Source organism: Helicobacter pylori, from assembly GCF_011175115.1.
Classification (GTDB): Bacteria; Campylobacterota; Campylobacteria; order Campylobacterales; family Helicobacteraceae; genus Helicobacter; species Helicobacter pylori_DF.
On record NZ_SHOW01000008.1, the window covers coordinates 1 to 54,100 of the forward strand.

Genomic DNA, 54,100 nt, shown 5'->3' on the forward strand with positions numbered 1-54,100 from the left:
AACACGAGATCGTTAAGATTTTGGACGCCTTCACAGAATTAAACACAGAATTAAACACAGAATTAAAAGCGCGAAAAAAGCAATACCAATATTATCAAAACATGCTTTTAGACTTTAAGGACATCAAACAAAGCCACAAAGACGCAAACATTAGCGCAAAAACCTACCCTAAACGCTTAAAAACCTTACTCCAAACCTTAGCGCCTAAGGGGGTGGAGTTTAGAAAGTTGGGGGAGGTGCTAGAATACGATCAACCCAATCAATATTGTGTAACGAGTAAAGAATTTGATAAAAGTTATCCTACCCCCGTTTTAACCGCAGGAAAAACCTTTATTTTAGGTTATACAAACGAAAAAGACAATATTTATCAAGCGAGTAAAAACGCTCCGGTTATCATCTTTGACGATTTCACAACAGCGACCCAATGGGTTGATTTCCCTTTTAAAGTAAAATCAAGCGCTATGAAAATCTTATTCCCAAAAAATCCTATAATCAACATCAGATTTATCTTTTTTTACATGCAAACTATTCCTTATAATATCGGTGGGGAACATGCAAGGCATTGGATTTCTCGCTATTCACAATTAGAAGTCCCCATCCCGCCCCTAGAGATCCAACAAGGGATCGTTAAGATTTTGGATCAATTTTCACTTTTAACCACCGATTTATTAGCCGGTATCCCCGCTGAAATAAAAGCCCGAAAAAAGCAATACGAATATTACCGAGAAAAATTACTGACTTTCAAACCCCTAACCCCACTAAATAGCAAAGAGCTTGCGTAAGCAAGCGATAGCCTCTTGAAAAAAGCGGTCTTGGGGGGTTAGGGGGATCTTAAGGGGGTTAAGGGGGAGAATTATTTCAAAATACCCCCCTATCCCCTTATAAAAAGAATTTGAAATATTTTTTAAAAGGAATGACATGAATTATGAGATTATCGCAGAAAGCAATGAAAGCACCGTGATGGCCGAGTATCATAGCGATAATGAAAAGAAAAGCGCTTATGAGAGCGAAGCAGAGCTAGAAAGGGCGTTTATTAAGCTTTTAGAAAAACAAGGCTATGAATTCAAAAAAATCCACAACGAAAAAGAATTAAAAGACAATTTAAAAGAGCAGTTAGAAAAGCTTAACGATCATTATTTCACGCCCAAAGAATGGGACGCTCTTTATTTTCAATTCATCGCTAATAAAAACGAAGATTATAAGGCTAAAACAAAAAAAATCCAAGAAGATCCGATTTTTAATTTAACCCTTGAGAATGGGAAAACCAAAAACGTTAAAATCATTGATAAGAAAAATATCCATAGAAACGCCTTGCAAGTGATCCACCAATACAGCAATAAAGGGGGGAAATATCAAAACCGCTATGACGTGAGCGTCCTTGTGAATGGCTTGCCTTTAGTGCATGTGGAATTGAAAAGAAGAGGCGTGGCGATTAGAGAGGCGTTCAATCAAATCAAGCGCTACAAAAGGGATAGTTTTAGCGCTGAAGACGGGCTTTTTGATTTCGTGCAGATTTTTGTTATCAGTAACGGCACGAGTAGTAAATACTATTCAAACACCACCAGAATAGCCCAACTGGAAAAAAACCATAAAGCCGATACTTTTGAATTCACGAATTACTGGGCGGACAGCAAGAATCACAATATTGAGGATTTAATGGATTTTGCCCAGTCGTTTTTTGCAAAGCGCAGCCTTTTGAACGTTTTAACGCGCTATTGCGTTTTCACAAGCGATGAGGTTTTATTGGTGATGCGGCCTTATCAAATCGTGGCGGCCGAAAGGATTTTGGAAAAAATCAAAACCGCGCAAAATAGTAAAACTTATGGGAAAAGTCAAAATGGAGGCTATATCTGGCACACCACAGGGAGCGGTAAAACCTTAACGAGCTTTAAAAGCGCCACTTTAGCTAAAGAATTAGAGAGCGTTTCAAAGGTTTTGTTTGTGGTGGACAGGAAGGATTTAGACTATCAAACCATGAAAGAATACGATAAATTCCAAAAAGATTGCGCTAATTCCAACACAAGCACTAAGATTTTAAAACAACAGCTTGAAAACCCTAATGCTAAAATCATTATCACCACGATCCAAAAATTAGACAAATTCGTTAAATCCCACCTTAAAGGGCATGCGATTTTTAATGAAGAGGTTGTGATGATTTTTGATGAATGCCACAGGAGTCAGTTAGGCTCCATGCATCAAGCCATCACTAAAGCGTTTAAAAAATACCACCTTTTTGGCTTTACTGGCACGCCCATTTTTGCAGCTAATTGCGATAAAAACAACCCGTTAGGCACGACAGAGCAAAAGTTTGGGAAATGCCTCCACCAATACACCATTATTGATGCGATCAGGGATAAAAACGTTTTGCCCTTTAGAGTGGAATACCACAACACCATTAAAGCTAAAGAGGGCATTATAGATAATAAAGTTAGAGCGGTTGATGAAAAAAACGCCCTTTTGGATACCAGAAGGATCAAAGAAATTACTAAATGCATTTTAGAGCGTTTTAATCAAGCCACTAAAAATAAAAAATTCAATTCCATTCTGGCATGCTCTAGCATAGAAGCGCTGAAAAAATACTACCAAGCTTTTAAAGAAGAAAAACACGACCTTAAAATCGCTGCCATTTTTAGCTATAGCGCTAATGAAGAAATTGAAGCGCTAGAAGATGAAAACAATGAAAGCGCTAGCGGGCTAGACAAAAGCTCAAGGGATTTTTTAGAGGGCGCGATTGCGGATTATAACGGGATGTTTAAAACTTCTTTTGACACTTCGGATCAAAAATTCCAAAGCTATTATAAGGATCTTTCTCAAAAAATGAAAAATCGTGAAATCGATCTTTTACTGGTGGTGAATATGTTTTTGACCGGGTTTGACGCTACAAGGCTTAATACCCTTTGGGTGGATAAAAATCTCAAATACCATGGGCTAATTCAAGCTTTTTCACGCGCAAACCGCATTCTAGATAGCGTTAAAACGCATGGGAATATCGTGTGTTTTAGGGATTTAGAGCAGGATCTAAATGACGCGCTCATGCTTTTTGGCAACAAGGACGCTCAAACTATTGCGCTATTAAGAAAATATGAAGATTATTTGAAAGGCTACACGGATAATCATAAAGAATACGAGGGCTATGAGGGTTTGATTGGAAGGCTTTTAACCGAATTCCCGTTAAAAGAGCCCATCATTTCAGAAAGCCAGAAAAAGGATTTCATCAAGCTTTTTGGCAAGATTTTGAAATTGGAAAATATTTTAAACAGCTTTGAAAATTTCAACAAAGACGATTACATCAACCCGAGGGATTTTCAAGATTATCAAAGCAAATACCTTGATTTTTACGATGAAATGAGGCCAGAAAAAGGGAGGGATAAAGAAGAGATTAATGATGATTTGATTTTTGAAATTGAACTCATTAAGCAAGTGGAAGTCAATATTGACTATATTTTGAATTTGATTGAAGAGTTCGCTAAAGAGGATGATTTAGAAATTCAAGGCGTTAAAACCAAAATAGAGCCAATCATCAACTCCAGCATAGAGTTAAGGAATAAAAAAGATTTGATCATGGGTTTCATTGACAAATACAACAAAGACCAAGAAGTCCATGCGTATTTTCAAGACTATATCCACCAAAAAAGAGAAGAGGAATTCCAAAAGATCATAGAAGAAAACCGCTTGAATGAAGAAAAAGCCTATTCGTTCATGCAGCATGCCTTTAAAGGAGGTGAAATCAATTTCAGCGGGACAAAATTCCCTGAAATCATTGAAGAAAAACCCTCCAGGTTTGACAAAAATTCGCGCTATCAAGAGGTGAAAGAAAAAGTCGCTGCAAGCCTTTCTAATTTTTTCCACCGCTTTTATGATCTCACTAGCGCTATATTTAAGAAAAATGGGGTTAAAAAAGATGAGGTTAATGAAAAATAGTTCATGAACGCTTTTGTATTAAAACTCAAAAAAAGCACCGTTTAATGGATTTTTGTAAAATAAAAGAAATTTTAGGAGGCTTGTGGTGTTGAAAGAATTACGACAAAAACGCCCTTTAGTGCATAATATCACCAATTATGTGGTGGCGCAATTTGTGGCTAATGGTTTGTTAGCCTTAGGGGCATCGCCTTTAATGAGTGATGCGATTGATGAGATGCAAGATTTAGCGAAAATTTCTGACGCACTCGCTATTAATATTGGCACCCTTAATGATCGCACCATTTTATGCGCTAAAGAGGCGATCAAATGTTACAAGGCTTTGAATAAACCCATTGTGTTAGATCCTGTGGGGTGTTCAGCGAGCGCTTTGCGCTATAACACAAGTTTAGAGTTTTTAGAAAGCAAAGGGGTTAGCGCGCTTAGGGGCAATGCTGCCGAATTAGGCTCTTTAGTGGGTATTTCTTGTGAAAGTAAGGGGCTAGACTCTCACCATTCCAATACGCCTGTAGAAATAATCAAACGAGCGGCTCAAAAATATTCCGTGATAGCGGTGATGACGGGTAAAATAGATTACGTGAGCGATGGGGAAAAAGTTTTGAGTATTACTGGGGGGAGCGAGTATTTGACTGCAATTACAGGGGCTGGGTGTTTGCATGCGGCGGCGTGTGCGAGCTTTTTAAGTTTGAAAAAAGACCCCCTAGATTCTATGGCGCAACTTTGCGCTTTCTATAAACAAGCCGCTTTTAATGCGCAAAAAAAAGCGTTGGAAAATAACGGCTCTAATGGTTCGTTCTTGTTTTATTTTTTAGACGCTCTAAGTTTGCCCATAGAGTTAGAAAATAGCCTTATTAAGGAAGAGTTGTGAAAGTTTATCCGCAAGTTTTAAGCATTGCTGGCAGCGATAGCGGTGGGGGCGCTGGGATACAAGCTGATTTGAAAGCGTTCCAAACTTTGGGCGTGTTTGGGACAAGCGTGATCACTTGCATCACCGCGCAAAACACACAGGGCGTGCATGGGGTTTATCCGTTGAGCGTTGAGAGCGTAAAAGCGCAAATCTTAGCCATTAGAGATGATTTTTCTATCAAAGCGTTCAAAATGGGAGCGTTATGCAATAATCAAATCATTGAATGCGTGGCGGACACTTTAGAAACTTGTGATTTTGGGTTGTGCGTTTTAGATCCGGTGATGGTGGCAAAGAATGGGGCTTTGCTTTTAGAAGAAGAGGCGATTTTAAGCTTAAAAAAACGCCTTTTACCTAAAGCCAATTTACTAACCCCTAACCTCCCTGAAGTCTATGCGCTCACAGGCGTTCAAGTGCGAGATGATAAAAGCGCTTCAAAAGCGATGGGTATTTTAAGGGATTTAGGCGTTAAAAACGCTGTGATTAAGGGGGGGCATACAGAGCGTTTTCAAGGAGAATTTAGCAACGACTGGGTGTTTTTAGAAGATATTGAATTTATCCTAAACGCCAAGCGATTCAACACGAAAAACACGCATGGCACAGGTTGTGTTCTGTCTAGCTTGATAGTGGGCTTACTCGCTCAAGGGTTGGATTTGAAAAACGCTATTTCAAAGGCTAAAGAGCTTTTAACTATCATCATTCAAAACCCTTTAAACATTGGGCATGGGCATGGGCCTTTGAATTTATGGAGCGTTAAAGAGCTTGTTTGATGCGAATTGTTTGAAGCTCATGTTTGTGGCTGGATCACAAGACTTCTACCACATAAAGGGCGGCAAAAACGATAGGATAAACGCGCTTTTAGACGCTTTAGAACTAGTTTTACAATCTAAAATCACAGCGTTTCAATTCCGCCAAAAAGGCGATTTAGCCCTACAAGATCCTATTGAAATCAAACAATTAGCCCTAAAGTGTCAAAAATTATGCCAAAAATACGGCGTGCCTTTTATTGTCAATGATGAGGCAAAACTCGCGCTAGAATTAAAGGCTGATGGCGTGCATGTGGGGCAAGAAGACATGGCTATAGAAGAGGTAATGACTTTATGCAAAAAGCGCCTTTTTATAGGTTTGAGCGTCAATACTTTAGAGCAAGCTATAAAAGCGCGCCATTTAGACGGCGTAGCCTATTTTGGGGTAGGCCCTATTTTTCCCACACAATCTAAAAAAGACAAACAAGTTGTAGGCGTGGAGCTTTTAAAAAAAATAAAAGATAGCGGGATAAAAAAACCCCTCATAGCGATTGGGGGTATCACGACGCATAACGCTTCAAAATTGCGCGAATATGGGGGTATTGCAGTCATTAGCGCGATTGCGCAAGCCAAAGATAAAGCCTTAGCGGTTGGAAAACTTTTAAACAATGCGTGAGGAATCTAAAATCCCACAACGAAAATTTTTCTACCCTATCGTGTCCAATAAGCGCTCTTCAAAGGCGAAAAGCATGGGGGTTTTTTCGCACACAATTTCCACAAAAGAAAAGCCTAAAAGGGTGTTTTGAGCCTCTTTTAAAACCTCTTTAGTCCTTTGGAGGGTGGTTTTTAAAAAAAGTTGTTTTTCTTTTTCTTTCAAATAAATAACGCCGCCAATTTCGCCCAAGTTAGGATACAGAGCGTAAAAATCAACGCTTTGTTTTTTGGCTTTCATCTGTAAAAAAGCTTTTTTGCGTTCGTTTTCAACCACAAAGCTTAAAACTTGCGATTGCAAGCTTAAAAGCATGTTGGCTGTATTCAAAAACTCTTGCGAGCTTTTAGCATGGACTAATTTTTCGCTCAAAAGTTCTTTGTATTCTTTTAGGGGGGTGTTGTCTTTGGCACTCAATATTTCTTTGATTTTATTCATTTCAATAGCGGGCAAATCGTCCAATGCGTCTAAGATTTTTGGGGCAGGCACTAAATTTTTAAGCACAATATCGCCCAACCGATCTCTTTGCATGATCGCAAAATAAGGCTGATTGATTTTTAATTCCTGTTCGCTTTTGGTGGGGATAATCCTATTACCCACTTGCAAAAGAAAAAGATTTTTATCTTGTTTTTCTAGCACTTTTAAAAGAATGGGTAAAGTAGCGTTAAAATGGTGCGTGGCGTTTTTGGAATGAAGAGCGTTAAGCTGGTTTAGGGCGTTTAGGGCTTCTAGCATTAAAGGGCGTTGTCTTTGATAAAATCAAGGATTTTAAAACTCGCTTCTAATTTGTTCATAGAAGGGATTTTTTGGGTTTTTTTATGGCTAAAGAGCCACAATTCATTCTCTAATGAGCCAAAAGGGCGTGAATCTTTAATGAGATTCAAAGCAACCATGGAGCAATCCTTGCCGTTATCTTGAGAAGGTTTTAAAAGATTTTGTGCGTTTTTGATAGCGTTTTGTTGATCGTCTTCGGCTTTAAAACCGATTTTAACGAATTGATTAGGATTGACAGAAGCCAGTAAATCCTTATTTTGAACGCATTCAATGTTTAGGGTTTCGCCCAGTTCGCTTTTTTTAAGCTTATGGTTAAAAGAAGTTTTAGGCAAATAATCGCTAATGGCGGCTAAATTGAAGAGTAAGGGTTTTAAGGCATGCTTTTGCAAGTTTTTAGCGGCGTTATTTAAGGCGTTTTCATAAGAAGCGGTGTCGCTAACTAAAACGCTTGCGATTTCTTTAGGCAAAGGGATAGGGAAGTTTGATGCGATCAAAGTTACTTTGGCTCCCTTAAAATATAACGCTAGGGCTAATGCGCTCGCTTGAATCCCGCTAGAAAGATTGCTAATGACTCTAACGCTGTCAATCTTTTCCATGCTCGCGCCGCCCATGACTATGACTTCTCTGTTTTCAAAATAAGCGTCTTTTAAGAGCGTTTGAGCGGCTTTAAAAAGGATTTCTAAAGGCTCAGCCATCGCCCCATCGCCTTTAGTATCGCATGCTAAAAGGCCGTTTTGGGTGTCTAAAATAATATGATTGAAATCTTTCAAGCGTTTTAAATGGCTTTGAATGATAGGGGAATTGAGCATGTTGGTGTTCATGCTGGGGGCTAGGATTTTAGGGGAAGCGCAAGCTAAAAAAGTCGCGCTTACGATATTATCCGCTAAAGCGTGAGCGATTTTAGACAGGCTGTTAGCGCTTAAAGGGGCAAAGATGAGTAAATCAGCATTAGCAGCGCATGCGATGTGGTTATGGTGCAATTTGTTTTGGTGGTTGTAATACCATTTTTCATTATGATCATGCAAGACTTTATGGTGGCTCAAAGCTTCAAAGCTTAAGGGCGTAACAAATTTTTTTGCGCCCTTACTCATCACCACTTGGATACTAGCCCCGCTTTTAAACAACAAACGCACTAATTCTAGGGATTTATACGCTGCAATAGATCCGCTCACAAGCAATAAAACACGCTTGTTTTCTAACAATCTTAAGGGGTAAAACAAATCTTCTAAAAAATTCATAGTAATTTTAACAAATCATCAGGCTCTAGCCATTGGTTGTTAGTATGGCTGCTGTATTCAAAATCAGGGGCGACTTTTTGGCCTTTTTCGTGGAGTTTGGTGAGCGTGTAATCTTTAGGCGTTTGGAAGCTTATAGTGGGCTGAATGATAAAAAAGTCTTCAAATTCTAGGGCCAAATGGCTTTCATCTTTAGGGATCATCACTTCATGGAGTTTTTCGCCCGGGCGAATCCCTATGATTTTAGTAGGGGTATTAGGGGCTAGGGCTTTAGCGAGATCGGTCATTTTCATGCTGGGGATTTTAGGTACAAAAATTTCCCCCCCATGCATTCTTTTCAAGCTTTTAAGCACAAAAGAAACCCCCTCATCTAAGGTGATCCAAAATCGTGTCATGCGAATATCGGTGATAGGGATTTCACTCGCTTTGTTTTGGACTAATTTCTTAAAAAACGGCACCACGCTCCCACGGCTCCCCACCACATTACCATAACGCACCACGCTAAATTGCGTTTGAGAAGAGCCTTTAAAATTGTTTGCGCTCACAAAGAGCTTGTCGCTACACAATTTGGTTGCGCCGTAGAGGTTAATGGGGTTAGCGGCTTTATCGGTGCTTAGGGCGATGACCTGGCTGATAGCGTTTTTTAAGCATGCGTTAATCACGTTGCTCGCTCCCATGATATTGGTTTTAATGCATTCTAAGGGGTTGTATTCAGCGATAGGGACATGCTTGAGCGCGGCTGCATGGATACAAATATCCACGCCCTCTAAAGCGTAATTCAAGCGTTCTAAATCCCTGACATCGCCGATAAAAAAACGCATCCTAGGATCGTTAAATTCCATGGCCATTTCGCTTTGTTTTAATTCGTCTCGGCTATAAACGATGATTTTTTTAGCGTTGGTGGTGTCTAAAACTTTACGCACAAAGCGTTTGCCAAAACTCCCAGTGCCTCCGGTGATTAAAATCGTTTGGTTATCTAGCATGTTTTGATGATTTGGCATGTTTTACCAGCGATAGCCTAAGGAAGCGCTAAAGATTCTCAATTGCCCAATGGTTGGGGATTGATACAAACTGGAGCGGTTGCTTTTAAAAGTGAAACTCCCCGCTACGCCCAAATCAAAGCCCCTAAAATTGTATTTAGTCCCAAAAGCTACGGTATAGCCATTAGAATCCGGAATGCCTATCGCATCTTGGGGGCTTGGAGCTTGATCATAATCAATAGCACCCATTAAACGCAAGCTTTTGCCCATGTAAGTTACCCCTAATCTAAAGGTGTTGGTGTCCCTCCAGCCAGCCCCCATGTTCATCACGCTTTTAAAATTCGCTAGGCCTACCATTTTTTTAAGCGTTTCAGAGTCTAGTGAAGCCACCGTCCCGCTTAAGCCCTTGTAAGTGGCGTTCGCAAAATCAGGGGTTACTAAAAATTTATTCCCTTGACTCCAAAAGGTGCGCTCAAACACCCCCTCTATTCTTAAATGGTCTTTAAAAAATTGGTGGGCGTAGGCTAGGCTTAGGGTTTGGGGGAGTGAAACATTGATATTCAAGCTGCCTTTAGTCAAAACGCTCCCTAAAGAAGGGCCAAGCTCTGTGATAGCCACTAAACCGCCTTTCATGTTGAATGTAACTGAAGAATTATACACCACAGAAAACATGCCATGATCAAACACACGCAAACTCGAACCCACTCTATAGCCCCCCGATACGCCTTGCCCGTTAGATTTTTGCACGACTTGAGTCGTGCCATAAAGATTCGCACTCGCTTTGATTAAACCGCTATAACCCATGATTTTTTTCAAGCCGTTATAAAACTCTTGACAGCTCTGATCGCTCATATCCCCACCGGCTTTTTGGCAATTAAGCGCTGGCTGATAGCCAATATTGCCTAATAAAGTCATCATATTACTTGGCACTTGATCGGCAAAAACATTGTTGGGTAAATTTAAAATCTGTTCCGCGCTCAAAACCGAAGCGCCCTCTAAAGGCACATAAACGGTGTTATTAAAGCTCCCGGTTGCATAAAGCCCTCTTAAGCCCACCCCCACAGAAAAGCGCTTATTAATAGTGTAACTCATGCTAGGGGCAAGCTCTACCATCATGATAAACACGTCATGCAAAAATTCCCCCCCCTTACCATTCCATTTCATGCCTAGTCCGCTAGGAGCGGTGAAACTCCCCCCAAAAGTGAAGCCGTTATGCGTGCGCGTTTTATAAAAGAATTTGGGTAAAACAAAATTAGTCGTGCCCGTCCAGCCATTCACGATTTGAGTGTCAGGTTTTGAAGCGAGGGTTACGACTTTTTGATTGGTTAGATTCATAAGCCCTTGAACACGATTGATAGCTTGTGATAAGCCGTTGGTAGCGGCCGCATTGCCAAGCGCTTTAAGGATATTGCCTAACCCTATAGTGTTGATGATGCCTAAAATATTTTGTTGGCTTTTATCAATTTCTAAACTCGTAACCGAATACAAGCCTTGATTGGTCGTAGGGACTTTAAAGCTAAAGGCCGGGATATTGATCACGGTGGTGGTCATTTCAAATTCGCTTCTGTTTTCACCCCAATCGTTAGTAAAGCCCATATTCGCCGGGTTATAAAAGGAAGCATCAGCCCCCCTAGCCCCAGCGACATACGCCGAGCCTAAAGCCGTGCCATTTAGGCTTTGCTCTTGGATTTTAAAGCCATTGGCATAAGAAAGCAAAGGCAAGCTCAAAGCGATTAAATGGCGTTTTTTGAGCTTTTTAAAACAACAAAGTGGGGAAAAGTTTTTCATTGAAGCTCGCTATCAGCGTTTTCATTGTCTTCTAAATCTTGCAAAGAAGGCTCATAGGGTTCAATCCTAATAGCAATTTTTTGCGTCAAGTTTTGGAAAGAAATCAAACCATTTTTTCTTTCATAAAGGATAATTTCCCCGCTTTTTTGAAACCTTTGGATCACGTATTCAGGGGTTAGGTGGCGTTTCCCTAAACCTTTAAAAATATCCCTCCCTAAAACAATGTCATCAAACAAATCCCCATAGCTAACCTTGCCAAACAAATCCCTTGCAGCAATCCATTTGGCCGAACATTTTTGGCTAAAACAAATGCTCCGTTTAGTCATGTAAATATCGCCCACTTTTTGGCTGAGCTTATAAAGGGTTACTTCAGTATTGTGGTCTTTATCGGTTTTGATCGTGCCGTAATCATAAAAGCGAAAAACCGGCGTGTTGATGTAAATGAGTCTGAATTGGCGCAAGGCATTTAAAGTCTCTTCTCTTTTTTTATTGGCTTCTTCTTGTCTGATTTGCTCCCTAGTTTTGGGGGTTTGCTTAGAAAAAGGGTGCTTAGAGCAAGAGACAAAAAAAAGCGTCATGAAAAATAATAAAAAAGCGCTTCTAAAATACCGCATGATTATAGAGTGAGAGGGTTTATCCTCTCGCTCCGCTCAAAATACGATACCAAATCCTGCCGTCTAATTTAAGCTCCATGCTCACTTGACACAAACCGTCTTTATAGATGGTCTCAGTGATTTCAGCGTTACGAATGAGAGCATTGACTCTCGTTTTAATCACGGAATTTTGTAAAACCATGTCTTTGACGGTGTCTTGAGCGTTCACCCTGATGCCATACATTTTTTCACCCAATTGGCGGTAGCCATCAACAATAGCCGCTCGCTTGGCCAAAGCCAAGGCTTGAGAGGGCGAAATGGTGGATTCTGGAGCCACACCCATGCCCACTGCGTTCAATTCAATGACATTATTAGGCGTGAGAATGGGGGTGTTAGGGATAGCGTTAGTGGGGTTAGAGCTAATGATGGGCTGATTGTTATTCTCAAGGCGAGGGCTTGGGAGAGGCTGAATGCTCTTTCTGGGGGTGAAATTGGTTGGAGGATAAATGGGGGCTTGCAAGCCATTAGCTGAAGGGGGGATTAGCTGGGCGTTAGTGTTACGCTTTTTAAAGAGACTGCAACCGCTTATCAAAAGAGTGGCGACAAGTAACGAATTAATACCAAAAAAGGCAGAGTGCAAACGCATGGGCATTTTCCTTAAAATGAATTCATTAGGGGGTATTATATCATTTTTTGAATGGATTTGTCATGCGGATATTCTTATTAAGCTTATAAGGCTAGTGGGTTTAAGTTTAAAGTCTAGGGGATTATGACTTATTTTGGCTTTCCTTAAATTTTTAACAGGGATAACTCAATTTTTTAAAAAGGGGGATTTAATGGCTTGATTGTATCGTTTTAAGATTTTATTTGATGATAAAACCCATTTTTTAAGTTTGATTTTTAAATTCATTTTCTTAAGGGGGTAGGAGGCATTTTGAAAAATCCTCCCCTACAACCCACAACTAAAAACCCCTTAAAGAGCGCTTTTTAAGAGGTTATGGCTTGATTTGTGAAAGATCTTTTTAATCGTAAAAAATGCTTTGAATATTTTTTAAATAAGATGAGAAATAAAATATTTTTTTGAGTGCTTTTTAAGGATAAGATTAAATTTTTAATTTCTTTTAATTACCTTTTTCATCAACAACACCAACAACGACTATTTTAAATCCCTATGATAGTAAAAATAATGCGAGTGGTGTCCTTGGCGGGATTCGAACCCACGACCTTACGATTAGGAATCATACGCTCTATCCAGCTGAGCTACAAGGACATTTTATAAGAAAGCAAGAAACTCTATTGATAAACCCCTTGCTGAGTGGATCAAATTTACTTGCCTTCTTCAACTTTTTGTTTAAGGATTTTGCCGGGCTTGAATTTAGGCACTCGTTTGTCTTCGGTTTTATAAGTTTTATCGCTTCCTGGAACTTTACCCTCTTTGCCTTTTTGCTCTGCGGTTTCAAATTTGCCAAAACCAACCAACTCCACACTCTCACCCTTGCTTAAAGCTGTTTCTACCGCTAGAGTAAAGGCGTTGATCGCTTCTTCAGCTTCTCTTTTGCTGTTGTATTTACCCGCTTCTTTAACCAAATCAATAAATTCCGCTTTGTTCATGTGGATAACCCCTTTTCTAATAGATGCCAAAACCAAGCGATTTAGTGCTTAGCCTGACTGATTGAGCGGTAATTATAATCAAATCCTAAAGATAAATCAAGCAAAAACGCTTTTTTAAGGGGGTTTAACGCATAAAAAATTTAATTTTGTTGGGTTCTCTTTTTATCTTTAGCGTTAAGGATTAAAGGCGTGCCTAAAAAATTAAATTCTTTCCTTAAGGTGTTGATCAAATAGCGTTTGTAACTGAAATGCAAGGCTTTAGGGCGATTCATTACAAGAGAGATTTGAGGGGGTTTGGTGGCAAATTGCGTGGCGTAATACACTTTCACTAATTTCCCGCCATCGCTTGGCAAGGGGTGTTTTTGGGTGGCTTGAAAAATCACGCTATTGAGTGAGCTTGTGGGAATGCGTTTGGAAAAACACTCATAGACTTCTATGATTTTATGCTTGATTTCATCTATATGGCGCGCTTTTAAGCAGCTGGTTGTGATCACAGGGGCGTATTCTAAAAAGCGGAATTTCCTTTTTAAGGTTGCCATGATCTCTTCATAAGGGGCGTAGCGGATGTCCCATTTGTTTAAAATAAGAATGATGCCTAAAGAGTGTTTATCCACTAAAGAGCTGATCTTTTCGTCTAATTCCACAAAAGGAGCGCTCACGTCTAACACTAAAAGTGCAATGTGGGATTTTTCTAAGGCTTTTTGCGTGCGTTCTAGCGCGTATTTTTCAATGCCTAAGATTTTACCCCTATGCCTGATGCCAGCGGTATCCACAAAGCAGATTTTTTGATCGCCTATGAGAATGGTTTCATCTATGGGGTCAATGGTCGTGCCAGCCACGCTAGAAACAAGGCTCCTTTCTTTTTTCGTGAGTGCGTTTAAGAGCGAGCTTTTGCCCACATTCACCCTCCCAATGATGCCTACTTGAATGATCTCTTCTTCTTTATTTTCTTCTAAAGCGTTATTAGGGGTTTCTAGGCTTTCTAAAATATCCGCATCCAAATCTTGCTCTATGATTTGGTTTAAATTCAATGCGTTCAATACCGCATCAATTAATGCGCTAATGCCCCTATTGTGCGAAACGGAGATGTTAAAACTTTTTGGCGCGCCAAAAGAAGAAAACGCATAAGATCGCTCTTTTTCTTTGTCGTTATCAATTTTATTGATCACTAAAAAGCAGTTAGGGTTGGTTTTAAAAACCTCTCTAAAAAGCTTAAGATCTTCATCGCTAGGGATAGACTTGCCATCCACAACGTATAAAATCAAATCGCTCATTTGAGCGGCTTTTAAATTAAGGGCTTTGATTTCTTTAGACAAAAGAGCGTCTTTAGCCATACCCCCTGTGTCTAATAGCTCCACTTCATGGCCATTCAATGCGATTTTTCGTTTGTTAATGTCTCGTGTAGTGCCTGCAAAATCTGAAGTGATAGCGATCCTTTCTCTAGCCAAGCGGTTAAATAGTGAGCTTTTCCCCACATTAGGCTGGCCTAAAATCGCAATGGTTTTTAAAGTTTTATGGCTTGTATTCATCTTTTTTATCGCTTCAATTTAATCAAAATTATATTACAATATTATAGTTATTTAAAGCTTAAATAAGGGTCTAGTATTGTTTTTAGTCAAAAAAATAGGCGTGGTAATAATGATTTTAATATGCTTTTTAGCTTGCTCGCAAGAGAGGTTTATTAAATTGCAAAAAAAAGCCCAAGAACAAGAAAATGACGGCTCTCAACGCCCTAGCTATGTGGATTCGGATTATGAAGTCTTTAGCGAAACGATTTTTTTACAAAACATGGTGTATCAGCCTATAGAGGAAAGAAACGCTTTTTTCCAACTGACTAAAGATGAAGATGATTCTTTTAACCCTGAAATTTCTGTGATTTTATTGAATGAGCCAAGCGATAATAATGAAAAAAACCCGCCCTTATACCCAAATGATCCCCATAACAACACTGCCAATAACGATATAAAAAGCCCGTTCCTTTACAAACCAAAAAGAAAAACAAAAAATCCAAAACTCATTGAATATTCCCAACAAGATTTCTACCCCCTAAAGGATGGGGATATTGTGATGAGTAAAGAAGGGGATCAATGGTTGGTAGAAATCCAATCCAAAGCCTTGAAGCGTTTTTTAAAAGATCAAAACGATAAAGATCGCCAGATCCAAACTTTCACTTTTAATGACACTAAAACGCAAATTGCGCAATTTAAGGGCAAAATTTCTTCGTATGTTTATACCACCAATGACAGCGATTTGAGTTTGAGGCCTTTTTATGAATCCTTTCTCTTAGAAAAAAAGAGCGATGATTTTTATACGATAGGGGCGATAGGGGATAAGGCTTTAGACGCCATTGAGATTTCAAAGTGTCAAATGGTGTTAAAAAAGCATTCAACCGATAAATTAGACAGCCAGCATAAAGCCATCAGTATTGATTTGGATTTTAAAAAAGAGCGCTTTAAGAGCGATACGGAACTTTTTTTAGAATGCCAAAGTTAGGGCGTTTATTACGACAATTTAGATTTTTTTGGGTAGCATGTTAGCGTTTCAAAGGCATGGATATTATTAAAAAGTAAGGAGTGTTTATGTGGATCACCCAAGAAATCACGCCGTATTTGCGTAAAGAATACACCATAGAAGCGAAATTATTAGATGTTAGAAGCGAGCATAATATCTTAGAGATTTTTAAATCTAAGGATTTTGGTGAAATTGCGATGCTTAACCGCCAGTTGTTGTTCAAGAATTTTTTGCACATTGAAAGCGAGTTGCTCGCTCATATGGGGGGTTGCACCAAGAAAGAGCTTAAAGAAGTTTTGATTGTGGATGGGTTTGATTTGGAATTAGCCCACCAGCTTTTTAAATACGACACGCATATAGATTTTGTGCAAGCGGATGAAAAGATTTTAGACAGCTTCATTAGTTTTTTCCCCCATTTCCATGAAGTGAAAAATAATAAGAATTTCACGCACGCTAAACAACTCTTAGATTTAGACATTAAAAAATACGATTTGATCCTTTGCTTGCAAGAGCCGGATATTCATAAAATAGATGGTTTAAAAAGAATGCTTAAAGAAGATGGGGTGTTTATTTCGGTAGCCAAACACCCGCTATTAGAGCATGTGAGCATGCAAAACGCCCTTAAAAACTTGGGCGACTTTTTTGCTATTGCCATGCCTTTTGTAGCGCCTTTAAGGATTTTGAGCAATAAGGGTTATATTTACGCTTCTTTTAAAAACCACCCCTTAAAAGATTTAATGGTGCCAAAAATAGAAGCGCTAACAAGCGTGAGATACTATAACGAAGACATCCATAGGGCCGCATTCGCTTTGCCTAAAAATTTACAAGAAGTCTTTAAAGACAATATCAAATCTTAAAATGATCTTAAAAAACGCTATCGCTCTCACAGGGGGGATAGGCACCGGTAAAAGCACCACCCTTAAAATATTAGAATCGCAAGGCTATGAGATTTTAGATGCGGATAAGATCGCCCACCAATTATTGCAAGAGCATCGGTTAGAAATCGCCCAACATTTTGGATCAGATATTTTAGAAAAAGGTATTTTAAACAGAAAAAAACTTGGCGCGATCGTGTTTCAAAATGCTAATGAGTTAAAATGGCTAGAGGATTTTTTGCACCCTTTAATCCGTGAGTGCATGCTTAAAAAAGCCTGTGAATTAGAGAAAAATCATCAAGCGTATTTTTTAGACATCCCTTTGTTTTTTGAAGTGGGGGGAAAAGAGCGCTACCCTGTGAGTAAAGTGGTTTTAATCTATGCGCCCAGGGCCTTACAAATTGAGCGCCTTTTAGAGCGAGACAAACTCAAAGAAGCTGAAATTTTGCAGCGCTTAGCTTGTCAAATGGATATAGAGCAAAAACGCGCCATGAGCGATTACATTATAAACAACAGCTCTAGTTTAAAAGATTTAAATAAGCAAGTTGAACGCTTTTTAAAAACGCTCTTATAAGCTCGTTTTATATGTAAGCATGTTAAACTACTATTAAATTTTTTGTAAGGCTAAAAACATGATCACTTTAAAACAAGCCCTTTCTTTATCCCAAGATGAATTAGAAACCCTTAAAAACGAAATTGACGCTAAGGTTAGAGCTTCAGATTTGAACGCTTACATTAAAGCCCCTAGTCTTAATGGCGCTAGCGCTAAAGGGGTGCCGATCCTTATTAAAGACAATATCAGCGTTAAGGGGTGGGAAATCACTTGCTCCAGTAAGATTTTAGAAGGCTATGTTGCCCCTTATCATGCGAGCGTGATGGAAAACTTGCACCAAAACGGCATGGCAGGGTTTGGGCTTTCTAACATGGACGAGTTTGCGATGGGAAGCACCACAGAGTCTAGTTGCTATGGGATCACTAAAAACCCACGAGACAAAAACAGAGTGCCTGGGGGGAGCAGTGGGGGGAGCGCGGCAGCCGTGGCTGGGGGCTTGGCGGTGGCGGCTTTAGGGAGCGATACGGGCGGGTCTATCAGGCAGCCGGCGAGCTATTGCGGGTGTGTGGGGTTAAAGCCCACTTATGGGAGGGTGAGCCGTTATGGTTTGATCGCGTATTGTTCTAGTTTTGATCAAATCGGGCCTATCACGCAAAATGTAGAAGACGCTTCTATTTTATTTGACGCAATTAGTGGGTATGATAGCAAGGATTCCACGAGTGCGAATCTCAAACCCACGCAAACCTTTAAAAACCTTAACAGAGACAAACGCTTTAAAATCGCTATCTTAAGGGATCACATTAAAGACGCGAGCAATGAAGTGCAACTCGCTTATGAAAACACTATTAAAGCCTTGAAAGAAATGGGGCATGAGATTGTGGAAAAAAAGATGTTGGATTCGCATTATCAAATCTCTATTTATTATATTATCAGCATGGCTGAAGCGAGTTCGAATCTGGCCAGATTTGATGGGGTGCGTTATGGGAGGAGGGCTCAAAATATTAAAGATTTGAAAGAATTGTATCTCAAAAGCCGCAGTGAGGGTTTTGGCGATGAGGTGAAACGGCGCATCATGTTAGGGAATTTTGTCTTAAGCAGTGGGTATTATGACGCTTATTATTTGAAAGCCCAGCAAATGCGTTTGATGATCAAAGAGCAATACAACAAGATTTTTGAAGAAGTGGATTTGATTTTCACCCCTGTAGCTCCCACGAGTGCTCATTTATTCAACTACCATGCAAGCCCTTTGGAAATGTATTTGAGCGATATTTACACGATCGGGGCGAATTTGAGCGGTTTGCCAGCGCTTTCTTTGCCGGTCGCTAAAGATCCTTTAGGCTTGCCCATAGGGATGCAATTCATTGCTAAGGCTTTTGATGAGCAAAGCCTTTTAGACGTTTCTTACGCTTTAGAGCAAGAATTAGATTTAAAATTAGATTAAGGATAGAAAATGAGAATTGTACAAAGGGCTTTGACTTTTGAAGACGTGTTGATGGTGCCTAGAAAATCCAGCGTTTTACCTAAAGATGTGAGCTTAAAGTCTCGCCTGACCAAAAACATTAGTTTGAATATCCCCTTTATCAGCGCGGCTATGGATACGGTTACAGAGCATAAAACCGCTATCGCTATGGCGCGCCTTGGGGGTATTGGCATCGTGCATAAAAACATGGATATTCAAACGCAAGTTAAAGAAATCACTAAGGTTAAAAAAAGCGAGAGCGGGGTGATTAATGATCCTATTTTTATCCATGCGCACAGGACGCTAGCGGACGCTAAAGTCATAACGGATAATTACAAGATTTCAGGCGTGCCTGTGGTAGATGATAGGGGGTTGTTGATTGGGATTTTAACCAACAGAGATGTGCGCTTTGAAACCGATTTGAGTAAAAAAGTGGGCGATGTGATGACTAAAATGCCTTTAGTTACCGCTCATGTGGGTATTAGCTTGGATGAAGCGAGCGATTTGATGCACAAGCATAAGATTGAAAAATTGCCTATTGTGGATAAAGATAATGTCCTAAAAGGCTTGATCACGATCAAAGACATTCAAAAACGCATTGAATACCCTGAGGCTAATAAAGATGATTTTGGGAGGTTGAGAGTGGGGGCGGCTATTGGAGTGGGGCAGTTGGATAGGGCTGAAATGTTAGTTAAAGCGGGGGTGGATGCGTTGGTGCTAGACAGCGCGCATGGGCATTCGGCGAACATTTTACACACTTTAGAAGAGATTAAAAAAAGCTTGGTAGTGGATGTGATTGTGGGGAATGTGGTGACTAAAGAGGCCACAAGCGATTTGATTAGCGCGGGAGCGGACGCTATTAAAGTGGGTATTGGACCAGGAAGCATTTGCACCACTAGGATTGTGGCCGGGGTGGGAATGCCCCAAGTGAGCGCGATTGATAATTGCGTGGAAGTGGCGTCTAAATTTGATATTCCTGTGATTGCAGATGGAGGGATCCGCTATTCAGGCGATGTGGCTAAGGCTTTAGCTTTAGGGGCATCAAGCGTGATGATAGGCTCTTTACTCGCTGGCACAGAAGAATCTCCTGGGGATTTTATGATCTATCAAGGGAGACAATATAAAAGTTATAGGGGCATGGGTAGCATTGGGGCTATGACTAAAGGGAGCTCTGATAGGTATTTTCAAGAGGGCGTGGCGAGTGAAAAGCTAGTCCCAGAAGGCATTGAGGGGCGTGTGCCTTATCGTGGTAGGGTTTCGGATATGATTTTCCAATTAGTAGGGGGCGTGCGCTCTTCTATGGGGTATCAGGGGGCGAAAAATATTTTGGAATTGTATCAAAACGCTGAATTTGTAGAAATCACTAGCGCAGGGTTAAAAGAAAGCCATGTGCATGGCGTGGATATTACTAAAGAAGCCCCTAATTATTATGGGTGAATTTTAAAAGAAAACAAGACAAATCGTTAAAAAACTCGTTAAAAAGCTTGGTTTAATGAGTTTTTAAAACTTAATTGCTACAATTAAGGAAATTTTCAATAAGGCTTAGAGAAACTTTTTCATGGAACACAGAGTATTTACTATTGCTAATTTTTTTAGCTCCAATCATGATTTTATCACTGGGTTTTTTGTCGTTTTGACAGCGGTTTTGATGTTTTTCATTTCGCTTGGCGCGTCGCGCAAAATGCAGATGGTGCCTATGGGTTTGCAGAATGTGTATGAGAGCATCATTAGCGCGATTTTGAGCGTGGCTAAGGATATTATAGGCGAAGAATTGGCTCGCAAATACTTCCCACTAGCAGGCACGATCGCTTTGTATGTCTTTTTTTCTAACATGATAGGCATCATTCCTGGCTTTGAATCCCCTACGGCTAGCTGGAGCTTTACGCTGGTTTTGGCACTGATTGTGTTTTTTTATTACCATTTTGAAGGCATTAGAGTGCAGGGCTTTTTTAAGTATTTCGCTCATTTTGCAGGCCCTGTGAAATGGCTCGCCCCTTTCATGTTTCCTATTGAGATCATCTCGCATTTTTCTAGGATCGTGTCTTTATCGTTTCGTTTGTTTGGGAATATCAAGGGCGATGACATGTTCTTGCTCATCATGCTTTTATTAGTGCCTTGGGCGGTTCCTGTAGCGCCCTTTATGGTGTTGTTTTTTATGGGGATTTTACAAGCTTTTGTTTTTATGATCCTCACTTATGTGTATCTGGCAGGGGCTGTTTTAACCGATGAAGGGCATTAAATAAAGCGTCCTTGTTTGGCTTTGATATGGTGTTTTAAACTTTGCTTCATGGTAAAGTTTTTAAAAGGATAGGGGGTGATTTTGAAACCATGCTCCCCATATCCTTTAATAACGCTTTTTAAAATTACCGCTTGCACGTGTAAGCTCTTTCGTATTTTATTATCAATACCCAATTTTAATAGCTTTTATAATTTTTTAAGCAATCATTAGATAAAATCCACCATACTTCTGTTTTGGATGTGTTTGGGTTTTAGAAGTGTTACTTTTTTATAACTTTTTCATATTCTTATGGGTATGTTGTCATTTTTTTACCGGAGAATTTTATCTTGAAAAACATTTATGTAGGGAATTTGGTTTATAGCGCTACTAGTGAGCAAGTTAAGGAGCTTTTCAGTCAATTTGGCAAAGTTTTTAATGTCAAACTGATTTATGACAGAGAAACGAAGAAACCTAAAGGTTTTGGCTTTGTAGAAATGCAAGAAGAGGGCGTTAGGGAAGCGATTGCTAAATTGGACAATACGGATTTTATGGGCAGAACGATTAGGGTAACCGAAGCCAATCCTAAAAAGTCTTAATCTTAAAGCATTAGAAAATTAGAAAATAGTTTTCTAATGCGCTCCATTCTCTTAATGCGTCTTGTCTGGATTGTGCATAGAAGCTAAAAGAGGCTACAAACTCTTTTGAAATCCATTTAAAAATTCAATCCATTCTTAAAAGCGGTTAAAAACTGGTTTTGTTCCAATCAAATAGGGACAACTTTAAAACGCTCGTTAGTATTTTTTACAATTTTTATTTATACAAACTGCCACCATTTCAAAAATTTAAAATGGAGTTCTCTCATTAGAGCGATTTTAGGGCTATAGGGTTCTTCTTTTCGCGCTATCGTAGAGATTTGCTCATCATCAGCGATCACAAAAGGTTGTAACACCAGATTTTTCACGCCATGGATAAAAGTAGCGTCCATTATCGTATCCACAGGAACAACCCATTTTCGGCTGTGTTTCAAAAAAACTTTGGCGATCTTGGGCGTGATCACATAGCCTTGCGTCCCCACCCCATGGCTATAAGCCTTAATGATTCCCACACGCTCTTGTATCTCTTGGTTTTTATGAATCAAAGGCTCACTTTTCACGCTGGCATCATACAACAAATGCATCAAGCGGATATAGCCTAACTCTTGGATGTGTTTTTCTAAAAAATTCAAGCCCTCTTTAAAATCCTCTTTCAAGGTTATATCGTCTTCTAAAATACAGATCGCTTCATTAAGCTCTATGCATTTTTCCCACAAGGAATAATGGCTCGCATAGCACCCAAGTTCCCCCAAGCTCATAAACTTCGCATGGTATTTTAAAGCGTAATAAAACTTAGAAACCTCACTGATGAGATTGGTTGCAATCCCCATGCCTTTGATGTTTTGCGTGATGAAATAAGGGTGTAAATGCTTTTTCACTAGGGGGTGCAACCCGCCTTCAAAAGTCTTGGAATAAATCGCATCAAAAATTTGCGCTTGGTGGTGGGTGGCGTTGATATTATTGAGTAAAGTCGTGGTGTCTCTAAAAACCAAACCAAATTTATCGCACACTTTTTGATTTAAAGAAATGATAAAAACACGCAAAGCTTAGACTCCCATAATTTTTAATAAAGTATATCGTTTTTAGGCTCTGTTTATCATAAAACTCTTAAAGGGATAGGGGGTATTTTGAAACAACCCTCCCCCTTATAAGATCCCACTAACCCCCAAAAACCGCTTTTTTTAGAAACTACCGCTTGCTTTTTGCAAGCTTTCTATATTTATTTTAACAAGCGATTTTTTAAATGCTGCGATCAATACCCAACTAAAAACCAATAGCAAGAGAACGAAATGACATTGTGGCTAAAATAAGATTAAAATAACAAGAAACCTAAAATACATTACAAGTTTTGAAATCCAATGAATGTTTGAAGCGAGAGCTCATAACCCTAAAATCTAGGGCTATAAGCTTGATTTAATGGTGTTCTAAATAAGAAATCACGCTTAAGGCTGCCGTAGCGCCATCGCTTGCAGCGCAAACCACTTGCTTGGGGGCAAAAATGCGAATATCTCCTGCAGCAAACAAGCCCTGAACGTTCGTTTTCATGGAAAAATCCACGACAATAGAGCCGTATTCATCGCATTCGCATAGCATGGAGTTATCTTCTTGCTTCAACACGGCGTTATTCACGTCATAACCCACAAAAATAAAAAGCCCTGGCACGACCAATTCTCTTTTTTCATTAGTGGCTGTGTTTTTAATGCTTAAAGAAGACACGCCAGAAGCATCGCCCTTGATTTCTTCCACCACATAAGGGGTTAAAAACTCAATCTTATCATTGTTTTTAGCATGCTCTAAAGTGATAGGCGCACACCTAAAACCATCTCTTCTGTGAATGAGATAGACTTTTTTGCAGATGTTGGCTAAATAAATCGCCTCTTCTACGGCGGTATCGCCCCCACCAAGCACCGCTACTTCTTTATTTTTGTAAAAGAAGCCATCGCATGTCGCACAAGTGCTCACGCCTTTACCCCAATATTCTGACTCGCCCTTGATGCCTGTGCGTTTAGGGCTACCACCGGTAGCGATAATCACGCTTTTAGCTTCAAAAGTCTTGCCATCTTCTGCCAAGATAACAAAATGAGAACCTTTTTTAGAAACCCTTTGAATAGCGGCCATTTCATGCTTCAAACCAAAGCGAAAGCACTGTTCTTGCCATGGTTGCATGAAATCCAATCCGCTCACCACTTCCTTAACGCCCGGATAGTTTTCAATCTCACTACTGCCAGTGATTTGCCCTCCAGGCATTCCTTTCTCAAATAAAACGGCGTTTTTGACACCGCCTCTAGTGGCGTAAAGCCCCGCACTCAAACCCGCAGGACCACCTCCAATAATCGCGCAATCTATCATGGCTACTAGCCTAGAAGTTTGTTCAATTGCTCTTTTAAAGCGACTTTAGTTTGCACGCCCACCAACTGATGGACAACTTCGCCATCTTTTGTGAATAAAAGCGTAGGAATGCTCCTAATACCAAATTTCGCACTCAATTCTTCTTGCTCATCGGTATTGACTTTGCAAATCTTAGCCTTACCTTGATATTCGCTAGCTAATTCATCAATCACAGGGGATAGCATTTTACAAGGACCACACCATGGTGCCCAAAAATCTACTAACGCAACCCCTTTTTTAATGGTGCTTTCAAAATTTTCTTCAGTTAATTCAATATAGTGACTCATTGGTTACTCCTAAATATTCTATGATTTTGATTAACGAGAATTATATTATCTTAAGAATGTTAATGAAATCGTATTGATTTTGGATAAAAATCTAAAAAGTGATATTTTCTAAAAGCTCAAATTTACCATTTTTCACAATAAGGGCGTCAATGCAAAAATCGCTATTGGGATCTTTTTGAGACAAATAACAGTGGATCGTTTTAATCATCTTTTTTAATTTGTTCGGCGTGATCGCATAAATGGGATCAAAATTTTCCCCACTTTTGACTTCAATGAAATGCAAAACCCCTTTTTTCAAAGCGATAATATCAATTTCGCCAAATTGTGAAAAAAAGTTCCTCTCCACCATTTCAAAACCCAGCGTTTTTAAAAACCCACAAGCTTCTTCTTCAGCCTTTAAGCCCTTTTCTCTGTGTTTGTTATTCAAAAAACGCATTCAATTTTCCAAACGGATCATTTTAGGGGTATCCAACACGCTTTGTAAATTTTCAAGCTCTTTAAGGGCGTTCAGCATAGATTTTTCGTTGGTGGTGTGCGTGGAAAATAAGATTTTAGCCTTGTTGGATTGCGGGATTTCTTTTTGCAAAACATTGTTGAGCGAAATATCATTTTGGGCTAAAATCGCGCTGATTTGAGAAAAAACCCCTTTTTCATCGCTCACTAACAAGCGCGCATAGTAAGCGCATTGGATTTCTTCTTTGGGTTTTAGGGGGAGTTTTTGAGGGGTTTCAAAGCCCAGCATTAGAGAGCTTTTTTTCCTTGCGATTTCTATAATATCGCTAATGACCGCGCTTGCGGTAGGCTCTCCCCCAGCCCCAGCTCCATAATACAAAGTCTCGCCCACCTTATCCCCTATAACGCTGATAGCGTTCATCACCCCATCCACTTTAGAGAGCATGCATTCGTTTTTAATCATGCTTGGATGCACTCTTAATTCAATGCAATCCTGGTGTTTTTTAGCGATGCCTAAAAGTTTGATGCTATAACCAAACTCTTTAGCAAACTCCATGTCGTCTGGCTCTATTTTTTCAATGCCTTCAATCAAGATTTCTTCTAATTTCGCGTCAATGCCATACGCTAAAGACGCTAAAATCAATAATTTGTGCGCCGCATCAATGCCCTTAATGTCAAATTCAGGGTTCAATTCCGCATAGCCTAAATGCTGCGCGTCTTTCAAAGCGTCCTTAAAGCTCGCTTGATTTTTAAACATCTGGCTTAAAATATAATTGCTCGTGCCGTTTAAAATCCCTTTAAAAGAAAGGATGTGATTAGCGCTCAAGCCGTCTTTTAAAGCCTTGATAATAGGGATACCCCCACACACGCTCGCTTCAAAGCCTATGGGGGTGTTTTTAGCGATTTGTTCTAATTCATAGCGGTGGTACGCTAACATGGCTTTATTGGCTGTAACGAAGGCTTTTTGTTTGGCTAAAGTTTTTTTAGCTAAAAGATAAGGCGCTTCCACCCCACCCATAAGCTCCACGACAATATCAATTTCTTTATCTTCTATTAGGCTTTCTAAATCATCACTGATTTCAAAAGCATAGCCTTTGTGCTTTTTCACGTCTCGCACCACCGCTTTTTTAATTTTAATTTCCACGCCGGCCCTGTCTTTGATGATTTCTTGATTTTCTTGTAAGATTTTAGCGACCGCGCTCCCCACACACCCTAAACCCACAAGCCCTATATTCAATCTTTTTTTCATGCTTTTTCCTTTATTTTCGTTTTCTTAAAACGGCGTTTTTTTCTTGCTCGCTCGCTTTTTCTATCGCTTCAAAACTCCCAAAATAATCCAACAATTTTTTCACGCTGGCTTCTCCTATACCCTTTTCTTTTAAAAGAGCGATTTGTTTCATGTTTTTAAGTTTAGTGGATCTGTGGAAGTTTATCGCATACCGGTGGCTTTCATCGCGCAATTTTTGCACCCATTGCAAGCGTTTGTCGCTAGGGAGCAATTTAAAAGTATTACTAATCGTATGGATAATGTCTTTAGCGCCCCCTTTAGAACGATAAGCCTTAGAATCCCTTTTTTCTTTAGAAATAGCGATCACTTCTACAAAACTCCCGCTGCTTTTTAAGATTTCTAAAGCGATGTTTAATTGCGCCCTCCCTCCATCTATCACCCACAAATTAGGCGGTGGCTCTTTAGCAAAGTCTAAGGCTCTTCTGGTGAGCAACTCGCTCATTTGAGTGTATTCGTTAGAGCCTTTTAAATGGTAGCGCCGGTAAGAGTTTTTTTGAAAGGCGTTATTTTCATACACGACCATTCCTCCCACGCATTGGCTGTTGGCATGGTGGCTTGTGTCAAAGATTTCCACCCTATAAGGCACGCACTCTAAATTGAAAAGCGAGCGCACCTCTTCTAAAATCCGATCTTCATTAGAGGTTTTTTCTTGGCTAAAAATCTCTTGAGCGTTTTTCATAGCGATTTCTATTAAAGCGAGCTTATCGCCTTTTTTAGGGATATTAAGAGCGATTTTTTTAGAATATTGATGAGAGATAAATTCTTGCAATTCTTTAAGCGTTTCATTAGAGCAAGCGCTCAATAAGATCTGTTCAGGCATTAAAGGCAAATGCGATTGGTAATGATTGATAATGGCTTGTTTCATCGCTTCATCAGTGTCAAACCCATTAAGAGAGTGGATTTTTTCAAACGCTGAAGAAATGATTTTACCCCCACGCATAAACATTTTCACCAACACCGCCTTATTGCTTGCGTCATAAAAAGCAAAAATATCCAAATCATAGAGTTTGGCCAAATCCATGCAAGTGAAAGGGGCGATTTTTTGGATTTTAGCTATCCTGTCCCTGTAAATGAGAGCTTCTTCAAAACGCAAGTTACTAGAAAGGCGCTCCATTTTTAATTCAAGCTCCTTGATGAGTCTGTCTTTATTTTCAATCATTTCTAAACATTTTTTAGCGATTTTTAAATACTCTTCTTTGGTGATTTTATCCTCGCATGGGGCTTTACAACGCTCTATTTGATAAAACATGCACGCCTTTTTATCTTTGATGCAATTTTTCTTTTGAACCAACGGGAGCAATTCATACAAGCTGTCCAAAATATCCTTAGCCCCGCTCGTAAAAGGGCCAAAATATTTAACGCCAGGCTGTTTTAAAATTTTTCGTGTGATTAAAGGGATAGGGAAATCAGTGGAAAAATCCATGTAAATATAAGGGTAAGTTTTATCGTCTCTTAAAAGAATGTTGTATTTGGGCTTGAGCTGCTTGATTAAAGAATTTTCTAAAATCAAAGCGTCTTGCTCGTTTTCCACTAAAATGGTTTCTAAAAAAGCGATTTGTTTGACCATCATTTGGATGCGTAAGCTTATGCGATGATTGGGCGTGATTTCATTATTGCGGATAGAAAAATAGCTTTTGATGCGTTTTTTTAAGTTTTTCGCTTTACCGATATAGAGTAATTGGCGGTTTTTATCAAAATATTGATACACGCCACTGCTATTAGGAAGGTTTTTCAAACTGGACAATAAATCAGCCATTCATTCCTCAAAAAAACTTCGTTGGTAGTGGATCAAAGCGCGCGCTTTTTCAAAACATTCATGCAAACGAGCGTCTTTAATGGGGTTATGGAACAACCCTAAAGCGCTAGGGCGAAAAAAACGGGCTTGTTTTTTAATGGGGGCATAAAAATTGGCTTTTTTTAGCGCGTCTTTAGGCACATAACCTAAAATTTCTAACCCATTCAACCCGTCAAACCCATAAGCATGCCCTTGCGTGTTCAAAAAATGGCTGATTTCTTTAGCGAATCGCTGGTTAAATTCTTTAGAAGCCCAAAGATCTTTAAACGCAAAAAGCAATTTAGAGTCTTTTATAAAGATAAAAAGCAAATTTTCTTGTAAACTTAAAGGCATAAAAACCTTAAGCTTTTTGAGTTTCAAAAGAGTTTCAAGCTTTTTATAAGACTTTTTTTGAATGAGTAAGGAGAAAATATTTTGTTCCATAAACTGATCTTAACATGCTTTTTAACGCTTGTGGCAATAACGATTCAAGCTTGCGGCTATAAAGCCCCCCCATTCAATGAAAAACCCGCTAAAAAAACTTCAAACAGCTCTAATTCTTCTATGCAAACGCCCACCAATAACACCACGCCAGAATTTTTAAACGAGCCTTAAAATCATTGCTCTTATTTAAGGGCTTTGATTTCTAGGGTTTTTGTGGCTAACTTTTGCGCTTCTTTCTCATCATGCGTTACCATAATGAAAGTAGCACAAGAATTTTGGTGTATCTCTTTGATGAGATCCTGTAAATTCTTACGATTTAAACTATCTAAAGCGCTAAAAGGCTCATCTAATAAAATGAGTTCTGGTCTGTGGATAATCCCCCTAATAATGCCCACTCTTTGGGCTTGCCCCCCACTCAATTCATTAGGGAATTTATCCATAAGGCTCTCATCTAACCCCATTTTTAACGCTAAGGCTTTGGCCTCTTTTTGAGCGACTTGTTTGTTTATGCCTTGTAAATTAAGGCAAAAGGTCATGTTTTGTAGAGCGTTTAAATGAGAAAATAAGGAATTGCCTTGAGCGATATAGCCTATTTTTTGGCGTAAAAAAGCGTTATTTGAAAGGGTCTCATTAAAGATTTTAACGCTCCCCAAACTGGGTTTTAAAAGCCCTAAAATCAAGCCCAAAAGCGTGCTTTTACCGCTCCCGCTCTCCCCTAAAACGCATAAAAAATCCCCTTTTTCAATGCTTAAATTGAAATCCTTAAAAACAGCGCGATTGTGGTAGTTAAAAGACACATTCTCTATTGTAACGATTTCTTTCATGCTATAACCCCAAGCTTTCTAAAAAATCTTTAGCTACGATTTGAGGGCTTTTTTTCAACACTTCCACCTGATAGTTTAAATCCTGCATCGTCTCATCGTTAATTTTTGAATCCAATTTTTCTAAGATTTCTAGTGCTTCAGGATACTTTTTTACTATTTCTTTTCTTATAACAATACCGGCCTGATAATTAGGGAAAAACCCTTCATCGTCCTTAAGCACCTTTAAATCCAACTCTTTGATTTGAGCGTCTGTGGTGAAGACATCTAAAGCGTTGATTTTATGGGATTCAAAACTTTTATAACGCAAATTAATATCCATTTCATGCAAACTTCTAAAATGAAAGCGATAAGCTTTCACTAAGCCCTTAAAAGCGTCCTCTCTTTCAAAAAAGTCAAACTCCGCTCCAAAATCAAAATTGGGGCTATGAAAGGCTAAATCGCTGAAAGTTTCAATCGCGTATTTTTGAGCGTCTTCTTTAGAAATCGCTAAAGAATAGGTGTTATTAAAGCCCAAAAGCCCCACCCACAAAAGATTAAATTCCTTCTCATAACGCTTTTTAATCGTTTTAAAATCCACTTTTTGAGTCAAAGGGTTTTTGAGCGTGTTCACCCAAGCGGTGCCGGTATATTCCACATACAAATCAAAATCGCCCCTAATTAATGCCGGATGGATATTCATCGTCCCCCCACCAATGCCAAACGCTCGCTTGATAGGGATATGGTGTTTTTCTAACAAAAGGCTTAAAATCTCGCCCAAAATATACTGCTCGCTGCTAGGTTTTGTAGCCACGACTAAGGGTTTTTCTTCTATGGCGTTTCTAGGAATGAGCCATAAAGCGCTCGCTAGCAATAACAAAAGAAACACCGCTAAATTAATATAAACTCTTCTTTTATGTTTTTGGGTGGCGTTTTGAGAAAATAGGCGTTGCAAGGCGTTTTCATGCTGAAAGACGCTCACAAATTTATCCGCTAAAACGCTAAAAAGAGCAATAATCAAGCTGCCAGCCACTAAAAGCGTGGTGTTTTGCGTGTTTAGCCCTCTAAAAATCGCCTGCCCTAAGCCTCCAGCCCCAATGAGCGCTCCAATCCCAGCCATCGCCACTAACATCACCACCGCAATCCTTAAACCCACTAAAATTTGGGGGATAGCGAGCAAGAATCGCACTTTAAAAAACAACTCTTTGGGGTTACACCCTAGCCCAATAGCGGCCTTAATCACCTCTTCTCTCACCTCTTTTAAAGCGTTATAAGTGCTATGGACAATGGGTAATAAGCCGTATAAGACCAACACTAAAAGCGCGTTTTTTAACCCCACCCCAATCACAGGAATGAATAACGCGAATAACGCAAGCGATGGGATGGTGTAGAGGAAATTCACCACAGGGAGCAAGAACGCCCTGGCCTTTGAATTATAAAACACAAAAACCCCAATCAAAACCCCAAACACCAGCACGATAAGACTAGAAAGCGCAACGATGATAAAATGCTGCGCGATCAAATCTATAAAGTAAATGAAGCGATTATGAAATTCTTTTATCAAATATTTTACCACGCTTATTTTTAACGCCATGGCAACCAAATGCTGGATAACCATACCTACAGAATGGAGCAACCAATCATACAATTCTTTGATCAATTGTTTAAAAACGCCCATGTTTGGCATTATAACCAAACTTATTTGAATAAAGGGGTTTTAAAACGCTAAAGGCATTCTTTAATGTGGTTGCAGGTTAAAACTGAAAGGTGCGTTTGCCTAAATTGGTGCTTACTTCTATCCATAGTGGCTGGTTTTCGCATAAAATTTCATAGGCTACGCTTTGATTCCTCACTAAAGAAACGCTTTTAGGCGTGGGGTAGAGCGAGCAAGAACGCCCTTGATTGATGTCAATTTTTAAAATAACCACGCTCTCCACCACAGCGCTCACCTTCAAATAATACGACTCCCTAGCCCCTTGCCATTCTAAATAGGGCGTTTCTTGGGGGACAATCTCTAAAGCCACTAAAGGGCTTTGAGCCAGTTTTAAGCGCGTTTTTTGCTCCTGCTCTTTTAGTTCTTGTTCTCTGTTGATCCCCTTATCAATCAAATCAAAAAGGTTTGAAGAAGCGTCCTTTTCTCTAGCAATAAGGCTCGCTAACAACAAAAAGATTAAAAGATAATTTTTATTCATGCGATTCATTCTTGCTGTTTGTGGGGATTGAATTCTTCATCTAAAATAGAATGGATCTTACTCAAATCGTTCGCATCGGTTGAAAAAAAGATTTCCACACGATTGTTTTTCATTCTGTTTTCTAGGGAGTCATTAGGCGCGATAGGGTTGGTAGAGCCATAAGAAGAAAAAGACAATTGGTTAGGATCCACGCCGTATTGTATAAGGACTTTCATCACCCTATAAGCGCGATTGGCGGCTAATTCATAGTGGTTTTTAAAACGGGTTTTAGTTAAAGGCGTATTATCCGTAAAACCTCTCACATTGATATGCACCCTTTTAGGGAGTTTTTGAATGATTTTAGCGATCCGTTCAATATAGAGCATCATGTCTTGATTGATAGCGTCTGATGTAGCGTTTTCAAACAACAAACTAGAGGGGAGTTTTAAAACAGAGCCTTGATCAATTTGCTCTAAAACACTGCCTTCGCCTTTGCGAGCGATAGTAGCTTTTGTTTCGGTATTTTGCGAAGCCGGCTTGGAGCTTTCGCTCGCCATTTGCTCTTCTTCTTTCCCTGAATCAGGCGGGATCACTACAACCGGCTGCATCGCCTCTGGCTTGGGAGCGTAATTAAAAATCTTAATAAATTCGGTTTTTAAGGCTTCCACTTTGGATTTATTGACCGCTGAAATGGCATAAAGAGCGATAAAAAGCGCGAGCAACAACGACAAAAAGTCCGCATAAGGAACCGCCCATTTTTCGCCAGCGGGGCATTCGGTGGGTTTGTTTTTCTTAGCCATGTTTAGCCCTCAAATTGAGATTTTTTAGGCTCACCGGGAGCGATATAGTTTAAGAGTTTGTTTTCTAAATCCCTTGGGTTTTCCCCATTAGCGATGCCTAAAATCCCCTCTAAAAGAACGGTTTTTTCTTTAATAATGTCTTTAGACTTAGCCTTGAGCTTATGCCCAAAAGGGCCAAAAATCGCATAAGAACACATAATCCCTGTAACAGTAGCCGTAAATGCCCCAGCGATCCCTGCTGCCATTTCAGCCGGGTTGTCTAGTTTTTGCAAGGCCAACATAAGCCCCATAACCGCCCCCACTAACCCCATAGTAGGAGCGGTCTCACCGGCAGTCTCCCAATAATGAGCGGCGCCGTGGTAATACTCTTCCATTTCTTCAATGCTGATTTCTAAACTTTCCTTAACGGATTTTAAATCCTTGCCATCTATGATCATAGACAAGCCGTTACGGGTGAAATCGTCTTCAATTTGCGCCACTCGCCCCTCTAAACTCAATACCCCATCTTTTCTAGCTAAAGTGGCTAATTCCACTAAATTTTTAATGGTTTCGTTCAAATTGATTTTAGGGTTTAAAAAAACAATTTTTATCTCTTTGTAAGCGGCTTTCACGTAACGAGCATGCGTGCCTGTCATGGCGGCAAAAAGCGAAGTAGGCACGATGATAATGACTGAACTCAAATGGATAATGTGCAACGGGTTGCCATCTTCTAAAATATCGCCTAACGAAATAGAAGCGACCGCCAATACCAAGCCTAGTATGGTTGATAGATCCAAAACTTACCCCTTAATCTAAATTTCATAATCTTGTAAATGCGTGATTTTATGCGTGCCACAAACCCTACATTCAGGGTTTTTAGGTGCTTGAATTTTTTTAAAATCCATCGTTTTAATATCGGCTATAAGTAAAGTATTTATAAGTAAAGTTTCAAACCCTAAAAAATATTTAAGGCATTCGCTCGCTTGGATACACCCTAAAACCCCGGGCAAAACCCCAAAAAGCCCTGAAAGAGGATTTAATCCTTTTTTAGGAGGCTTATCAAAAATACACGCTAAGCATGCGCTATTAGGTAAAACGCTCATGCTTTGCCCCCTGTATTTTAAAACCCCGGCATGCGAATAGGGTTTTTGGGCCAACACGCAAGCGTCATTGATCAAAAATTTAGCGTTAAAATTGTCCGTGGCGTCTATGATAAAATCATAAGGCTCTATGAGAGGAAGAGCGTTATGAGCCTTAAAGCGTTCTTCAAAGGTTTCTATTTCAATACCCGCATTGAGTTGTTTTAAGCGCGCTTTCGCGCTAGAGGTTTTAGAATGGTTTAAAAAATCCTGTGAATGGATGATTTGGCGTTGCAAATTACTCATACCCACCACATCAAAATCCACAATGCCTATTTTTCCTACCCCAGCGGCACACAAATACATCAAAACCGCTGATCCAAGCCCTCCGGCTCCAATGACTAAAACGCTAGATTTTAAAAGCTTCAATTGGCCTTCTTCGCCCACATCTTCTAGCATGATATGGCGCAAATAACGCTCTTTGTCTAGCCGGCTTAACAATTAAGCCATCCTTGAAACCCAAATTTTAGAATGCTCTCTTTCGGCAAAAAAACTTGTTTTATCCCCATGCCCTGGATAAATCTCTATGTCTTTAGGGAAATCTAAATTTTGAAACCTTAATAGGGACTCTTTCATGTCTTTTTCATTAGAATAAGGGAAATCATAACGGCCAATGCTGCGATAAAAAATAAAATCCCCGCTAAAAATCACCCCTTCTATTTCTATGATAGAGCAACCGGGCGTGTGTCCGGGAAAATGCCAGTATTTAATGGTAGTGTTTGCTATCTCTAAAGTGGTGCAACCCTTATTGCAAGGCACGCTAAAATTGGGGCTAAAAACCGGCATGCCTAAATGGAAAATATCATTTTCTAGCATGAACACATCGTCTTTTGGGGCGTAAATGGGGGTGTCTTTAAGGGCTTTTGACAATTGAGCGCTATCCCACACATGATCATAATGCCCATGCGTGATTAAAATCGCCTTAGGGTTCTTGGCGTTTTTTAACACCCATTCACTGCTAGAAAATCCGGGATCAATAATAAAATCCACCCCACTAGAAAGCTTCACAATATAAGCGTTTTCTTCCACCGCCCCACATTCTCGCCTTAAAATTTCCACACTACTAACTCCCTACTAAATTAGCTTAAAAAGTCTTTATTATTGAATATCATAGCGCAAAAATAAGGCGATTTTGACTAGAATAGCGCTTCTATTATTGTTGGTTAAGATGAGTTTGAATGAAAGGAAAATCGTGCGTTCGTTTGGGAATTACATGCAAGAGTGGCTTTATGGCGAAAAAGGGTATTACAGAAAGGCGCTAATCGGTCCAAAAGGGGATTTTTACACTTCGGTGTCTTTGAGTAAGTTTTTTGGGGGTGCTATGGCGTTTTATATCATCAAGCTTTTAGAAGAAGAAAAATTATTTTTGCCTTTAAAGATTGTAGAAATTGGCTCTCATCATGGGCATTTTTTGAGCGATATAGCCAGTTTTTTAAACGCTTTGAGCGTGGGCGTAATGGAAAAATGCGAGTTTGTCAGCTGTGAGCCTTTAAGGGAATTGCAAAAACTCCAACGAACCATTTTCAAACAAGCCACGCAATTGGATTTGATGATCTGCGATCTGAAAGATCTAGATTTCAAGGGGCATGAAAATGCGTTTGTTATCTCTAATGAATTGTTTGACGCGTTCGCTTGCGAGATCATTAAAGACAATCAAATGCTTTTTATTACCCATGATCATCAGGGCGTTTGGGGCAATATTGATGAACCCACTAAAGAACTTCTTAAAAATTTGAATTTAAAACAAGGGTGCGCGCCGTTGTTTTTAGAGGCTTTTATTAAGGATTTGTTAGAAAAATTGAATGAGGCTTCTTCTTGGGTGTTTTTGAGCTTTGATTATGGCGATGAAGTAGAGCGAAAGGACCTGCATTTAAGGGCTTTTAAAAACCACCAAGCACTAGATTTTAAAGATATTTTAAACAATTTAGCTTCTTTGTATCAGCAAAGCGATTTGACCTATGATGTCAATTTTTCTTTGGTGCGCTTTTTGTTTGAAAAACACCACGCGCAATTTTCATTCTTCAAATCGCAGGCTAACGCTTTGCTGGATATGGGGCTTATGGGATTGTTGGAGGTATTTTCAAAGAGCGTGAGTTATGAAAGGTATTTAAAAGAAGCGGCTAAAATCAAGCCCCTAATTAGCCCTGGGGGTTTGGGGGAGCGTTTCAAAGCGTTAGAGTTTGTGAAAAAAAATAAAATATAAATTAAAAGCATTTTGACAATCTAATAATAATTAATAATAATAATAAAGAGTTTGTGTATTTTTAAAGGGGGAAAGGTAAGAGCATCAGGACATTTTAATGAAAAAGTTTATTATAAGTTATAGTAAAGAAGGAAGGAATATTTTCGCCTTTTGCTCTTACCTTCGCCGAGCATTATACCAAAAAAAAAAAAAAACGATGTTATTTGAACTTTATTTTTAACATTCTTTTTGACTTTTTTAAAATGAAACAATTTTTGATCGTATTTATTTAAGATTGGTATTAAAAAGAAAGAATTGCTATAATTTAAAACAATTTAAATCTATTGATGGGATAAAAGGGGTTTTTTGAAAATTTTTCTTTCTTGCAAGTCTTTGTTGATCCAAAGGAGTTTGGAATTTTATTTGAGCGATTGTCTTTCTCCTATGGAAGTTTGCGATCTTGTTTTAAGCGATAATGAAAAGCTAGAAACCAATAAGCCCCTATGCTTTATAGAAGAGTGCTTAAGAAAGCCTTTCACTAAACAGAGCGTGAAAGAAGATATAAAAAATTTTTATCACGCTTTAAAGACGAGCGAAAAACCTTGCGAAGAAATCCAATTTTCTAAAGAGCAAAAGATTCAGCAATTGCTAGAAGAATACACTCAAAAATTATGCCAAATCATCAGCCAGTAAAAAAATTTAAGATCATTGGGGGGGCTTGTAAGGGATTAGGCTTGAATTTGCCTAACATTTCTAGCACGCGCCCCACCAAAGCGATCGTAAGAGAGTCGTTTTTTAACACCTTGCAAGCAGAAATTAGGGGAGCGCATTTTATAGAAGTGTTTTCAGGCAGCGCTTCTATGGGTTTAGAGGCTTTGAGTAGGGGGGCAACAAGCGCGGTGTTTTTTGAGCAAAATAAAAGCGCTTATGCCACGCTTTTAGAAAATATTTCCCTCTTTAAAAACCGTTTAAAAAAAGAAATGGAAATTCAAACCTTTTTAGATGACGCTTTCAAGCTTTTGCCCATGCTGCGCTTAAAAAATGGCGTTTTGAATATTATTTATTTAGATCCTCCTTTTGAAACAAGCGGATTTTTAGGGATTTATGAAAAGTGTTTTCAAGCTTTAGAAAGGTTATTGAAACGCTTTAATCCAAAAAATCTTTTAGTGGTTTTTGAGCATGAAAGCATGCATGAAATGCCTAAAAGTCTTGTAACTTTAGCTATAATCAAACAGAAAAAATTCGGGAAAACCACTTTAACTTATTTTCAATAGGAATAGGCATGGCAGAAGAACAAGAAAATACCGCACAACAACCCCAAAAAAAAAGCAAAGCCCTTTTATTTGTCATTATTGGAAGCGTGTTAGTGATGCTTTTATTGGTGGGAGTGATTATCATGCTGCTTATGGGGAATAAGGAAGAATCTAAAGAAAACGCTTCTAAAAACACCCAAGAAGTTCAAGCTAATCCTATGGCGAACAAAAATCAAGAAGCTAAAGAAGGCTCTAATATCCAGCAATACCTAGTGCTTGGGCCTTTGTATGCGATTGATGCGCCTTTTGCGGTGAATTTGGTCTCTCAAAATGGCAGACGCTACCTTAAGGCTTCTATTTCGTTAGAATTGAGTAATGAAAAGCTTTTGAATGAAGTCAAGGTTAAGGACACAGCGATTAAAGACACGATTATAGAAATTCTGTCGTCTAAAAGCGTGGAAGAAGTGGTTACTAACAAAGGCAAAAACAAGCTTAAAGACGAGATTAAGAGCCATTTGAATTCGTTTTTGATTGATGGTTTTATTAAAAATGTCTTTTTCACTGATTTTATCATCCAATAATTTTAAATGATTGGCATAGATATTGTTTCTATTGCTAGGGTAGAAAAGTGCGTAAAACGCTTTAAAATGAAGTTTTTAGAGCGTTTTTTATCGCCAAGTGAGATTATTTTATGCAAGGATAAATCCAGTAGTATCGCCGGGTTTTTCGCACTTAAAGAGGCTTGCTCTAAAGCCCTTCAAGTGGGTATTGGTAAGGAATTGAGCTTTTTGGATATAAAAATCTCTAAAAGCCCTAAAAACGCCCCCTTAATCACCCTTTCTAAAGAAAAAATGGATTATTTCAACATCCAAAGCTTGAGTGCGAGCATCAGCCATGACGCTGGTTTTGCGATAGCGGTTGTAATGGTTTCTTCGTCAAATTTATAAATAACGCATTCTAAAATTCCCGTAACATTCTGTTTTTAAAAAGCGCTTAACAGCTGTTTGCAAAAAAATAAAAAACACTAAAAACCTTTTTCAAATCGTTTTGATAACAAATTGCAAATAAAAAAAATCAAACTTCAAAATTTAAGCTAATTATAATAATTATTTTTATAATATGCATCGGTTTGAATTAAATGAGAAAGGTTATCATAATGAATGGTTATTTGAGGGTAAAAACCCCTTATTTTTTAATATTGGGTGCTTTGACTTTTTGGACTTTTAATTCTTTTATGATCGCAAAAGATAAGCACCATTTTTTAAAAAAAGTTACAACCACCGAGCAAAAATTCAATTCCAGCGCCCCGCTTTCATGGCAAAGCGAAGAGGTGCGTAATTCCACAAGCTCTCGCACGGTGATTTCCAACAAGGAACTCAAAAAAACGGGTAATTTGAATATTGAAAACGCTTTGCAAAATGTGCCAGGGATTCAAATCAGAGACGCTACAGGCACGGGCGTGTTGCCTAAAATTTCAGTGCGCGGTTTTGGTGGGGGCGGTAACGGGCATAGCAATACGGGCATGATTTTAGTCAATGGTATCCCCATTTATGGCGCGCCGTATTCCAATATTGAATTGGCGATTTTCCCTGTAACTTTCCAGTCAGTGGATAGGATTGATGTGATTAAGGGGGGAACGAGCGTCCAATACGGCCCTAACACTTTTGGAGGCGTGGTGAATGTCATTACTAAAGAAATCCCAAAAGAGTGGGAAAATCAAGCGGCTGAAAGGATCACTTTTTGGGGGCGATCCTCTAATGGGAATTTTGTCGATCCCGAGGAAAAAGGCAAGCCTTTAGCCCAAACTTTAGGCAATCAGATGCTGTTTAACACTTATGGGCGAACGGCTGGAATGTTGGGTAAGTATATAGGCATTAGCGCCCAAGGCAATTGGATTAATGGGCAAGGTTTTAGGCAAAACAGCCCCACAAAGGTGCAAAACTACTTGTTGGATGCGGTTTATAAGATTAATGCGACCAATACTTTTAAAGCTTATTACCAGTATTATCAATACAATTCTTACCATCCAGGCACTTTGAGCGCGCAAGATTACGCCTATAACCGCTTCATGAACGAACGCCCTGACAATCAAGATGGAGGGCGAGCCAAGCGCTTTGGGATCGTGTATCAAAACTACTTTGGCGATCCGGATAGGAAAGTGGGGGGCGATTTTAAATTCACTTATTTCACGCATGACATGAGCAGGGATTTTGGGTTTTCTAACCAATACCAAAGCGTGTATATGAGCAGTCAAAACAAGATTTTACCTTTTAAGGGAAAGGGAGAAATCAGCACGACTAACCCTAATTGCGGTTTGTATTCTTATAGCGACACGAATAGCCCTTGTTGGCAATTTTTTGACAATATCCGCCGATTCGTAGTGAATGCCTTTGAGCCAAAACTCAATCTCGTTGTCAATACCGGTAAAGTCAAGCAAACTTTTAATATGGGGATGCGGTTTTTAACCGAAGATTTATACCGCCGATCCACCACCAGGAAAAACCCTAGCGTGCCTAATAATGGGAGTGGGTTTGATGCAGGAACTTCACTCAATAATTTCAACAATTATACCGCTGTGTATGCCAGCGATGAAATCAATTTCAATGACGGCATGCTAACGATCACGCCGGGCTTGAGATACACTTTTTTAAATTACGAAAAAAAAGACGCTCCCCCTTTTAAAGAAGGTCAAACAGGAAAAACTATTAAAGATCGTTATAACCAATGGAATCCGGCGCTGAATATCGGCTATAAACCCATTAAGGATTGGTTGTTTTATTTCAACTATCAAAGAAGCTATATCCCGCCCCAATTCAGCAATATCGGTAGTTTTGTAGGCACAAGCACGGATTATTTTCAAATCTTTAATGTCATGGAAGGCGGCTCAAGATATTATTTTAACAACCAAGTGAGTTTTAACGCGAATTATTTTGTGATTTTTGCGAATAATTATTTTACCGGGCGCTATGGGGATAATAAAGAGCCGGTCAATGCGAGATCGCAAGGCGTGGAGCTGGAATTGTATTACACGCCAATTAGGGGGCTTAATTTCCATGCGGCTTACACTTTCATAGACGCTAATATCACCAGCCACACAATGGTTACTAACCCTGCTAATCCTAAAGGGCCTAAAAAAGATATTTTTGGCAAAAAGCTCCCTTTTGTAAGCCCGCACCAATTCATTTTAGACGCGAGTTACACTTACGCTAAAACCACGATTGGGTTGAGCTCTTTCTTTTATAGCCGCGCTTATACAGATGTGTTAAACACCGTGCCTTTCATTCAATACGTGCCCACGATTAAAAACGGGGCTATCACTACAAGAACAGCGGGCATGACGCCGTGGTATTGGGTGTGGAATTTGCAAATTTCTAGCGCTTTGTGGGAACGCAAAAATCAAAGCGTCAATGCGAGCTTGCAAATCAATAACATTTTTAACATGAAATATTGGTTTAGCGGGATAGGCACTAGCCCTAACGGGAAAGAAGCCGCGCCTCCCAGAAGCATCACAGCGTATGTGAGCTATCATTTTTAAGGCTTAACGTTTATGGCTGTAATGGCTTGAGCAGTTGGGTATAAAAAACAACCTTTTGTTTTAAATGATCTCTTAGAGCGCGGTAATTAGGGCAAAAGGTTTGAACGCAACGCCAGAAATTTTTGGAATGGTTTTTGTGGATCGTGTGGGCGAGCTCATGGATGATGACGTAATCAATCGCTTCTTTTGGGGCGCAAACCAATAAAAGAGCGAAACTCAAGCGGTTATGATAAGAGCAGCTCCCTAAAACTTTGGCGTTGTTCCTAACACTAAAACCGGTATAGGAAGTTCGCATTTTTTGAGCGATCAAGGGGAGTTGTTGCTCCAAATAAGTTTTTAAGATTTTTTTAAGCTCTGTTAGGGTGTAATCGTTGGCGTTTTTTTCCTCATCAAACACAAGGATTTTGTTTTGATAGGTTTCTAGGTGCGAGTGTAAAAGGGAGTATTTTTCTTGCATGGCTGAAAGGGTTTTTTGTAGCCAAGCTTTCTGTTCTTTTAAAAAAGCATGCGCTCTATTTTGAGAGCAAGAATCAGGCATTTTTAGAATCACTTCTAAAGAGGGCGTGATATTCAAGCTTAGGGTTTTGATCTTTTTACTTTTTTGAATGGTAATAGGAATATCATCTAACATAATGCGTATTTTACTAAAATTTGCGCTAGAATGTGAGTCTGTTTAATATTGATTTTATTTGCATTAAGAATTAAGGCTAACATGCGTGTTTTTATTATTCATTTAAGCCCAAAAACCTGTCAAAATTTTTCTTTAAAAGAAACTCATATAACCCCCCTTTTAGAGAACCTTAAACTTCAAGGGATCTCTTATGAAATTTTTGATGCAATCTATTCTAAAATCTCTCCCACTCAATTACACCCCTTGATTTTAGAGCATTTGCACCCTTCTTTTATGGTTGAAGATTTATGGGCTTTTTGTAAGAATGAAAAACACCCCCCTTGCGCGTTAAAAAATTTCTTTTACGCGCTCAAGCATTGCGGGAAGAGGATGGGGTTTGGGGAGCTTGGGTGCTATGCGAGCCATTATTCCTTGTGGCAAAAATGCATAGAGCTCAATGAAGCGATCTGTATTTTAGAAGACGATATTATTGTAAAAGAACATTTTAAAGAGAGTTTGGAATTTTGCCGCCAGCACATCAACGAGTTAGGCTATATCCGCTTGATGCATTTAGAAGAAAATGTGGCTAAACAAAAAACTCCCGTTAAAGGGGTTTCTCAAATCTTAAATTTTAAAGATGGCATTGGCACTCAAGGGTATGTTTTAGCCCCAAAAGCCGCGCAAAAATTGTTGAAATACAGCGCGAAAGAATGGGTGATGCCTATAGATTGCGTGATGGATAGGCATTATTGGCATGGGGTCAAAAATTATGTGTTAGAAGAATTTGCGATCACTTGCGATGAGATGAACGCTCAAAACTCCAACACAGAAAAACAAAGGCCTAAAAAATTACCTTTAAGCATTAGGATTGGCCGTTTTTTACACAAAAGCGCGATTCAACAATGGAATATTTTGAAATCGTTTTTTCCTAATCATATAATCAAGTGATAATCGTTATTAAACATGCTATATTTCTTGTTTTTATAATCTAAATTAAGTTTTAATTTGAATTAGACTAGGGGGAATGAGACTTTAGGGAGTTAGAATGATCTTAAGAAGAGTTACTGAAGCTTTAGAAGCGTATAAAAATGGCGAAATGCTTATTGTTATGGATGATGAAGACAGAGAAAATGAAGGGGATTTGGTTTTAGCCGGGATTTTTTCTACCCCTGAGAAAATCAATTTCATGGCTACGCATGCTAGGGGGTTGATTTGCGTGTCTTTGACTAAAGATTTAGCGAAAAAATTTGAATTACCCCCTATGGTTAGCGTGAATGATTCTAACCATGAGACCGCTTTCACGGTGTCCATTGACGCTAAAGAAGCCAGAACTGGGATTTCTGCTTTTGAAAGGCATCTAACGATTGAATTATTATGTAAAGACACCACCAAACCGAGCGATTTTGTGCGCCCGGGGCATATTTTCCCTTTGATTGCAAAAGATGGAGGCGTGCTAGCGCGCACCGGTCATACTGAAGCGAGCGTGGATTTGTGCAAATTAGCTGGATTAAAGCCGGTGAGCGTGATTTGTGAAATCATGAAAGAAGACGGCTCTATGGCGAGGAGAGGGGATAAATTTTTGAGCGACTTTGCCCTTAAGCACAACCTTAAAACCCTTTATGTCTCTGATTTGATTAGCTATCGTTTGGAAAATGAAAGTTTATTGAAAATGTTTTGCCAAGAAGAAAGGGAATTTTTAAAACACCAAACGCAATGCTACACTTTTTTAGATCACCAGCAAAAAAACCATTACGCTTTTAAATTTAAAGGCGCAAAAACCCATGATTTAGCCCCTTTAGTGCGTTTCCACCCTATCAAAGAGGATTTTGATTTTTTAACGACTGATGCGTTTGAAGTGTTTTTTAAAGCGTTAGAATATTTAAAGCGCGAAGGGGGCTATTTGATCTTTATGAACACCCATTCTGAACAAAACAATATCGTTAAAGATTTTGGGATCGGGGCGTTAGTGTTAAAAAATTTGGGGGTAAAGGATTTCAGGCTCTTAAGCTCTTGTGAAGACAGGCAGTATAAGGCTTTGAGCGGGTTTGGGCTTAAGCTTGTAGAAACGATTAGCCTTTAAAAGGCTTGTTAAGTTTTATTGAATGTGTTGTAATGTTTTTAAGATATAATAAACTCTTTTTAAGTCAAGCAATAAAGTTTGCAACCTGATGAGAGTAATAATAGAGTTTATGCTGATTTCATTAAAAACATTCCTAAAAATATTATTGAAAATATTCCTAAAAACTTTCCAAAAGATTTGGGTAGTTTGCGTTATTATTTGGGGGTTAGGCTGTAGTTTTTTAAACGCTAACAGCATTCAATTAGAAGAAACGCTCAGACGAAGTCCTAAAAATCTTATTTGGCAACACTTTAAAAAGAAGTTTAAAAAGAGCAATACGATCCCTTATGCCCCAAATAGCCGTTGGAAATATTTAGGCACAAGTATAGGGATTTTGGGCGTGTCGTTGGTGATAGGGATTGTGGGGTTGTATCTCATGCCAGAGAGCGTAACGAATTGGGATAGAGAAAAGTTTGGGATCAAAAGTTGGTTTGAAAATGTCCGCATGGGGCCAAAACTAGACAACGATAGTTTTATTTTTAATGAAATTTTGCACCCTTATTTTGGGGCTATGTATTACATGCAACCGCGCATGGCTGGGTTTGGTTGGATGGCATCAGCGTTTTTTTCTTTTATCACTTCCACGCTTTTTTGGGAATATGGCTTGGAAGCGTTTGTGGAGGTGCCTAGCTGGCAGGATCTAGTGATCACGCCTTTATTAGGCTCCATTTTAGGGGAAGGGTTTTACCAGCTCACGCGCTACATCCAACGCAACGAAGGCAAGCTTTTTGGCTCTTTATTTTTAGGGCGTTTAGTTATCGCTCTTATGGATCCTATCGGTTTTATCATTAGGGATTTAGGGCTTGGGGAAGCTTTAGGGATTTATAATAAACATGAAATCCGTTCTAATTTAAGCCCTAATGGTTTGAATTTGACTTACAAATTTTAAGAATTTAAAATTTAAGAAAATTATAAAGAGTTTTGATAGAATACCTTTTTTTAAAAGACGCGTTTTAAAACTAATTTTAGGAGTATCCTTGAAACGATTAGAAGTCTCTAACCAAGCCAAATTACCCACTCAATTTGGGGAGTTTTGTATCCAGTGTTTTAGAGAAAAGGGTTCTAATGGATCTAAAGATCATTTAGTCATTTTCACCCCTAATTTTTCTCAAAACCCTTTAGTGCGTTTGCATTCAGAATGCTTAACGGGTGATGCTCTAGGCTCTCAAAAATGCGATTGCGGGGGGGCGTTGCAAATGGCGTTAGAAAGGATTTCTAAAGAAGGGGGGCTAGTGATTTATTTGCGCCAAGAAGGGCGTGGGATAGGGCTATTTAACAAAGTCAATGCCTACGCTTTACAGGATAAAGGCTATGATACCATTCAAGCCAATGAAATGATAGGGTTTAAAGACGATGAAAGGGATTATAGTGTTGCGGGTGAAATTTTAGAATATTACGGCATTAAAAAAATGCGCTTACTCACAAACAACCCTAAAAAAATCGCCGCTTTAGAAAAATACGCTGAAGTAACAAGAGAGAGCTTGATCGTGTGCGCTAACGAACACAATCAAGGGTATTTGGAAGTTAAAAAGCTCAAAATGGGGCATTTATTGTGAAAATTATGAGCGCTTTAAAGAGGTTTTAAAAATATTAAAATCATGCTTTAAAAGATTGAATATAAGGGTAAATGATGGTAGAAGTGCGATTTTTTGGACCCATAAAAGAAGAAAATTTTTTCATCAAAGCGAATGATTTGAAAGAATTAAGAGCGATTTTACAGGAAAAAGAGGGCCTAAAAGAGTGGTTGGGCGTTTGCGCGATAGCCCTTAATGATCACTTAATAGACAATTTAAACACGCCTTTAAAAGATGGCGATGTGGTAAGTTTGTTGCCACCGGTTTGTGGGGGCTAGGTGTTAAAAATCATTCAAGGGGCATTGGATACTGACAAGCTTTTGAAAGCCTATCAAGAGGAAGCTTGCATTAAAAACTTTGGAGCGTTTTGTGTGTTTGTGGGGATTGTGAGAAAAGAGGATAACATTCAAGGCTTGAGTTTTGATATTTATGAAGCGCTATTAAAGACTTGGTTTGAAAAATGGCACCATAAAGCCAAAGATTTGGGCGTGGTGTTAAAAATGGCACACAGCGTGGGCGATGTTTTGATAGGACAAAGCTCATTTTTATGCGTTTTAATGGGAAAGAATAGAAAAAATGCCTTAGAACTATACCAAGATTTTATTGAAGATTTTAAGCGTAACGCTCCTATTTGGAAATACGATTTGATTGATAATGAACGCATTTACGCTAAAGAAAGAAGCCACCCTTTAAAAGGGAGTGGGCTTTTAGCTTGAAAAGGAGTTAAAATGCAAACGATTCATATAGGCGTTTTGAGCGCGAGCGATAGAGCGTCAAAAGGGATTTATGAAGATTTAAGCGGGAAAGCGATACAAGAAGTGATGAGCGAATACCTGCTCAATCCTTTAGAATTCCATTATGAAATTGTCGCTGATGAAAGGGATTTGATTGAAAAATCGCTGATTAAAATGTGCGATGAATACCAATGCGATCTAGTCGTTACCACAGGAGGCACAGGCCCTGCTTTAAGAGACATAACCCCAGAAGCCACAGAAAAAGTGTGCCAAAAAATGCTTCCTGGTTTTGGAGAGCTTATGCGAATGACTAGCTTAAAATACGTGCCTACAGCGATCCTATCGCGCCAGAGCGCTGGCATCAGGAATAAGAGTTTGATCATCAATCTTCCTGGTAAGCCAAAAAGCATTAGAGAGTGTTTAGAAGCGGTTTTTCCAGCGGTTCCTTATTGCGTGGATTTGATTTTAGGGAATTACATGCAAGTGAATGAAAAAAACATTCAAGCGTTTCGCCCCAAACAATAAGGTAAAAAATGCCGCTCACTCATTTGAATGAAGAAAATCAGCCTAAAATGGTGGATATAGGGGATAAGGAAACCACTGAAAGAATCGCTCTAGCAAGCGGTCGTATCAGCATGAATAAAGAGGCTTATGACGCTATTATCAATCATGGCGTCAAAAAGGGTCCGGTGTTACAGACTGCTATTATTGCTGGGATTATGGGGGCTAAAAAGACAAGCGAGCTCATTCCCATGTGCCATCCAATCATGCTCAATGGGGTGGATATTGATATTTTAGAAGAAAAAGAGACTTGCAGTTTTAAACTCTATGCGAGAGTCAAAACTCAAGCTAAAACGGGCGTGGAAATGGAAGCGCTAATGAGTGTGAGCGTAGGGCTTTTAACCATTTATGACATGGTGAAAGCCATTGATAAGAGCATGACAATTAGCGGTGTGATGTTGGAGCATAAAAGTGGAGGCAAAAGTGGGGATTACAACGCTAAAAAATAGAAAAAGACTGATAATCTAAAGATGTTAGGGTAAAATAACATTTTGACAACAAAAGCGTGTTGGTTGCTTCGTATTTGTTGTTATAGAAGTCTGAAATATTACAATCAAGGATAGAACGATGAAAACAAATGGTCATTTTAAGGATTTTGCATGGAAAAAATACCTTTTAGGCGCGAGCGTGGTGGCTTTATTAGTGGGGTGTAGCCCGCATATTATTGAAACCAATGAAGTCGCTTTGAAATTGAATTACCATCCAGCTAGCGAGAAGGTTCAAGCGTTAGATGAAAAGATTTTACTTTTAAAGCCAGCTTTCCAATACAGCGATAATATTGCTAAAGAGTATGAAAACAAATTTAAGAATCAAACCACGCTTAAAGTTGAAGAGATCTTGCAAAATCAGGGCTACAAGGTTATCAATGTGGATAGTAGCGATAAAGACGATTTTTCTTTTGCGCAAAAAAAAGAAGGGTATTTGGCTGTCGCTATGAATGGCGAAATTGTTTTACGCCCCGATCCTAAAAGAACCATACAGAAAAAATCAGAACCCGGGTTATTATTCTCTACCGGTTTGGATAAAATGGAAGGGGTTTTAATCCCGGCCGGGTTTATTAAGGTTACCATACTAGAGCCTATGAGTGGGGAATCTTTAGATTCCTTTACGATGGATTTGAGCGAGTTGGACATCCAAGAAAAATTCTTAAAAACCACCCATTCAAGCCATAGCGGAGGGTTAGTTAGCACTATGGTTAAGGGAACGGATAATTCTAATGACGCGATCAAGAGCGCTTTGAACAAGATTTTTGCAAATATCATGCAAGAAATAGACAAAAAGCTCACTCAAAAGAATTTAGAATCTTATCAAAAAGACGCCAAGGAATTAAAAGGCAAAAGAAACCGATAAAAACAAATAACGCATAAGATAAAGAACGCTTGAACAAACTGCTTAAAAAGGGGTTTTTAGCGTTCTTTTTAAGCGTGTATTTAAGGGCTGATGATCTGGTTACTTACACCATCATCAAAAAAGAAGATCTAGGATTTCAGCGGTTTTTAGCCAAGAAGTGTTTAAGGGGTAAAACCCACCCTCCATGTTTTGCTGAGTCTAAAAAGCCTAAAAGAAAACTTTTTAACATAGACAAAAGCTCCCACTATTATGGCACAAGCGTGGTGCAAATGTCATGGCTACAGAGCAGGGAAAAATTTGAAAACCATTCAAAATACCGAGACATTCCTTTTGCTGAAGTCAGTTTGATTTATGGCTATAAACAATTTTTTCCTAAAAAAGAGCACTATGGTTTCCGCTTTTATATTTCTTTGGATTATGCTTATGGGTTTTTTCTTAAAAATAAGGGCGTATTGGGCGATAGTTTGAGAGAGAGTTCGCAAATCCCTAAAAGCTATAGAGAAAAATTGCAAAGAAAAGAGACTTTTATCAACGCTATTTTTTATGGCGCGGGAGCTGACTTTTTATACAAACGCGCTTTTGGGACGCTGATTTTAGGGATGAATCTTGTGGGAGAAACCTGGTTTTATGAAACAAAGATTTTTAAAAAGTGGGCCAAAGATCCTTTGAGCGTTTATCACCCTTACATGTTTCAAGTGATGTTGAATGTGGGGTATCGTTACCGCTTTTCAAGGTATAAGAATTGGGCGATAGAATTGGGCGCGCGCATCCCCTTTTTAATTAACGATTATTTTAAAACCCCTTTATACACCCTTCATTTCAAGCGCAATATTTCTGTCTATCTCACTTCAACTTATGATTTTTAGTTTTTTAAATTTTTGAAAACCAGAATTAAAACCGCTTTTTATCAACCGGAATTAAAACAAATTAAGCTATAATGCCCATAAAACTTTTAATTTTTTAAGGAAAAAAATGAATCTTGAAGTGAAAAAGATTGACACCGCTAACGCCCGTTTGAGCGCTAAACCTTCCATTGAAAATTTAGAAAAGCGTTATGATAAAATCGCTCAAAAAATCGCCCAAAAAGTTAAAATTGATGGCTTTAGAAGAGGTAAAGTCCCCCTTAGCTTAGTGAAAACCCGTTATCAAGCCCAAATTGAACAAGACGCTCAAGAAGAGATGATTCAAGAGGTTTTGAAAAACGCTTTTAAGGAATTAGGGATTGAAAATAAGGATCTCATCGGCAGCCCCAATCTCACTAAATTTGAAAAAAAAGACACGCATTTTGAAATAGAAGCGGACATCGGCTTAAAACCCACGATTGTTTTAGACAAGATCAAAGAGTGCGTGCCTAGCGTGGGAGTGGAAATTCCCAATGAAGAAAAAATTGATGAGCGTTTGAAACAGCTCGCTAAAGACTATGCGAAATTTGTGGATACTAACACTCAAAGAAAAGCTCAAAACGACGATAAATTAACGATTGATTTTGAAGGCTTTATAGATAATGCGCCTTTTGAAGGGGGCAAGGCTGAGAATTTCAGTTTGATTTTAGGCAGTAAGCAAATGCTAGAAGATTTTGAAAAGGCTCTTTTAGGCATGCAAGCGGGCGAAGAAAAAGAATTCCCTTTGACTTTCCCTAGCGAATACCACGCAGAGCATTTAGCCGGCAAAGAAGCCCTTTTTAAAGTGAAATTGCACCAGATTCAAGCGCGTGAAGTGTTAGAAATCAATGACGAACTCGCTAAAATCGTGCTAGCTAATGAAGAGAATGCGACTTTAAAGCTTTTAAAAGAAAGGGTTGAAGGGCAGCTGTTTTTAGAAAATAAAGCCAGGCTTTATAATGAAGAGCTGAAAGAAAAATTGATTGAAAATTTAGACGAAAAGATCCTTTTTGATTTGCCTAAAACGATCATAGAGCAAGAAATGGATTTGTTGTTCAGGAACGCTCTTTATTCCATGCAAGCTGAAGAAGTCAAATCCTTACAAGAAAGTCAAGAAAAAGCCAAAGAAAAGCGTGAGAGCTTTAGGAACGATGCGACAAAAAGCGTGAAAATCACTTTTATCATTGACGCTCTAGCGAAGGAAGAAAAGATTGGCGTGCATGATAATGAAGTCTTTCAAACCTTGTATTATGAAGCGATGATGACAGGGCAAAACCCAGAAAATCTCATTGAACAATACCGCAAAAATAACATGTTGGCGGCGGTGAAAATGGCGATGATTGAAGATCGGGTGCTGACTTATTTGTTAGATAAAAACCTGCCTAAAGAGCAGCAAGAAATTTTGGAAAAAATGAGGCCTAACGCTCAAAAAACTCAAGTGGGTTAAACGATTAAAAGGGAAAAATGATGGGATACATTCCTTATGTAATAGAAAATACAGAGCGTGGCGAACGCAGTTATGATATTTACTCACGCCTTTTAAAGGATCGTATTGTTTTATTGAGCGGTGAAATTAACGATAGCGTGGCGTCTTCTATTGTGGCCCAACTCTTGTTTTTGGAAGCTGAAGACCCTGAAAAAGACATTGGCTTGTATATCAATTCTCCCGGTGGGGTGATAACAAGCGGTCTTAGCATTTATGACACCATGAATTTTATCCGCCCTGATGTTTCCACGATTTGCATCGGCCAAGCGGCTTCTATGGGGGCGTTTTTACTGAGCTGTGGGGCTAAGGGCAAGCGCTTTTCATTGCCTCATTCAAGGATTATGATCCACCAGCCTTTAGGGGGGGCTCAAGGGCAAGCGAGCGATATTGAAATCATTTCTAACGAAATTCTCAGGCTTAAGGGTTTGATGAATTCTATTCTGGCTCAAAACTCAGGGCAGAGTTTGGAACAAATCGCTAAAGACACGGATAGGGATTTTTACATGAGCGCTAAAGAAGCTAAAGAGTATGGCTTGATTGATAAAGTGTTGCAGAAAAATGTGAAGTGATTGCATGGCGTTATTAGAGATTATCCATTACCCTTCTAAAATCTTAAGAACGATTTCTAAAGAAGTCGTTTCTTTTGATTCAAAACTCCACCAGCAATTAGACGACATGCATGAAACCATGATCGCTAGTGAGGGGATAGGGTTAGCCGCTATTCAAGTGGGCTTGCCTTTAAGGATGCTCATTATCAACCTCCCACAAGAAGACGGCGTGCAACATAAAGAAGACTGCTTGGAAATCATTAACCCTAAATGGATAGAAACTAAGGGGTCAATGATGTATAAAGAAGGGTGCTTGTCTGTGCCGGGATTTTACGAAGAAGTGGAGCGTTTTGAAAAGGTTAAGATAGAGTATCAAAACCGCTTCGCTGAAGTGAAAATTTTAGAAGCGAGCGAACTTTTAGCGGTAGCCATTCAGCATGAGATCGATCACCTCAATGGCGTGTTATTCGTGGATAAATTATCCATTTTGAAGCGTAAGAAATTTGAAAAAGAACTCAAAGAGTTGCAAAAAAAACAAAAACGCGAGTAACAACCATGATCAACACGATATTTTGCGCGACCATGCAAAGGGGGGTGGCAGAAATCGTGGCTGTGGAAGCGACTTTCACAAGGGCTTTGCCGGCGTTTGTGATTTCAGGCTTGGCTAATAACTCTATTCAAGAAGCCAAACAGCGGGTCCAATCGGCTTTACAAAATAACGATTTCACTTTCCCGCCTTTAAAAATCACCATCAACCTTTCCCCCTCAGATTTGCCTAAATCCGGGAGCCATTTTGATTTGCCTATCGCTCTTTTAATCGCTTTGCAAAAACAAGAGTTAGCTTTTAAAGAGTGGTTTGCTTTTGGGGAGTTGGGGCTTGATGGCAAGATCAAACCCAATTCTAACATTTTCCCCATGCTTTTAGACATTGCCATTAAACACCCCCATGCTAAAATCATTGCGCCTAAGGCTAATGAAGAGCTTTTTTCGCTCATTCCTAATTTGCAATGCTTTTTTGTGGAGCATTTTAAAGAAGCGTTAGAAATCTTGCAAAACCCTGAAATCAAAGCAGACACCCACACGAAAAAACTACCCTTTAAAACGATAGAATTGAACGATAAAGAGTATTATTTTTCAGACGCCTATGCCTTAGATTTTAAAGAAGTTAAGGGGCAAGCTGTCGCTAAAGAGGCCGCTTTGATCGCTAGCGCTGGGTTTCATAACTTGATTTTAGAGGGAAGTCCAGGTTGTGGGAAAAGCATGATTATTAATCGCATGCGTTATATTTTGCCTCCATTGAGCCTGAATGAAATCCTAGAAGCGACAAAATTGCGCATTTTAAGCGAGCAAGACAGCGCCTATTACCCCTTAAGGAGTTTTAGAAACCCTCACCAAAGCGCTTCAAAATCCAGCATTTTAGGCTCAAGCTCTTTAAGAGAGCCAAAACCTGGCGAAATCGCCTTAGCGCATAACGGCATGCTTTTTTTTGATGAATTGCCCCATTTTAAAAAGGATATTTTGGAAGCTTTGAGAGAGCCTTTAGAAAACAATAAATTAGTGATCTCACGAGTACACAGCAAAATTGAATACGAAACCTCTTTTTTATTTGTGGGGGCTCAAAACCCTTGCTTGTGCGGGAATTTACTCAGCGCCACCAAAGCATGCCGTTGCCAAGACAGAGAAATCACGCAGTATAAAAACCGCTTGAGCGAGCCTTTTTTAGACAGGATTGATTTGTTCGTGCAAATGGAAGAGGGGAATTATAAAGACACGCCGTCGCATTCTTGGACTTCAAAAGAGATGCATGAATTGGTATTATTAGCTTTCAAACAGCAAAAGTTAAGGAAACAGAGTGCTTTTAATGGTAAGCTTAATGAAGAGCAGATAGAACGATTTTGCCCTTTAAATTTTGAAGCGCAAAAGTTGTTAGAGCAGGCGGTTGAAAGGTTTAATCTGTCCATGCGCTCTGTCAATAAGGTCAAAAAAGTCGCTAGGACGATTGCGGATTTAAACGCTTGCGAGAATATAGAAAAATCTCACATGCTTAAAGCGCTGAGTTTTAGAAAGATTTCTTAAAAGGATTTTTATAAGGGAGAGAAAATGCAAGAATACCACATTCACAATTTGGATTGTCCTGATTGTGCGTCTAAATTAGAAAGGGATTTAAACAAATTAGACTATGTGAAAAAGGCTCAAATCAATTTCAGCACCAGTAAGCTGTTTTTGGACACGAGCGATTTTGAAAAAGTTAAGGCTTTCATCAAGCAAAACGAACCGCATTTGAGCCTGTCTTTTAAAGAGGCTGCAGAAAAGCCCTTGAGTTTTACCCCGCTCATCATTACGATCGCTGTCTTTTTGGGCGCGATTTTAATCTTACACCTTGAACCTAGCCCTTTCATTGAAAAAGCGGTGTTTGTGGTGCTAGCCTTAGTGTATCTAGTGAGCGGTAAAGATGTGATTTTAGGAGCGTTTCGTGGGCTTAGGAAAGGGCAATTTTTTGATGAAAACGCTTTGATGCTCATTGCGACTATTGCGGCTTTTTGCGTGGGGGCTTATGAAGAGAGTGTGTCTATTATGGTGTTTTATTCAGCGGGCGAATTTTTGCAAAAACTCGCTATCGCTCGCTCTAAAAAATCCCTTAAGGCTTTAGTGGATGTCGCTCCTAATCTGGCTTATTTGAAAAAGGGCGATGATCTAGTGAGTGTTGCTCCTGAAGATTTAAGAGTTAATGACATCGTGGTGGTGAAAGTCGGCGAAAAAGTGCCTGTTGATGGCGTGGTAGTTAAGGGCGAAAGTTTGCTAGATGAAAGGGCGTTGAGTGGGGAGTCCATGCCCATTAATGTCAGCGAACGCTCTAAAGTTTTAGGGGGGAGCTTGAATTTAAAAGCGGTCCTTGAAATTCAAGTGGAAAAAATATATAAAAATTCTTCTATCGCTAAAGTGGTGGATTTAGTCCAACAAGCCACGAATGAAAAGAGCGAAACAGAGAAATTTATCACTAAATTTTCACGCTATTACACCCCAAGCGTTTTATTCATCGCCTTAATGATCGCTGTATTACCGCCCTTGTTTTCTATGGGGAGCTTTGATGAGTGGATTTATAGGGGGCTTGTGGCTTTAATGGTGAGCTGTCCTTGCGCGTTAGTGATTTCTGTGCCTTTAGGGTATTTTGGAGGCGTGGGAGCGGCGAGCAGAAAGGGCATTTTAATGAAAGGCGTGCATGTTTTAGAGGTGCTTACCCAGGCTAAAAGCATCGCCTTTGATAAAACCGGCACTTTAACTAAAGGCGTTTTTAAAGTAACAGATATTGTGCCGCAAAACGGGCATTCTAAAGAAGAAGTTTTGCATTACGCTTCTTGCTCGCAGCTCTTATCCACGCACCCGATCGCTTTATCCATTCAAAAAGCATGCGAAGAAATGTTAAAGGACGATAAGCACCAGCATGACATTAAAAATTATGAAGAATTGAGCGGGATGGGGGTTAAAGCGCAATGCCATACGGATTTAATCATCGCAGGGAATGAAAAAATGCTCGATCAATTCCATATCGCGCACAGCCCTTCCCCAGAAAACAGCACGATCGTGCATGTGGCTTTTAACCAAACTTATATCGGCTATATCGTCATTAGCGATGAGATTAAAGATGACGCCATAGAGTGCTTAAGGGATTTGAAAGCGCAAGGGATAGAAAATTTTTGCATTTTGAGCGGGGACAGAAAAAGCGCGACTGAGAGCATCGCTCAAACTCTAGGCTGTGAATATCATGCGAGCTTGTTGCCTGAAGAAAAAACGAGCGTGTTTAAAACCTTTAAAGAACGCTATAAAGCCCCGGCGATTTTTGTAGGCGATGGCATCAATGACGCTCCGACTCTAGCGAGCGCTGATGTGGGGATTGGCATGGGGAAAGGCTCAGAATTGAGCAAGCAAAGCGCAGACATTGTGATCACTAATGACTCCTTAAGCTCTTTAGTCAAAGTTTTAGCGATCGCTAAAAAAACTAAAAGCATTATTTGGCAAAATATCTTGTTTGCTTTAGGGATTAAGGCGGTTTTTATCGTGCTAGGGCTTATAGGGGTAGCGAGCTTGTGGGAGGCGGTCTTTGGCGATGTGGGGGTTACGCTTTTAGCCTTAGCCAACTCCATGCGCGCGATGAGGGCTTAAAGCCTTGAATTTATCATTAGCCATTTAGAAGAGGGGCAAAATGCATAAAATAGAGCGCTTGCTCCAAACCTTAGCGCCTAAGGGGGTGGAGTTTAAAACGCTTGAAGAGGTTTTTG

57 protein-coding genes and 1 tRNA gene are annotated in these 54,100 nt (G+C 39.3%); 34 read left to right on the forward strand and 24 right to left on the reverse strand.

Going from position 1 to position 54,100, the window contains the following annotated elements; all coding sequences use genetic code 11:
- The 5 genes from EXS92_RS06945 to thiE form a co-directional block, all read left to right on the forward strand.
- Positions 1-782 (forward strand): restriction endonuclease subunit S (locus tag EXS92_RS06945; RefSeq protein ID WP_165515985.1); only part of this gene is annotated, 782 nt, incomplete at its 5' end.
- Positions 783-918: 136 nt separating this feature from the next.
- The gene (locus EXS92_RS06950) at positions 919-3,921 is read left to right on the forward strand and encodes an HsdR family type I site-specific deoxyribonuclease (protein WP_165515986.1); all 3,003 of its coding nucleotides are present in this window, start codon (positions 919-921) and stop codon (positions 3,919-3,921) included.
- Positions 3,922-4,006: 85 nt separating this feature from the next.
- Positions 4,007-4,786, forward strand: coding sequence for a hydroxyethylthiazole kinase (thiM, locus tag EXS92_RS06955; RefSeq protein WP_165515987.1), 780 nt, complete (start codon positions 4,007-4,009; stop codon positions 4,784-4,786).
- A complete protein-coding gene (gene thiD / locus EXS92_RS06960; RefSeq protein ID WP_165515988.1) occupies positions 4,783-5,592 on the forward strand; it encodes a bifunctional hydroxymethylpyrimidine kinase/phosphomethylpyrimidine kinase in 810 nt (269 codons plus the stop codon). The genes thiM and thiD overlap by 4 nt, the downstream gene beginning before the upstream one ends.
- Entirely contained in the window at positions 5,585-6,244 is a 660-nt protein-coding gene (gene thiE, locus EXS92_RS06965; protein ID WP_165515989.1) for a thiamine phosphate synthase, read from the forward strand. Before thiD ends, thiE begins: the two co-directional genes overlap by 8 nt.
- A gap of 30 nt (positions 6,245-6,274) precedes the next feature.
- Here the strand turns inward: thiE and EXS92_RS06970 are convergent, their stop codons facing one another.
- The 9 genes from EXS92_RS06970 to der form a co-directional block, all read right to left on the reverse strand.
- Positions 6,275-7,012, reverse strand: coding sequence for a hypothetical protein (locus EXS92_RS06970; RefSeq protein WP_165515990.1), 738 nt, complete (start codon positions 7,010-7,012; stop codon positions 6,275-6,277).
- Positions 7,012-8,289 carry a bifunctional phosphopantothenoylcysteine decarboxylase/phosphopantothenate--cysteine ligase CoaBC gene (gene coaBC, locus EXS92_RS06975; protein ID WP_165515991.1) on the reverse strand — a complete coding sequence of 426 codons (1,278 nt, stop codon included), beginning with the start codon at positions 8,287-8,289 and terminating at the stop codon, positions 7,012-7,014. Before coaBC ends, EXS92_RS06970 begins: the two co-directional genes overlap by 1 nt.
- Entirely contained in the window at positions 8,286-9,269 is a 984-nt protein-coding gene (gene pseB, locus EXS92_RS06980) for a UDP-N-acetylglucosamine 4,6-dehydratase (inverting) (RefSeq protein WP_165516017.1), read from the reverse strand. The genes coaBC and pseB overlap by 4 nt, the downstream gene beginning before the upstream one ends.
- Positions 9,270-9,290: 21 nt before the next feature.
- Positions 9,291-11,054 carry an OmpP1/FadL family transporter gene (locus tag EXS92_RS06985; protein WP_165515992.1) on the reverse strand — a complete coding sequence of 588 codons (1,764 nt, stop codon included), beginning with the start codon at positions 11,052-11,054 and terminating at the stop codon, positions 9,291-9,293.
- Entirely contained in the window at positions 11,051-11,668 is a 618-nt protein-coding gene (locus EXS92_RS06990) for an HP0838 family lipoprotein (protein ID WP_001268721.1), read from the reverse strand. The genes EXS92_RS06985 and EXS92_RS06990 overlap by 4 nt, the downstream gene beginning before the upstream one ends.
- Before the next feature lie 19 nt (positions 11,669-11,687).
- Complete coding sequence (locus tag EXS92_RS06995) at positions 11,688-12,293, reverse strand: LPP20 family lipoprotein (protein WP_001236584.1); 606 nt, start codon at positions 12,291-12,293, stop codon at positions 11,688-11,690.
- A 547-nt stretch (positions 12,294-12,840) separates the two neighbouring features.
- A tRNA-Arg gene (locus EXS92_RS07000) sits at positions 12,841-12,917 on the reverse strand.
- A gap of 56 nt (positions 12,918-12,973) precedes the next feature.
- Complete coding sequence (locus EXS92_RS07005; protein ID WP_001029066.1) at positions 12,974-13,258, reverse strand: HU family DNA-binding protein; 285 nt, start codon at positions 13,256-13,258, stop codon at positions 12,974-12,976.
- 140 nt (positions 13,259-13,398) lie between these two features.
- Entirely contained in the window at positions 13,399-14,787 is a 1,389-nt protein-coding gene (der, locus tag EXS92_RS07010; RefSeq protein ID WP_165515993.1) for a ribosome biogenesis GTPase Der, read from the reverse strand.
- A 76-nt stretch (positions 14,788-14,863) separates the two neighbouring features.
- Between der and EXS92_RS07015 the strand changes: the two genes are divergently transcribed.
- The 7 genes from EXS92_RS07015 to EXS92_RS07045 all read left to right on the forward strand — a co-directional run bounded on the left by EXS92_RS07015 (position 14,864) and on the right by EXS92_RS07045 (position 21,470).
- Entirely contained in the window at positions 14,864-15,751 is an 888-nt protein-coding gene (locus tag EXS92_RS07015) for a hypothetical protein (protein ID WP_165515994.1), read from the forward strand.
- Positions 15,752-15,837: 86 nt separating this feature from the next.
- A complete protein-coding gene (locus EXS92_RS07020) occupies positions 15,838-16,626 on the forward strand; it encodes a spermidine synthase (RefSeq protein ID WP_165515995.1) in 789 nt (262 codons plus the stop codon).
- A 1-nt stretch (position 16,627) separates the two neighbouring features.
- Positions 16,628-17,218: a dephospho-CoA kinase gene (coaE, locus tag EXS92_RS07025; protein WP_079300303.1), complete on the forward strand. Its 591-nt coding sequence runs from the start codon at positions 16,628-16,630 to the stop codon at positions 17,216-17,218.
- Between the two features lie 58 nt (positions 17,219-17,276).
- Positions 17,277-18,638, forward strand: coding sequence for an Asp-tRNA(Asn)/Glu-tRNA(Gln) amidotransferase subunit GatA (gatA, locus tag EXS92_RS07030; protein ID WP_120849633.1), 1,362 nt, complete (start codon positions 17,277-17,279; stop codon positions 18,636-18,638).
- Positions 18,639-18,647: 9 nt separating this feature from the next.
- A complete protein-coding gene (gene guaB / locus EXS92_RS07035) occupies positions 18,648-20,093 on the forward strand; it encodes an IMP dehydrogenase (RefSeq protein WP_165515996.1) in 1,446 nt (481 codons plus the stop codon).
- A gap of 121 nt (positions 20,094-20,214) precedes the next feature.
- On the forward strand, positions 20,215-20,895 hold the full coding sequence (locus EXS92_RS07040) for a F0F1 ATP synthase subunit A (RefSeq protein WP_000401209.1): 681 nt from the start codon (positions 20,215-20,217) through the stop codon (positions 20,893-20,895).
- Positions 20,896-21,221: 326 nt separating this feature from the next.
- On the forward strand, positions 21,222-21,470 hold the full coding sequence (locus EXS92_RS07045; protein ID WP_000790555.1) for an RNA-binding protein: 249 nt from the start codon (positions 21,222-21,224) through the stop codon (positions 21,468-21,470).
- Between the two features lie 218 nt (positions 21,471-21,688).
- Here the strand turns inward: EXS92_RS07045 and EXS92_RS07050 are convergent, their stop codons facing one another.
- The 7 genes from EXS92_RS07050 to EXS92_RS07080 form a co-directional block, all read right to left on the reverse strand.
- Complete coding sequence (locus tag EXS92_RS07050) at positions 21,689-22,510, reverse strand: glycosyltransferase family 25 protein (protein ID WP_165515997.1); 822 nt, start codon at positions 22,508-22,510, stop codon at positions 21,689-21,691.
- A gap of 370 nt (positions 22,511-22,880) precedes the next feature.
- Positions 22,881-23,816: a thioredoxin-disulfide reductase gene (trxB, locus tag EXS92_RS07055; RefSeq protein ID WP_165515998.1), complete on the reverse strand. Its 936-nt coding sequence runs from the start codon at positions 23,814-23,816 to the stop codon at positions 22,881-22,883.
- A gap of 5 nt (positions 23,817-23,821) precedes the next feature.
- Positions 23,822-24,142, reverse strand: coding sequence for a thioredoxin (gene trxA, locus EXS92_RS07060; protein ID WP_000020206.1), 321 nt, complete (start codon positions 24,140-24,142; stop codon positions 23,822-23,824).
- Between the two features lie 91 nt (positions 24,143-24,233).
- Positions 24,234-24,578: a YraN family protein gene (locus tag EXS92_RS07065; protein WP_165515999.1), complete on the reverse strand. Its 345-nt coding sequence runs from the start codon at positions 24,576-24,578 to the stop codon at positions 24,234-24,236.
- Entirely contained in the window at positions 24,579-25,844 is a 1,266-nt protein-coding gene (locus EXS92_RS07070) for a homoserine dehydrogenase (protein ID WP_021173632.1), read from the reverse strand.
- 10 nt (positions 25,845-25,854) lie between these two features.
- Entirely contained in the window at positions 25,855-27,639 is a 1,785-nt protein-coding gene (gene uvrC / locus EXS92_RS07075; protein ID WP_165516000.1) for an excinuclease ABC subunit UvrC, read from the reverse strand.
- Positions 27,640-28,101 carry a hypothetical protein gene (locus tag EXS92_RS07080; RefSeq protein WP_000437179.1) on the reverse strand — a complete coding sequence of 154 codons (462 nt, stop codon included), beginning with the start codon at positions 28,099-28,101 and terminating at the stop codon, positions 27,640-27,642.
- On the opposite strand from EXS92_RS07080, the gene EXS92_RS07085 reads away from it, so the two are divergent.
- A complete protein-coding gene (locus EXS92_RS07085) occupies positions 28,093-28,272 on the forward strand; it encodes a hypothetical protein (RefSeq protein WP_000468793.1) in 180 nt (59 codons plus the stop codon). The two genes, EXS92_RS07080 and EXS92_RS07085, sit on opposite strands and share 9 nt — an antisense overlap.
- Positions 28,273-28,283: 11 nt before the next feature.
- Here the strand turns inward: EXS92_RS07085 and egtV are convergent, their stop codons facing one another.
- The 7 genes from egtV to EXS92_RS07120 form a co-directional block, all read right to left on the reverse strand.
- Positions 28,284-28,925 carry an ergothioneine transport ATP-binding protein EgtV gene (egtV, locus tag EXS92_RS07090; RefSeq protein WP_165516001.1) on the reverse strand — a complete coding sequence of 214 codons (642 nt, stop codon included), beginning with the start codon at positions 28,923-28,925 and terminating at the stop codon, positions 28,284-28,286.
- 1 nt (position 28,926) lies between these two features.
- Positions 28,927-30,588 carry an ergothioneine transport permease/ergothioneine binding protein EgtU gene (egtU, locus tag EXS92_RS07095; protein WP_165516002.1) on the reverse strand — a complete coding sequence of 554 codons (1,662 nt, stop codon included), beginning with the start codon at positions 30,586-30,588 and terminating at the stop codon, positions 28,927-28,929.
- 67 nt (positions 30,589-30,655) lie between these two features.
- The gene (locus EXS92_RS07100) at positions 30,656-31,102 is read right to left on the reverse strand and encodes a hypothetical protein (RefSeq protein WP_001081239.1); all 447 of its coding nucleotides are present in this window, start codon (positions 31,100-31,102) and stop codon (positions 30,656-30,658) included.
- Positions 31,099-31,872 carry a flagellar motor protein MotB gene (gene motB / locus EXS92_RS07105; protein ID WP_165516003.1) on the reverse strand — a complete coding sequence of 258 codons (774 nt, stop codon included), beginning with the start codon at positions 31,870-31,872 and terminating at the stop codon, positions 31,099-31,101. Before motB ends, EXS92_RS07100 begins: the two co-directional genes overlap by 4 nt.
- 2 nt (positions 31,873-31,874) lie before the next feature.
- Positions 31,875-32,648 carry a flagellar motor stator protein MotA gene (motA, locus tag EXS92_RS07110; RefSeq protein WP_000366185.1) on the reverse strand — a complete coding sequence of 258 codons (774 nt, stop codon included), beginning with the start codon at positions 32,646-32,648 and terminating at the stop codon, positions 31,875-31,877.
- 15 nt (positions 32,649-32,663) lie between these two features.
- Positions 32,664-33,431, reverse strand: coding sequence for a HesA/MoeB/ThiF family protein (locus EXS92_RS07115; RefSeq protein WP_165516004.1), 768 nt, complete (start codon positions 33,429-33,431; stop codon positions 32,664-32,666).
- Positions 33,432-34,049: an MBL fold metallo-hydrolase gene (locus EXS92_RS07120; RefSeq protein WP_165512918.1), complete on the reverse strand. Its 618-nt coding sequence runs from the start codon at positions 34,047-34,049 to the stop codon at positions 33,432-33,434.
- A gap of 133 nt (positions 34,050-34,182) precedes the next feature.
- Between EXS92_RS07120 and EXS92_RS07125 the strand changes: the two genes are divergently transcribed.
- The 6 genes from EXS92_RS07125 (at position 34,183) to EXS92_RS07150 (ending at position 39,960) form a co-directional block, all read left to right on the forward strand.
- Positions 34,183-35,193, forward strand: a complete 1,011-nt coding sequence (locus EXS92_RS07125) for an SAM-dependent methyltransferase (protein WP_165516018.1) — start codon at positions 34,183-34,185, stop codon at positions 35,191-35,193.
- Between the two features lie 345 nt (positions 35,194-35,538).
- The gene (locus EXS92_RS07130) at positions 35,539-35,865 is read left to right on the forward strand and encodes a dihydroneopterin aldolase (RefSeq protein WP_165516005.1); all 327 of its coding nucleotides are present in this window, start codon (positions 35,539-35,541) and stop codon (positions 35,863-35,865) included.
- On the forward strand, positions 35,844-36,446 hold the full coding sequence (gene rsmD, locus EXS92_RS07135) for a 16S rRNA (guanine(966)-N(2))-methyltransferase RsmD (RefSeq protein WP_165516006.1): 603 nt from the start codon (positions 35,844-35,846) through the stop codon (positions 36,444-36,446). The genes EXS92_RS07130 and rsmD overlap by 22 nt, the downstream gene beginning before the upstream one ends.
- Positions 36,447-36,454: 8 nt before the next feature.
- Positions 36,455-37,006 (forward strand): flagellar basal body-associated protein FliL, encoded by a 552-nt coding sequence (fliL, locus tag EXS92_RS07140; protein WP_000797032.1) that lies wholly within the window; start codon positions 36,455-36,457, stop codon positions 37,004-37,006.
- Positions 37,007-37,012: 6 nt separating this feature from the next.
- Entirely contained in the window at positions 37,013-37,372 is a 360-nt protein-coding gene (gene acpS, locus EXS92_RS07145; RefSeq protein WP_165516007.1) for a holo-ACP synthase, read from the forward strand.
- 209 nt (positions 37,373-37,581) lie between these two features.
- The gene (locus EXS92_RS07150) at positions 37,582-39,960 is read left to right on the forward strand and encodes a TonB-dependent receptor family protein (RefSeq protein ID WP_165516008.1); all 2,379 of its coding nucleotides are present in this window, start codon (positions 37,582-37,584) and stop codon (positions 39,958-39,960) included.
- A 10-nt stretch (positions 39,961-39,970) separates the two neighbouring features.
- Here EXS92_RS07150 and EXS92_RS07155 read toward each other — a convergent pair whose 3' ends face one another.
- Positions 39,971-40,591 (reverse strand): M48 family metallopeptidase, encoded by a 621-nt coding sequence (locus EXS92_RS07155; protein ID WP_165516009.1) that lies wholly within the window; start codon positions 40,589-40,591, stop codon positions 39,971-39,973.
- A gap of 81 nt (positions 40,592-40,672) precedes the next feature.
- Here EXS92_RS07155 and EXS92_RS07160 point away from each other — a divergent pair, with 81 nt between their 5' ends.
- The 15 genes from EXS92_RS07160 to EXS92_RS07230 all read left to right on the forward strand — a co-directional run bounded on the left by EXS92_RS07160 (position 40,673) and on the right by EXS92_RS07230 (position 53,984).
- The gene (locus EXS92_RS07160; protein WP_165516010.1) at positions 40,673-41,518 is read left to right on the forward strand and encodes a glycosyltransferase family 25 protein; all 846 of its coding nucleotides are present in this window, start codon (positions 40,673-40,675) and stop codon (positions 41,516-41,518) included.
- Between the two features lie 97 nt (positions 41,519-41,615).
- Positions 41,616-42,650, forward strand: a complete 1,035-nt coding sequence (locus tag EXS92_RS07165; protein ID WP_000603430.1) for a bifunctional 3,4-dihydroxy-2-butanone 4-phosphate synthase/GTP cyclohydrolase II — start codon at positions 41,616-41,618, stop codon at positions 42,648-42,650.
- A gap of 151 nt (positions 42,651-42,801) precedes the next feature.
- The gene (locus tag EXS92_RS07170; RefSeq protein ID WP_238701918.1) at positions 42,802-43,578 is read left to right on the forward strand and encodes a DUF3943 domain-containing protein; all 777 of its coding nucleotides are present in this window, start codon (positions 42,802-42,804) and stop codon (positions 43,576-43,578) included.
- 88 nt (positions 43,579-43,666) lie between these two features.
- The gene (gene ribA / locus EXS92_RS07175; protein WP_000825028.1) at positions 43,667-44,245 is read left to right on the forward strand and encodes a GTP cyclohydrolase II; all 579 of its coding nucleotides are present in this window, start codon (positions 43,667-43,669) and stop codon (positions 44,243-44,245) included.
- 74 nt (positions 44,246-44,319) lie between these two features.
- Positions 44,320-44,541, forward strand: a complete 222-nt coding sequence (locus EXS92_RS07180; RefSeq protein WP_000230573.1) for a MoaD/ThiS family protein — start codon at positions 44,320-44,322, stop codon at positions 44,539-44,541.
- Complete coding sequence (locus EXS92_RS07185) at positions 44,542-44,979, forward strand: molybdenum cofactor biosynthesis protein MoaE (RefSeq protein ID WP_165516012.1); 438 nt, start codon at positions 44,542-44,544, stop codon at positions 44,977-44,979.
- Positions 44,980-44,991: 12 nt separating this feature from the next.
- Positions 44,992-45,522 (forward strand): molybdopterin adenylyltransferase, encoded by a 531-nt coding sequence (gene mog, locus EXS92_RS07190; RefSeq protein WP_078264732.1) that lies wholly within the window; start codon positions 44,992-44,994, stop codon positions 45,520-45,522.
- 8 nt (positions 45,523-45,530) lie between these two features.
- A complete protein-coding gene (gene moaC / locus EXS92_RS07195) occupies positions 45,531-46,007 on the forward strand; it encodes a cyclic pyranopterin monophosphate synthase MoaC (RefSeq protein WP_001131535.1) in 477 nt (158 codons plus the stop codon).
- 118 nt (positions 46,008-46,125) lie between these two features.
- The gene (gene hpaA, locus EXS92_RS07200; protein WP_021176660.1) at positions 46,126-46,908 is read left to right on the forward strand and encodes a flagellar sheath lipoprotein HpaA; all 783 of its coding nucleotides are present in this window, start codon (positions 46,126-46,128) and stop codon (positions 46,906-46,908) included.
- Between the two features lie 29 nt (positions 46,909-46,937).
- A complete protein-coding gene (locus tag EXS92_RS07205) occupies positions 46,938-47,774 on the forward strand; it encodes an outer membrane protein (RefSeq protein WP_165516013.1) in 837 nt (278 codons plus the stop codon).
- 106 nt (positions 47,775-47,880) lie between these two features.
- On the forward strand, positions 47,881-49,236 hold the full coding sequence (tig, locus tag EXS92_RS07210; protein ID WP_165516014.1) for a trigger factor: 1,356 nt from the start codon (positions 47,881-47,883) through the stop codon (positions 49,234-49,236).
- A gap of 20 nt (positions 49,237-49,256) precedes the next feature.
- On the forward strand, positions 49,257-49,844 hold the full coding sequence (gene clpP / locus EXS92_RS07215) for an ATP-dependent Clp endopeptidase proteolytic subunit ClpP (RefSeq protein WP_000540576.1): 588 nt from the start codon (positions 49,257-49,259) through the stop codon (positions 49,842-49,844).
- 4 nt (positions 49,845-49,848) lie between these two features.
- Positions 49,849-50,373 carry a peptide deformylase gene (gene def / locus EXS92_RS07220; protein WP_001185867.1) on the forward strand — a complete coding sequence of 175 codons (525 nt, stop codon included), beginning with the start codon at positions 49,849-49,851 and terminating at the stop codon, positions 50,371-50,373.
- Between the two features lie 5 nt (positions 50,374-50,378).
- The gene (locus EXS92_RS07225) at positions 50,379-51,899 is read left to right on the forward strand and encodes a YifB family Mg chelatase-like AAA ATPase (RefSeq protein ID WP_165516015.1); all 1,521 of its coding nucleotides are present in this window, start codon (positions 50,379-50,381) and stop codon (positions 51,897-51,899) included.
- A 24-nt stretch (positions 51,900-51,923) separates the two neighbouring features.
- Positions 51,924-53,984, forward strand: a complete 2,061-nt coding sequence (locus EXS92_RS07230) for a heavy metal translocating P-type ATPase (RefSeq protein ID WP_165516016.1) — start codon at positions 51,924-51,926, stop codon at positions 53,982-53,984.
- Positions 53,985-54,100 lie beyond the last annotated feature (116 nt).

Coding starts and splice junctions, on each gene's coding strand:
- EXS92_RS06950 (WP_165515986.1), top strand. CDS start 919: ATGAATTATGAGATTATCGCAGAAAGCAATGAAAGCACCGTGATGGCC.
- EXS92_RS06970 (WP_165515990.1), bottom strand. CDS start 7,012: ATGCTAGAAGCCCTAAACGCCCTAAACCAGCTTAACGCTCTTCATTCC.
- coaBC (WP_165515991.1), bottom strand. CDS start 8,289: ATGAATTTTTTAGAAGATTTGTTTTACCCCTTAAGATTGTTAGAAAAC.
- pseB (WP_165516017.1), bottom strand. CDS start 9,269: ATGCTAGATAACCAAACGATTTTAATCACCGGAGGCACTGGGAGTTTT.
- EXS92_RS06985 (WP_165515992.1), bottom strand. CDS start 11,054: ATGAAAAACTTTTCCCCACTTTGTTGTTTTAAAAAGCTCAAAAAACGC.
- EXS92_RS06990 (WP_001268721.1), bottom strand. CDS start 11,668: ATGCGGTATTTTAGAAGCGCTTTTTTATTATTTTTCATGACGCTTTTT.
- EXS92_RS06995 (WP_001236584.1), bottom strand. CDS start 12,293: ATGCGTTTGCACTCTGCCTTTTTTGGTATTAATTCGTTACTTGTCGCC.
- EXS92_RS07005 (WP_001029066.1), bottom strand. CDS start 13,258: ATGAACAAAGCGGAATTTATTGATTTGGTTAAAGAAGCGGGTAAATAC.
- der (WP_165515993.1), bottom strand. CDS start 14,787: ATGAATACAAGCCATAAAACTTTAAAAACCATTGCGATTTTAGGCCAG.
- EXS92_RS07020 (WP_165515995.1), top strand. CDS start 15,838: ATGTGGATCACCCAAGAAATCACGCCGTATTTGCGTAAAGAATACACC.
- coaE (WP_079300303.1), top strand. CDS start 16,628: ATGATCTTAAAAAACGCTATCGCTCTCACAGGGGGGATAGGCACCGGT.
- gatA (WP_120849633.1), top strand. CDS start 17,277: ATGATCACTTTAAAACAAGCCCTTTCTTTATCCCAAGATGAATTAGAA.
- guaB (WP_165515996.1), top strand. CDS start 18,648: ATGAGAATTGTACAAAGGGCTTTGACTTTTGAAGACGTGTTGATGGTG.
- EXS92_RS07040 (WP_000401209.1), top strand. CDS start 20,215: ATGGAACACAGAGTATTTACTATTGCTAATTTTTTTAGCTCCAATCAT.
- trxB (WP_165515998.1), bottom strand. CDS start 23,816: ATGATAGATTGCGCGATTATTGGAGGTGGTCCTGCGGGTTTGAGTGCG.
- trxA (WP_000020206.1), bottom strand. CDS start 24,142: ATGAGTCACTATATTGAATTAACTGAAGAAAATTTTGAAAGCACCATT.
- EXS92_RS07065 (WP_165515999.1), bottom strand. CDS start 24,578: ATGCGTTTTTTGAATAACAAACACAGAGAAAAGGGCTTAAAGGCTGAA.
- EXS92_RS07070 (WP_021173632.1), bottom strand. CDS start 25,844: ATGAAAAAAAGATTGAATATAGGGCTTGTGGGTTTAGGGTGTGTGGGG.
- uvrC (WP_165516000.1), bottom strand. CDS start 27,639: ATGGCTGATTTATTGTCCAGTTTGAAAAACCTTCCTAATAGCAGTGGC.
- EXS92_RS07080 (WP_000437179.1), bottom strand. CDS start 28,101: ATGGAACAAAATATTTTCTCCTTACTCATTCAAAAAAAGTCTTATAAA.
- egtV (WP_165516001.1), bottom strand. CDS start 28,925: ATGAAAGAAATCGTTACAATAGAGAATGTGTCTTTTAACTACCACAAT.
- egtU (WP_165516002.1), bottom strand. CDS start 30,588: ATGCCAAACATGGGCGTTTTTAAACAATTGATCAAAGAATTGTATGAT.
- EXS92_RS07100 (WP_001081239.1), bottom strand. CDS start 31,102: ATGAATCGCATGAATAAAAATTATCTTTTAATCTTTTTGTTGTTAGCG.
- motB (WP_165516003.1), bottom strand. CDS start 31,872: ATGGCTAAGAAAAACAAACCCACCGAATGCCCCGCTGGCGAAAAATGG.
- rsmD (WP_165516006.1), top strand. CDS start 35,844: ATGCCAAATCATCAGCCAGTAAAAAAATTTAAGATCATTGGGGGGGCT.
- fliL (WP_000797032.1), top strand. CDS start 36,455: ATGGCAGAAGAACAAGAAAATACCGCACAACAACCCCAAAAAAAAAGC.
- acpS (WP_165516007.1), top strand. CDS start 37,013: ATGATTGGCATAGATATTGTTTCTATTGCTAGGGTAGAAAAGTGCGTA.
- EXS92_RS07150 (WP_165516008.1), top strand. CDS start 37,582: ATGAATGGTTATTTGAGGGTAAAAACCCCTTATTTTTTAATATTGGGT.
- EXS92_RS07155 (WP_165516009.1), bottom strand. CDS start 40,591: ATGTTAGATGATATTCCTATTACCATTCAAAAAAGTAAAAAGATCAAA.
- EXS92_RS07160 (WP_165516010.1), top strand. CDS start 40,673: ATGCGTGTTTTTATTATTCATTTAAGCCCAAAAACCTGTCAAAATTTT.
- EXS92_RS07165 (WP_000603430.1), top strand. CDS start 41,616: ATGATCTTAAGAAGAGTTACTGAAGCTTTAGAAGCGTATAAAAATGGC.
- EXS92_RS07180 (WP_000230573.1), top strand. CDS start 44,320: ATGGTAGAAGTGCGATTTTTTGGACCCATAAAAGAAGAAAATTTTTTC.
- mog (WP_078264732.1), top strand. CDS start 44,992: ATGCAAACGATTCATATAGGCGTTTTGAGCGCGAGCGATAGAGCGTCA.
- moaC (WP_001131535.1), top strand. CDS start 45,531: ATGCCGCTCACTCATTTGAATGAAGAAAATCAGCCTAAAATGGTGGAT.
- hpaA (WP_021176660.1), top strand. CDS start 46,126: ATGAAAACAAATGGTCATTTTAAGGATTTTGCATGGAAAAAATACCTT.
- tig (WP_165516014.1), top strand. CDS start 47,881: ATGAATCTTGAAGTGAAAAAGATTGACACCGCTAACGCCCGTTTGAGC.
- clpP (WP_000540576.1), top strand. CDS start 49,257: ATGGGATACATTCCTTATGTAATAGAAAATACAGAGCGTGGCGAACGC.
- def (WP_001185867.1), top strand. CDS start 49,849: ATGGCGTTATTAGAGATTATCCATTACCCTTCTAAAATCTTAAGAACG.
- EXS92_RS07225 (WP_165516015.1), top strand. CDS start 50,379: ATGATCAACACGATATTTTGCGCGACCATGCAAAGGGGGGTGGCAGAA.
- EXS92_RS07230 (WP_165516016.1), top strand. CDS start 51,924: ATGCAAGAATACCACATTCACAATTTGGATTGTCCTGATTGTGCGTCT.